We start from the raw sequence: 57,671 nt of genomic DNA, 5'->3' as shown, positions 1-57,671 counted from the left end.
TTGGAGGCACAACCACAGGAGCTAAAATTGTTCGATCCGCCACACGGTTGGGCAACCGTCCGTCACGATGTGTCAGCCGACGCTTACTTGGCGTGTAAGTTGCCGGCGAGCCCAACGCCTACCAGCCGAAGAAGCTGACGCCCTGAAGCGCGGTCGATAGGGCAGAGTGTGATTTTCGAGGTCAAGGCCGAACATGGCTGATGTGCGGATTGACACGTCGCAGTGGGAGGGCGAGTACGGGAAGAAGCCAAGTGGACGCCGCTATTGGCGCTTCCGGATCGTCTCGCCCCGTACTACGGTCAAAGAATATGAGTTAGGACGGATTTCCCCGCCGCGCGCATGCTGGCGTGGTCGCCACTCGAGGGCGCGATCGCGCCGGCTGAGGTGCTGCGAACGCAGTGTATACCTGACACGCAGATCGGCATGCGTTGGCAAGACCTTGAACTGTCTGCCATCGACCGTGGCGAGAAAAGCATGGCGATCACCCGTCCCGAAGCCCCATCCGGCGCCTGATCGAGCTGGGCCTGAAAGTGCACCCCAAGTGAGGCCAAGTGAACCTCATAGTTGAGGAGCTCGTCGCGAGGGATGAGCCACCGACCGAAGTCGTCGCTTTCCGCCATAGCGGCGTCAAATGGAATGAGACTGAGACGCCGCGCCAAGTCGCGATGGCCTGATACGAACGCTTGCCGCTGGCTTGCCTGCGGCAAGCAGGCGCGGCGCGGCAATCCGCTGCTTCCTTGAACTCACGACCACGGAAGATACAGCGCGGCGAACAGCACCAGGACGATTAGAATGCACGCCCACGCAATTGCTAGCGCCTTATCCATCGGCCGACTCCCCCGATCTCCTCGGCCGCCCGCCTGTCTGAGCGGTCCTCGGCAAGCCGACGCGCGCTTCAGGTCCACCATCGTGGCGATGAGCCTGCTACACAAATGTGTCCTGCAAGAGGCCAGCTCGGCCCCCATCCAATCCGGTAGTTGAGGCGACCGCGTCAGGTTGCAAACTCCCTCCCGGCGTGGACACGCGTTTCCAGAACCTGGGGAGAAAGACCTTATGGTTCGTATTCAACATATCGTCACACTCCACAATGACGAATGGAGGGTTTTCGTAAATGGCAAGCACTCCGCCCCATACGCTACTCAAAAAGAGGCAATCCGCGCCGCGGTCGATGCCGCCCACGTGGACGGAAAGGCAGGGCACGACGCTCAGGTTCTGGTTCAAGCGAAAACCACCAATTTAGAATCGAGTGGACATATGGCCACGACCCATACCCACCAGCCGGCTAATCGCGGACGACATATGGGATCGGCGCCGACCAATCCTGGTAGGTTGCCTTGCAGTTCTTCTCCGCGATACTTGGTAGTACCCTTTGGGAGTTCAGCCTCTCAGCGGGCCGAGGTGGCCAGCCTTGCTACCTACGAGGGCGACGGCTGATGGTAGGGACAGTGCTTTCGGGGGCGTGAGCGCCGAATCACGTCCGCGCTGGCCGTTTTTCTCAGCTTTGATGGCGCGGCCGTCCATACATCGACGATCAGCCGCGCCCGTTGGCGAGCCCCGGGCTAGCCCCCAAAGTAGTCGATTGGCCTTCGCATAGCTTTCGCGCCCGCATAGGTTGAGCATAAACGCCCCCTGAGCACAAAAGGCTGGAGCATTTCCAATGAACATCGATCTCGCGGCGGTGCTTACTAAATTTCAGAACATCTCGCCCGGTGCATTTGTCAAGCTCGATATCTCGATTGAAGGCGGATCATTCGGCATTTTTGTAGAGGAGGCCGCGGCAATCAGGGCATGGTTACCTTTCCCGCCACGCCACCTGCTGGCCGGCGGTGAGCTCGTTATGGGCGCCATTGCCGGTGTAGCTCCAGGCGCCGTTGGCATCGATCGTGAAGTCGCCGTAGGTCCCGGGAACATTGCTCTGCGCTACGACATGGGCCTGACCCGTGTCGGGATCCACAATCGTCAGCTGGCCGCTCGTGTTAAGTGCGGCGCCGGCATTGCCCTCGGTAATGGACTTCGCCTCGGATGAGACCGTGGCCGCATCGTTGGTGCCGGTGATCGTGACCGTCACCGTCTGGGTAGCTGTCGAGCCGTGACCGTCCTCGATCGTCACCACGAAGCTCTCGGTGACGGTCTGGCCCGCGGCGAGGTATTGCGCAGCCGCGTTGTTCAAATTGTAGTGCCACTGCACCGCGCCGTTGGCGGCATTGGCCGCCTCGTTGACGGGATCGAGCGAGAAAGTGCCGAGCGAAGTCGTGTTGGAAGAGGCTGCCGCGAACGAGGCCGAATGCGTGTCGCTGAGATCGGCGTCGTTGAAGCTGATAGTGCCGGCCGCGCTCTGCGAATCCGAGAGATCCGGTGTGGCATTCGCGTCTTCTACCACCGAGCCGCTCTGTGGACTTGATGTGGCGAAGACCGAATCGTTTGCGCCGTTGAACTGGAGTGTCACCGTCGCCCAGCTGAGCGTGCCATTGCCCAGTTGGATTGCGTAGGTGAATGTGTCAGTCAACATTTGCCCGACCGCCAGCGCCTGAAGCTGAGCGTTGATGTCGCCCTTGTCGTAATGAACGGTGCCGTCCGACTCGATCCAGATGCGGGCACCGAGCGCGCTGCGGTCACGGGTTCCAGCCATGCCGGCGGCGTCACTGCTGTACGCCACGTCCTTGACCAGCAGGTCAGCAGGTGCGTAGCTCTTGGTGGACGCGGAGGCGCTCGTGCCGTCGTCCAGCGAAAACAGCGTCTTGGCCGCGCCCCCGAGGTCATTTGCCAGCACGTTCAAGATGAGAATGTCGCTGGCCTCTTCCGTAAACGAGAAAATGTCCGAGTTAGCTTGCGGAGTATTGCCGAACGAAACCGTGCTGCCGCCGCCCGTTGTCTGCGTCGCCATAGCTCAAATCCTCTGGGTGATGCGCCGCCCGCATTCACGGACCGGCAGAAATTGCACAATTGCGCGGGGATGATCGCCCGTTGGCTTGCCTATGCTGTTGAAGAAAAATGCCCAGCTGCTTAGGATGCCTACCGTCCTGCTCAGCGCTTCGAAAATGTGCCAAGAGAACACGTGCCGCTCAACTCCGCTCGAGGCTAGAGTCGCTCCGAGCCCGCGAGCGGATGTCGTGCGCACGGTCGCGCACCTGACAGCCGCCATGTTTGCAAACCGCAAACTTGGCTGGATCGAAGGATTGCAAATTGACGAAGAAGAATTCGAAACTGCCCGAGCCCCGCCGGACATTGCTACAAAATGCGTGCACGTCATTCGCAACCCTCGTCTGCCAATGCCGAGCAGAGAGCGTCGCCGCAAAATCAATTCACGCAAAACCGATAGCGCTCGCTCGGAGGGTGTTACGTCCACCAGCGACCATCGATCAATTGCTGCCAAGCTGCGTGAAAAGATCTGGAGCGGTATCCCCCTTGCCCATCGTGATCGGTGCTTGGCCGGCCACGTCTTGGCAATTTACTGATTCTGCAATATTCGCGGCTTCAGAAGCGACGACCGTGACTAGGAAGCGCCACGATCATTCAATCTCGATTAAATCGAACCTATTTTGAATTAAAGCCACTGTCCATTTATTTATCTCTTGATTTTTTTGATTAATGCATCAAATTAATGACAATAAGGCTTTTGCGCTCCTCCTTGCGAGGCCGACACCGGAGTTCTACGGCTTGTCTCCCAGATGCTTTCGGTTCGCGATCTTTGCTTCGCTGCGACGCGTCGCCAACCAGCCAGACCGGGGTGATCACAACGCTTGAACTAACGCGGCGGCGAGACCGGCCGCCTATTCAGGATCGCGCGTTAGCTCCGACTTTCATTCGACGTTGCACTTCGGAACACCGCAACGAGTCGATCGCCTTCCCAAAGCTCAACGTCGTGCTCGTCATGCATTTGCTCGGCTCGGCGCCTCGCCGTCTGCTCGTCAATGCAGTCGAGCTTGGCAGCGCAGATCACTTGCCGGCTGCCGTCCACCACGAACACCTTGTACCGCATGATGCAGTCCGATCCAAAAGGGTGATCATCATCGTACCCGAATGTCCGGTTAAGGCAGTGCCAAACTAAGTGCGACGCAACGGAATCATTGTACGTGTGGCGGTTCGGCTATACCCATGCCTGGAGGCACGGCCATAGCGCAGTGAAGACATCGACGAGAATCTCAAGCGCGCGATGGCCCGTCTAGTCGCGATACCCTCTGAAGTGCCGCCTGACCGCATCCCACGCCCGAAGAGCTGGAAGGACGACGACGACGAAAAGAACTCTGATTGCAACCGGCGTCATCTCGCGCTTCAGAAGTGGTGGGTCGTGATCGTCCGAGCGACCGGCCGTCCTGTTGATCATCACCGGAGATGGAATTCCTGCGCGCCGAGTAGGTGCCGGTCTGCGCGAGGGCAGGACAGCTACAACGAACAGAACGTTCACCAGCAGCCAAATTCCTACCATGAGAAGGAAAGTACGCACGAGAACGACCATCGTTGATCTAATCTGCAGAGCTTACTCTGCCTCGTACCCGGCACGCAGCCGGCAACACAGCGTTCGCGGACGGAGCCGCTTCACCGCAGCCGGCACGTTTAGCATCCGCCGATGCCGTTGGGCCCTGAGCGCTTCGCGAGCGTCCACGATCGTTCGCAGCCTAGTCCGGCGCAACACTCGCGTCTGTGCGCTTTCGGACATTCAGCGCCCTTCAGGTATGCTAGTTCTATGCATCATCGGGCGAGCGCCGGACTGAGATGGCTCATCAGCCACGACTGCCGTCCTCAGGCCGCAATCCCTGAACAGGGGCCGGATCATGGAGCATGGCTAAATATCGCAGCACGAGGGGCGGCGAATTTGGCGGTCCGCATAGAACCAGTCTCGAGTTCGGCAGTTGCCTCCCGGTGGATCCGAGCAAGCAATCTGATTGCTCGGGCCCAGAATAATTTTAAAAGCTAAGCCGGCACACATGAAGGACCTCCGACGACGTTTGGAAAAGGTTCGCGCTGACGCCAGAGAGTTTACGCTGATGAGTCAGCGGGCGACGGACATAGAAAAGCGCGAGCTGTTTAGGCGCTTGGCGGATGAGCTCGCCTTCGAGGCTCTCGAGCTTGAGCTAATCGTGAAGAAGAATGAGCCACCTGATCCGTGTGACAAGCACGACGTCGTGGAGTTTAAGTCACCCTCTCAGCGAAAGCGCGGCTGACGCGGAAGAGGTTAAGCCGGCTAGATCGTGCGTACACAATGAATCTTTGCGCCTGGCTCCGCCAGCGATTGCTGCCGCCTTCGCCGCATGGAATGCGCATTGCGGTTCGGAGGGCGATCCGGAAGCGGTGATGGCATTGTGCGCCGCCGGCTTACGCGATCTCAGTCGCGAAGATGTGCTCGCGGTTGGTCAGTACCACGCGCCGTCCGATGGCGACTTGTCCATCTCGCGGATGATCTCACGGGTCACGGCGAAGCCGTCGTGGCCGACCTCCCTCTGAGGCCGCTCATTTGCTGCAGCGCAAATATGATTGCGGTCGACCCATCGCGCTCCGACAAGATCAAGACAGCGCCTGAATTCGCCCGGCTGACGGAACGGCTCGTCCAAGAGGAGCCGCACTGAGATCTTGACGGTTGTCGAACGCGCCTGACTAGCGGTGCTTGGCTTGCCAGGGCAAGTTGACGGACTTGAGCCTAGTGATACTTTTTGGCTGCGGTAGGCGGTAGCCAGTCGGGCCCCGGAATCAAGGCGTGACAGATAGGCCCGTAGTTTCACGAATTGCGCGCTCTTCGGGATCTCCTCGCCAGCACGCGCAAATAGAAATCTGCTGACGACGCCCCACTCTATGAGGCGACTTCAAGGGGAACGCAACGGCTCCTTCGGCTCGGGGGTGCGCGCATGGTTTACGGAGATGATCCTTCCTTCACTTTTGGGCGCAGGTTGGGCCCATGGACTACAGGTCCTCTGTGAAGAGGATGGAATTCTGTTGTGTCGTGCAGTTCGTGAATGCACTGAGGGCGAGCGCAAGACCGTGCTGGCCGTTCTCCCGGCAGCTGAACATCCGAATCCGCAGAGCATTGATCGCCTCACGCATGAATTCGGATTGATGAACGAGCTGGACGGCGCGTGGGCAGCGAAGCCGCTAGAACTCCTGCGGGATCATGCCAAGCCCATTCTTCTGCTTGAAGATTTCGGCGGCGACCCACTCACCAGGCTGATGGAGGCGCCCATGGAGATGGGTGACTTCCTTTGTATAGCCGTTCAAATCGCAGCGGCCTTGGGCAGAGTCCACCAGCGCGGCCTCGTGCACAAGGACATCAAGCCGGCCAACATTCTGGTGAATCACACCAGGACAAACGTGCGGCTCACCGGATTCGGTTTTGCGTCGCGCCGACCGCGCGAACGACAATCTCCGGCGGCTCCCGAATCCATCGCCGGTACACTCGCCTATATGGCACCCGAGCAGACCGGGCGCATGAACCGATCGATCGACTCCCGCAGCGACATGTATTCGCTCGGCGTCACGCTCTATCAGATGCTGACCGGCTCCCTCCCCTTCACCGCGGCCGACCCCATGGAGTTGGTGCACTGCCACATCGCGAGAAAGCCAACACTGCAAAGCGACAGATCGGAAAATGTCCCACCTGCAGTGTTGCGCATCGTCATGAAGCTGCTCGCCAAGATGGCGGAGGAGCGTTATCAAACTGCGGCCGGCGCCGAATGGGACCTGCAGCGCTGTCTTACGGAGTGGGAGCGCCAGGGCCGCGTCGACGATTTCCCGCTCGGGCAGCACGACGCACCCGACCGGCTGCTGATCCCCGAAAAGCTGTACGGAAGGTCGCACCAGGTTGAGACATTGCTCGCCTCCTTTGGCCGCGTCGTCGAGAGCGGCGTACCTGAATTGGTGCTGGTCTCGGGATATCCCGGCGTCGGCAAATCCTCGGTGGTCAATGAACTGCACAAGGTGCAGATCCCCTCACGCGGGCTGTTCGCGTCGGGCAAATTCGACCAGCACAAACGCGACGTGCCCTATGCGACACTCGTGCAGGCGTTCCAGAGCCTCGTTCGCCCCCTGCTTGGTAAGAACGACGCGGAGCTGAGCGGCTGGCACCGCGCGTTTCTGGAGGCGCTCGGTCCCAATGGACAGCTGATGGTCGAGCTGATCCCGGAGCTCGAGCTCATCATCGGCAAACAGCTTCCGCCTCCGGAGCTTCCGCCGCAGCGGGCGCAAGGCCGCTTCCAAGAGATATTGAAGCGGTTCATCGGCGTGTTCGCCCGCGCCGAACATCCGCTGGTGCTCTTTCTCGACGATCTCCAATGGCTCGATGCTGCGACGCTCGAGCTGCTTGAGGATCTTTTGACGCGGTCAGATTTGAAGCACCTGATGTTGATCGCCGCCTATCGGGACAACGAGGTTGATGCCGATCATCCCCTGACGCGCATGCTCCACGGGGTCAAGCTCGCGGGCGGGCCGGTCACCCAGATCACGCTTGCGCCGCTTGGCCGCGAGCACGTCGGGCATTTGCTCGCGGACACGCTTCGCTGCGAGCCGGAGCAGGCGGCACCGCTCACCAAGTTGGTGCTCGAGAAGACCGGAGGCAATCCGTTCTTTGCTATTCAATTCATCTTCTCGCTAGTCGAAGAAGCATTGCTCACCTTCGACCACGCCGCTGCACGCTGGTCTTGGGATCTCGATCGCATTCACGCCAAGCGATATACCGATAATGTCGTGGACCTCATGCTCGGAAAGCTTACTCGCCTTCCGGCTGCGACACAGGCCGCCCTGCAGCAGATGGCCTGCCTCGGCAACACCGCCGAGACCGCAATGCTGTCGATCGTGCTTGGAATTCCGGAGGAGCAGGTCCATGCCGCGCTATGGCCGTCGGTTCGTCAGGAATTGGTCGAGCCGCAGCCAGGCGCCTATCGGTTCCTCCACGACCGATTTCAGGAGGCGGCCTACGCACTGATCCCCGAGCACGACCGGCCGGCAGTCCATCTGCGGATCGGCCGACTGCTGGCGGCACGGACCGCACCGGAAGCGATCGAGGAAAACGTCTTCGAAATTGTCAGCCAGCTCAATCGCGGAGCTGACTTGATCACCGATCCGGAGGAACGGAAAAAATCGGCCGAGTTGAACCTGTTGGCCGGCCGGCGCGCGAAGGCTGCAACCGCGTTCGGCATGGCGCTCGCGCACTTCAGCACCGGTGAGGCGATGTTGTCGGAAGACCGTTGGGAGCGGGCTTACACGCTCAGTTTTGCGCTCGCCTTGCAGCGCGCCGAGTGCGAATTCTTGACCGGCGACCACGCCGCCTCGAAAGCGCGCCTTGCTGAACTGGCGGGCCGTGCCACCACCCTACCCGATTTGGCTGCCGTTACCCGGCTGCGGATGGAACCGAACGACCGGGATGTCGAAATCGGCCTCGCCTATCTGCGCCGCGTCGGCATCGCATGGCCCCCGCAGCCCACATTACCGGAGGTCGCGCAGGAATATGAGCGGATGTGGCGGCAAATCGGCCCGCGCAAGATCGAGGCGCTGCTGGACTTGCCCCGGATGACCGATCCGATTGCGCGCGGCACCATGGACGTCCTCACCGTCCTGGTGTCGCCCGCCTGGTTCATCGACGAGAACCTGCGTCGCCTCATCATCGCGCGCATGGCGAATCTGAGCCTGGAATTCGGCAACTCGGATGCGTCGTGCCTCGCCTATATCCTGCTCGGCACCGTGCTTGGGCCTGACTTTCACGATTACGAGGCGGGTTACCAGTTCACGCAGCTCGGCCTTGACCTGGTCGAAAGATACGGATTGGACCGCTTCAAATCACGCGTCTATCTCGGCTTCGGCAGCTGGACACGGCATGTCCGGACGGGGCGGCCGCTGCTGCGGCGGGCCTTCGACGCGGCACAGCAGGATGGCGACTTCAACTATGCGAGCTTTAGCCGCCACCACCTCATCACGCACCTTCTCGCCTGTGGCGATTCGCTCTCCGAGGTGCAACGGGAAGCGGAGGCCGGAATCGCGTTCGCGCGGAAGATGCGGGTTGACCTCGCGGTAGACAGAATCATTGGGCAGCTGCAGCTGGTGCGGGCGCTCCGCGGCTTAACGACAAAATTCGGTAGCTTCGATGATGCCGATTTCAGCGAAGAGCAGTTCGAACGACGTCTGAAGGCTGACCCGCAGCTGGTGCATGCCGGCTATTGGTACTGGGTCCGCAAGCTGCAGGTGCGCGTCCTTGCCGACGATTCGACCGCGGTCACGGCGGCGGAGAACGCGGAAGAACTGTTGTGGACCTCCAAGGCCCTGTTCGATCGGGCGGAGCTGCACTTTTATGCGGCGCTGGCGCAGGCAGCTCACGCCGAGTCTGCATCCGCTGAGAAGCGAGCCCGGCGTCTTAGTGCGCTGGCACCTCACCGCAATCAGCTTCAGCAATGGGCGAGCATTTGCCCGGAGGATTTCGCGGACCGCGCCGCACTCGTTGAGGCGGAGATCGCGCGTATCGAGTCGCGCGAGTTCGATGCAATGCGCACTTACGATCGCGCTATCGGCGCGGCGCGCGCAAGCGGCTTTGTCCATAACGAGGCTATCGCCAACGAGCTCGCCGGACGGTTCTATTTGGCGAGGGGGTTCGAGAAGATCGCTTATGTCTATCTGCGCGACGCACATTATGGATATCTCCGTTGGGGCGCCGACGCCAAGGTGAAGCAGCTCGAACGGCTTTACCCGCAACTGCACGTGATAGAAGACGATCGCACCGCCGCGAAGAGGAGCGGCTTGGTCCAGCAACTGGACGTCACCGCCGTCGTGAAGGCGTCGCAGGCTGTATCAAGTGAGATCGAACTGCCGAGGCTCATCGAGTCGTTGATGAAGATCGCGCTGCAAAACGCCGGAGCAGATCGCGGCCTGCTGATTTTGCCGCGCCACGACGACTTCCGGATCGAGGCCGAGGCCCAGTCGAGCGCTGATCAGTTCACCGTCTCGATGCGCGAGGCCCTCGTCTCCGGTCGCGATTGTGCGGAGGCGCTGCTGCGATATGTCATTCGCACGCAAAAGCCTGCCATCATCGATGACGCATCGCGGCCTGATCCACTGTGCGACGCCGAATATGTGAATAGCCGGCACCCCAGATCGATCCTCTGCCTGCCGCTGATCAAGCAGGCCAAGCTGACCGGTTTGCTCTATTTCGAGAATAGCCTGACCACACACGCATTCACGCCAGAACGTGTCGCGGTGCTGGAAATGCTGGCAGCTCAGGCCGCGATTTCGCTTGAGAACACCCTTCTGTACCGAGACCTGCAGGAACGCGAGGCCCGCATCCGACGACTCGTCGATTCCAGCATCATCGGAATTCTATTCTGGGATGCTACCGGAAAAATCAGCTACGCCAACAAGGCCTTCCTGAGCATGACCGGCTATTCCAAGGAAGAACTGATGTCGGGAGCGGTGAGCTGGAAGGATATGACGCCGCCGGAATACGAAAATGACGATGCCGAGCGAATTGAGCAACTTCGCCGGTCGGGAGAGGTCGCCCCCCGGGAGAAGGAGTACCTTAGAAAGGACGGCAGCCGGGTTCCGGTGCTGGTCGGCTCGGCCGCAGTGGCCGGATCCCCCGATCAGAGCATCTCTTTCGTACTCGATCTGACAGAACGAAGGCGGGCCGAAGCCGAAGCGCGCGAGAGCGAGAGGCGCTATCAAGAAATGCAGCTTGAGCTGGCGCACGCGAACCGGATCGCAACCATGGGACAGCTCACCTCATCGATCGCCCATGAGGTTAGCCAACCCCTCAGCGCTGTTGCCATCAGCGCCGGCGCAGCCATGAACTGGCTGCGCAGGAGCCCCCCGGCTCTCGAACAAGTGCAAGCTTCATTGGAGGCCATCGCCAATGACGCACATCGCGGCGGCGAAGTGATTAGCCAACTTCGTGCCCTCTACAGGAAGGCGCCGCCACGGAAGGAGCTCCTGAATTTTAATGAAGCGGTCGAAGAGGTGATTGTCCTGACCGGTAGCGAGGCGTTCAAAGATGGGATTTCGGTGAAGGCGCAACTCGCGGACCGTTTGCCTCTCATCAAGGGCGATCGAGTGCAGTTGCAGCAGGTTCTGCTCAACCTCTTCGTCAACGCGATTCAGGCCATGGCCACAACGGCCGATGGAGCGCGAGATCTGCTCATTACCACCTGCTTGGCCGAACCGGACTCCGTGCTTGTGCAGGTTGCCGATACTGGGCCCGGACTCGATCCACAAATGCTCGAAGCTGTCTTCGATGCATATTTCACCACCAAGCCTCACGGAATGGGAATGGGTCTGGCAATCTGTCGTTCAATCATCAATGCGCACAATGGACGCTTATGGGCGAGCGCCAACCAGCCGCGCGGCGTCGTTTTTCAATTCACGTTGCCGGCGGGTCCGCAGGACGGAGTCTGACGGGGTCCGGGAAGCCAAAGCAGGCCTTCCGGAGGGGAACGGCGACTTTGCGTACCGCCATTCGAGACTTGTCTATCGACCCGGGGACAAGTGAACGACATTCCAAGATGCCGGCTTCAGCGTTGCACGCATTCGCGCGCCGTCGATGGTCACGCCCTGCAGCGGCTCCGGCTTCACGCGCTCGGTTGCGTCCCTGGTGTTGCTTGCCTGGAGATCATCGTGGCGCAACTCGAGCGCCTCGCTCACTGCGAGCGGGCCAAAGCTCCGCGCCTCGAGGCTCACCTCCATCTCCTGCATCAGGTCACGGTTCAGCATGAACAGGGTAAGAGTGCCGGCTTCTCCTGCAACAGCCGCGATCTTGAGATACGGCACGTTCGGCACCGGAAAACTCAAGTCGTGGGGCCCGCGAGGATCGTAATAGAAAGAATCGTAGGCATCCGACGCGACATGAGTACGCAGCACCTTGCCACGTCCAAGACGGCTCATCTGGGCGAACGGAAAGAAAATGGTCTGGCGCCACGCGGCGCCGCCGGTTTCGGTCATGATCGGCGCAATCGCGTTGACGAGCTGCGCGAGGCAGGCCGCCCTCACCCGATCGGCGTGATTGAGCAGCGAGATGCAGGCGCCGCCGAAAGCGAGCGCGTCCTGCATGGTGTAGATTTCCTCCAGGATCGGTGGCGCCACCGGCCACCCTTCCTTGACACGATCGGCCCGATTGCGGCGGGTTCGATACCAGACATTCCATTCGTCGAAGCTCAACATCATGCGCTTGTGGGAGCGGCGTTTCGCCGCCACGGCGTCCGCGAGCGCGACAACCTCGTCGATGAAGCGATCCATCAAGTCGGGGCTGGCGAGAAACGATGCCGTATCCTGCCTGTAATTGTTCAGATAGGTGTGGAGCGAAATGTACTCGGCGTGATCGAACGTGTGCTCGATCACCGTGTCTTCCCACTGGCCGAATGTCGGCATGTTTCGTCCGGACGAACCGCATGCCGCGAGCTCGATCGTCGGATCCACCCACCGCATCATCTTGGCGGCTTCGCGCGCGATCGCGCCATAGGCCTCGGCGCTCTTGTGCTCCATCTGCCAGGGACCGTCCATTTCGTTGCCCAGGCACCAGAACCTGACGTTGTGCGGCTTCTCCCAGCCATGGGCGCGGCGCAGGTCCGACCACGCCGATCCACCCGGATGATTGCAGTATTCAACCAGGTTGCGCGCGGCGTCGCCGCCCCTGGTGCCGAGATTGACCGCCAACATCGGCTCGACCGCAGCAGCCTTGCACCAATCCATGAACTCATTGGTTCCGAAGCTGTTCGGTTCGGTGCTGAACCAGGCGAGGTCGAGGCGTGCCGGGCGCTTCTCCACCGGGCCGACGCCGTCCTCCCAATTATACCCGGAAACGAAATTGCCACCGGGGTAGCGGATGATGGTCGGACCGAGCTCCTTGACCAGCGCCAGCACATCGCCACGAAAGCCGTTCTTATCCGCGGTGGGATGGCCGGGTTCATAGATGCCGCCGTAGACACAGCGTCCCAGGTGCTCGACGAAGGCGCCGAACAGACGCGGGTCCGTGTGACCGATGGCGAAATCGCGGTCCATCAGAACGTTTGCTTTTCTCATGTTCGCCTCTCAGGTGCCCTGGAGCTTGTGAGGTAGATCATGCCGACTTAAACGCCCGCTGCGAAGTCAGGCAATAGCGCGGCCTCGCGCAACTGACGGGAATAGGGATGCTGCGGCGCATTCAACACCGCTCTTGCGTCGCCGCTTTCGACGACGCTGCCTTGCTGCATGATGATGATGCGGTCGCTGACGTAATAGGCGGTCGCCAGATCATGAGTGACGTAGATGATGGAGATACCGAGATCATCGCGCAACGTCTTGAACATGTTGACGATGGATATGCGCAAGGAAGCATCGATCATGGAGACGGGCTCGTCGGCCACGATCAGCTTCGGATTGGCGAGCAGCGCGCGGGCGATCGCGACCCGCTGAAGCTGGCCGCCGGAGAGCTCGTGCGGGTACCTTCGGCTTACCTCTTTCAGGGACAATCCGACCTTGTGCAGCGCCTCGTCAACGGCCATCTCGGGCGCGACCCTACCATCGGCCGCGGTGAAGCGGCGGTGCGTCATGAACAAATAGCGATCGAGCCGCTTCAGCGGGTTGAAGGATTCGAACGGGTTCTGAAAGATCGGCTGCACCTTGTGCATGAAGGCCAGGCGGTCGGCGGCGGTGCGGATCGTTGCAAGATCGACCCCGTCGAACCGCAATTTGCCGCTGGTGGGCGTGTCAATGTTGAGGATCATCCGAGCAAGCGTGGTCTTGCCGCTGCCGGATTCGCCGATGATCGCAAAGATCTCGGGCCGCCCTGCGGCGAGCCGGAAACTGACGTCCTTGACAGCAGCAACGCGCCGCCCCGTCAGCACCCCTCCCCGGATGAAGGTCTTGCTGACCTGGCAAACCTCGAGCAACAGGTGGCTCATGCCTCATCGCTCCGATTGACGGCAAAGCAGGCGACGCGATGCGCAGGCGCACCCTCCCGCATGGCGGGGACCTCGTGCCTGCAAATCTCCATCGCCAGCGAGCATCGCGGATGGAAGCGGCACCCAGTCGGCGGATCGGCTAGATTTGGCGGAGTGCCTTCCAATGGCTCCCGCGGGACGTTATCGCCGATGCGCGGCAGGCTGGAAATGAGATGCCTGGCGTAAGGGTGCAGCGGATTGCGGAAGATCTCCACCGTTGCGGCCTCTTCGATCAAGCGGCCGGCATACATGATGCCGAGACGATCGGTCACATGCGCATGAACGCCGAGATCATGGCTAACCAGCAAGACCGACGAGCCGATCTCGCGGCGGATAGCGCTGATCAAGGCGAGCACCTCCTTCTGCACCACGACGTCGAGCGCGGTTGTGGGTTCGTCGGCAAGAATGACATCGGGTCGGCAGATGGTGGCGAGTGCAATGGTGGCGCGTTGCCGCATGCCGCCGGACAGCTCATGTGGATAGGCCTCCAGCACGGAGGGGTCGAGCTTGAGCCGCGCCAGATGGGCGACCACCTCCTGCTCGAATTGCCTGCGGCTCTCACCAATATGCGGATACGCGAAGTCGACGAAGGCCGACCAGAGCCGACGCACCGGGTTCAACACGTTCATCGAACCCTGCATGATGTAGGACAAATGCCGCCAGCGGATCCGCGCCACCTCAGCCTCTGGCGCGCGGTGCAGTCCGCCATAGCCTGGCAGGAACGCGAAATCCACGCGGCCGCCGACCACCTCCAGTGGCGGCCTGACCGCGCCCGCGATCGTCTTGACCAGCGTGGTCTTGCCGGAGGAGGATTCGCCTGCGACCCCGTAGATCTCGCCGCGGCCAACCGCGAAGCTGATGCCGTCGACCGCCTTGACGACACGCTCAACCCCGTGGCGCTCGGTCCGGAAGTGGGCCTGCAGGTCGTGCACCGACAGGATCGGCTCCGTCTCCATGGACAGGTCGCCCTGCATCGTTGCGGCCGGACTCACGGCGCGCCCCCCAAGCTGCCGAGACGGCTGCGCGGATCGATGTAGTCGTTCATCGACACCGCCAGCAGGAACAGCCCGATGAAGGTCATAATGACCGCGATCGTCGGAAAGGCAATCCACCACCAGACTCCCGCAACCATCGCGGTATGCTGGTTGGCCCAATAGATCATGCCGCCGATCGTCGGCGTGTTGATGTCGGTGAAGCCAAGCACCGCCAGCGTCACCTCCAGCCCGATCGACCATACCATGTTGTTCATGGTCGTCGAGAACACGATCGGCAAGACATAGGGCAAGTGCTCTTGGACCAGGATCTCGCGCGTGCTCATGCCGGAGAACAGGCTGCTCTGGGTGAATTCACGGGCCCGCAGGCTCATCGCCGCCGAGCGGATCAGGCGCGCGTCGTAGGCCCAGCCGAGGCAGGCCATGATCAGCGCCAGCAGCAGCCAGGACATGCGGTCGCGCATCACGAAATAGAACAGCACTAGGATCGGCAGCAGCGGGATGACGATGAAGGTGTCGTTCACCGACATCAGCGCCCGATCGATCCAACCGCCCTTGTAGCCGCTGAGCAGCCCGACCGTGAGCGCCAACAGACGGCTGATCAATGCCACGGTGCATCCGAACAGCAGGGTATTGCGAAGGGCAAAGGTCAGCTGCCAGAACACGTCCTGGCCGCGCGATGTGGTCCCGAACCAATGGGTCAGCGCCGGCGGCACATCCGGTGGCACCACATAGACGTCCTGCGGCGAATAGGGCGAGAAGCTCGCCAGCAATGACAACAGCAGCACGATGGCGATGAGCGCGGCCCCGATCCGGAATTCGGCGTGGTAACGCAGGAGGTCACGCAGGATTGCAGTCATCAGCTGACCCTCACCCGGGGATCGAGCAGTGGATACAGCAGATCGATCACGAGCACGCCGGTCGAGACGCCGAGGATGGAGACAGTGGTCACGCCGAGCACGAGCCCGTAATCCCCCGCATAGACGGCATCGACCAGCAGCGAGCCGACCCCTGGATAGCCGAATACCTTTTCGGTGATGACAGCACCGTTGAAGATTCCGCCAAGCGAGATGGCGAGCCCTGTGAGCTGGGGCGGCAGCGCGTTGCGCATCACGTAGGACAACAGGATGCGCCCAGATCTGACACCCGCCAGCTCGGCATAGAGCACATAATCCTCGGTCACGACGTTGGACACCAGCGCGCGCATCCCGAGGAACCAGCTGCCCACGCCGATCAGGATCAGCGAGAGCGCGGGCAGGATGGCGTGCTGCAGCACGCTGACGACGAAATCGAATGTCAATGTCTGCGGCAGGTTCATCGCCGAACCGCCGGTGATCGGCAGCACCGGCCAGAGGAAGCCGAACCCGATCAGCAGCACGAGCGCCACGATATAATAAGGGATCGGATGCAGCCCCATCGCGATCAGCCCGATCAGCTTCAGCCCGCGGTTTTGCTGGTAGTAGCCGGCAAGTCCGCCGAGCAGGCTTCCGAGTCCCCAGGCGATGATGGTGGAGAGCGCGAGCAGTCCGGCGGTCCAGGGTAGCGCACGGCCAATCAGCGTTGAGACCGGCGTTGGAAACGCCGAGAGCGAAGGACCGAAATCGGCGCGCAGGATCCGCTTCCAGAACGCCAGATATTGCTGGGCAGGCGAGCCGCCAAGTCCGTAGAGCTCGCGCAGCGAAGTGCGCATTTGCTCGATTGCATCCGGAGCCGTGTTGCCAAAGGAGGTCACCGCCGAGATCGACTGCTCGATGGGATCGATCGGCGTGGCATGGGTAATCACATAAGCGAGGTTGACACCGATGAAGACCACGAGCACGAACTGCGCCAGCCGTCGGCCAACATACGCAACATATCCGCTCATCGACGCTCCCAGAGGGCCGGACCGCGGCGTTCGGACAGACGCGACCCGCTCTCCGAGAGATGGCATCGCCGCCTCCTCATGACTCCTAGCCGGCCGGCTTGAGCTTGACGAGCATATAGCGCGAATTACCCCAATTCGGCACCGGATTGGTGTAGGGATTTTCCGACGTGGGATATCCCGTCCAATAGGTCTGGTCCATCGCCGTGAAGACGTTGTACGCCATCAGCGGGATGGTCGGCATCTCCTTCACCGCGAGCTTGATGTAGTCCTTGCCGAGCTCGATCGATTTCGGATCGTCAAAGCCCACCATCCGGATGCTCTCGATGATCTTGTCCAGCACGGGGCTGGACCAGCGCTGCCAGTTGCGCAGCGGTTGCGATTTGCCCGGCTCCGCGACGAACTGCGAATGCCAGCTGTCGAGGAAGTAGGACAGGTCGGGGTGGCCGCCCCAGGTCTCGACACTCCAGCCGATGAATGTGTCGAAATCGCCGGCCGCGCGCCGGGTCGGCAGCGTCCCCTGCGCCACATCGATCCGGGCGTCGATGCCCGCCTGCTTCCATAGCTGCACGATCATGCTGCCGGTCCGCGTCATCACCGGGCGTAGGTCGCCTTCGACCATGACGCGAACGGTGAAGGGCTTGCCATCCGGCGTGAGCCAGGCGCCGCCGCGCTTGGTGAAACCAGCCCTCTCGAGCAGTTCCTGCGCGGCCTGCGGATCGACCTTCCACCAACCCATGCCAAAGGCACGGGCGATCTCCGCGGGATCGGATGGTATCTGCTCCCCCATCGAAGGCCGCAGCATTTCGGCGATCTGCTTGCCGATCGTGGGATCGTACGGCTTGATCTTGCGCTTGCCGGTGTCGATCTCGAAACCCTTGAGCCATTCCTCTATCGGCTGATGGTACGTTGCCGGATGGGCGCCGGTCGGCGGCACGCCGATGGCGGATATGGTGGCGGCGCCACGGTAGGCCGCCATCGACACCGCCTTGATGTCGATCAACAGCGCGAGCGCCCATCGCACGTCGGCATTCTTGAACAGCTCGTTCTGGGTGTTGAAGATCACCGCCGGGAGCGTCGGATCGGGATGGGCATAGGGGAATCCCTTGAACCATGCCCGTGTCACCTTGCTTTGCTTGGCGAGGGCAAACATGCCCTCGGGCGCGACATCATGGATCACATCGAGCTCGTGGTTGAGCTGGGCAATGACCCGCTTGTCCGGCGGGCCGGGATCGATATAGGCCAGATATTTCGGCCCGGGCTTGCCGTAGCGGGCGAGCGTGGTGCGCTGCCAGTCGTCGCGCAATTGCCAGATGTACCATTTGCCGTCGGGATCGTAGCTGTACAGCACATAGGCGCCGAGCGAAGTCGGCTTGTTGAAATCGAACTTGGCCGGATCATCCGCCTTCTCGAAAACATGCTTGGGCAATATCCATACCGCGCCCCAGCGCACAGTGAAATTAGCATGGAAGCGCGAGTTGGGTTTCTTGAGCTTGAACACCACCGTATACGGGTCTGGCGCCTCAACGGATGCCACGTTACTCGCGAGCACCGCGCTGAAGCGCATTCCCGGATGCTTGATCTGGATCGTCACCGTCGCGACGACATCATCCGCGGTGAACTCAACACCGTCGCTCCAGAAGATGCCCTTGCGGAGCTTCGCCGTCATTTCGGTAAAATCGGCATTGTATTGCGGCTTGTCGGCGGCCAGCGAATTGTCCCAAACGCCGTCCACACCGCTTTCGGGATCGATGTACCAGAGGGTATCGAGGGCGACCTGTTGCAGCCCGTTCGACTGCGATCCGGCGTTGATGGCCCAGATGTTGAACCATCCGGCGTTCTTGACCGTCCCTTCCGGGTTTTCAAGGATCAGCAGTTGCTTCCTAGGGATGTTCTGTAAGGTGCCCTGAGCGTGGCCGGGCGCCGCCAGCAGCAATGCCACCATCACGAGAGCGCACGCAAGCAGCAGAATTGCACGAAGGCAGCGCATCATCTTCCTCCCGGTGCAGCTTGGTTCGATACTTTTGCGACGAATGCTAAAGGTGGCAAAAACCAGTAACAACAAAAATCTTGCCCGGGCTGAAGGATCGGTTCCCTATGTTACGCGCACACGTCTGGTCAGCACGGCACGGTCACCGCTTTGCACCAGCTGCCTACGGCCGTAGAGTGCGCAGCGGCCTCGCATCGCGGTTTCCCAAGCGCCACGAGGTGCTCTCTGCCTCCCGTTGAACGCCGGAGGACGCGCGACCGCTGCCAGCGGCGTCGTCCTGCGCGCCCGGGTCAAAGGCTGCCTTGGCCCGCTTGAGGCGGTCTTACTCTTCCTTGTGTTATTTCTGGCCGACGCAGGGGCCTAAAGTCGGGCAGGCATGCTATCGCTCGTTCCAGCTCTCTTGCGATTGCCTTGTAACGAGTGAGCGCCCGCGCATAGACCTCGCGCTTGAGCTGGCTCCTTGCTGCCTGCTGAAGGCGCTCGCACTCGGCCATTTGCACGCGGAGCAGTTCCAGATGGGCCAGCATCTCTTTCATCGGCAGGTAATCTATCTCACATCAGCTTCGGTTCAATAGCGAACGAGGTTCAATTCATCTGAACGGAGAATATTGCAGATGCGAAACATTCGGGGAGCTCAACTCCTCCTCATCCATTCGTTTGATCCTCTGGCGCATCACGCCGTAACACTCGCAAGCGACGTTCTCGAGTTGCGCTCGATGGACCTCCAACGCGCCGCGCCGCTCCGATATGATGCAGCCGATTGCCCGAAGCTTACGCATGGTTAGAGACACGGTGGTTCGCCGAACCCCAAGAAGTTGGGCCAGCGCCTCCTGGGTCAATCTGATCTCGCCGTTGGCAACGCGGTCGTGTATCTCGAGCAACCATCGAGCCATACGGCATTCTACCGGGTGCACGGCGTTGCAGGCGGCCACATTCTGAAGCTGCAGCAATTGAGTGCGGAAATGGAGGCGCAGAACACGTTTGATGGCGCCGCTTTGCTCATAAGCTTGTTGTAATCGTGGGACAGGAATCTGAAGCGCAGCTCCGGCCACATAGGCGGTTGCTGTGACTGGCGAGTGCGAGGGACTTAGAATAGCGAGAGCGCCGACCGCTCCTTCCGAGCCCATGAGAGTGGAAGCGACAATGTGTCCATCCGACATCTCAACCAGGAACGCCAAGACCCCGCTAAGCGGAAAATAAACTTGTTTGAGCTCATCTCCGGTTCGCACGAGTACAGCGTCAGATTCGAACGCTATCTTCTGAACGTGAGGCTCAAGCAGCTTGAGATCCGCTGGGGGCAAAGCCGCCAAAAGCCGATTCCCGGGGCCGGTCTGGAGCGCCATTGCGGATCTCCCTTCGAGCACGCCGAAGCACCCGAAGCGTCAACCCAGCGTTCGGAGGGGCTGTTCCAAATTTTCCCGATATGCCCATGCGATAGGATCGGTCACGGCTTCACATCCCTTGAGCCCCGGACTGGGCGCCTTCTAGATTTCGTACTCTCCGAACAGGCGAGCGGGAGAGGCGGACTAGCGCACCTTTAGGTCTGTCTAGAGCCAAACGGCGCCGGCTTCAGGTCATCGCTTCTGGTTCACCTCGAACTTCCCGACCAGCAGTGAGCCTGGCGGGTCCAACTTCGCACGGCCAAGGATGTCGCGCGCCCGCGCGCCACAGGCGCCGCGCCAGGTCCGCGGCGACAGCGCGGCGATATGGCGTTTCGCTCCCATTGCTGCTCCAATGCGACGATCGTTTCGGCCGGGCCTGCGAAGCGATCACCCCGCCGCCAGCTCCCTCGCACCCGATTGCGCGCGGGCGTGGAGGGCCCAAGCTGCTGGCCCACGCGGTCCAGTCCGCTCCGGGCCAGCACTCGGTCAAAGTCCTCTAGCCTGTGGTCCTCGCCGGATCCTTACGATTCAGCTCGCGGAAGCCGCGGTGCTAAAGCTCCAAGCGAGAACAAAACGGTAAATGGTGGTGTAAACGGCGCTAATTTTGCCGCTTGATCAAACCGCCAAGTGCTTGATTTAAATGGTGGGCGCACCAGGGCTCGAACCTGGGACCCGCTGATTAAGAGTCTGATCTTCATCGAAGAAAAACAGCGACTTACATGTAAAAATCAGCCTGAATAGCCCTATTCGGATCAATAGCTTACAGGCAAATTGCGGGAAGGGCCCAAAACATAGCGCGCTCTATGGCCGGAGCCGTGCCCGCGACCTCGCCAAACGTAACCGAGTTCTTCACACATCCAGATAGGAGCTTTCGGCGCTGTAGATGTGCGGAAGGTCTCGTGGCCAACAGCCCGCGAGGCTCGCCATCCGGAATGCAATGAAGCCAGATCTGACGAGCAGGCCAGCTTGGCTCGGCACGAGGTTCCACGGCTGCATGACACACTGGATGACATAGGCTGGATTGAAACGCGTCGTAGCCGCCGTGATCAGCGTGAAAAGCACACCGAGAAATCCGGTGCGCCCGTCGGACAACGCACCGAACAGTTTCTTCATGAACGTAGAGTTCTGACGCTCTCGTGGGCCCCTCCGAATTGATCCCTTGTTCTCCTATTTGGCAGATTGGGGGGAGGCGCCTGAAAGCTTGAAGAGTGAACGCGCGTTCTCGCGCCCGATCTTGACGCGATCGTTCTCCGAAATCGCCGCTTGATCAAACCAGAGAGCAGCGTGATCGATGTTCTCGAAAGGCCAGTCCGCAGAGAACAGGATGCGGTCGGCGCCGATCTCGAGCATGGCATCGATCAAGGTCTGGGTCCGGAAGTTGCCCGATGTCGTGAGATAGAAATTTTCGCGGAAATAGTCGGCGATGGCTCGCTTTGCGGGATAGACGTTTTGCGTGCGCATCCATTTGTTGTGATTGTCGATCCGCCACATCGAATAAGGCAAGCCCTCACCCATGTGTCCGAGAATGATATTGAGGCGCGGATAGGCATCGAACAGGCCCGAGCCCATCAGCCGGAGCGCGTGCACGGCGGTCTCCTGCCCGAACGCCCAAGTCGGTCCCATCAGCCAGCGATGGCCTTCATAGATCGCGGCGTCTTTGGCAAGCGGGTTGCGTGGGTGTAGATATAAGGGAACATCGAGGCGCTGAACCTCTGACCAAAACGGCCAAAACTCCTTCAGATCGTAGTAGATCGCTTTGTCCGTGCTGGCGAGCTGACTGAACCCATTGACGAGAGCGCCGCGAAAACCAAGCGTCGTGACGCAGCGGTCCAGTTCGAGCGCGGCGGCATCCGGGTCTTGCATCGGAAGAGCAGCGAGCCCTTGAAAGCGATCCGGACGCTGCGCGGCCTGTTCAGCGAGAAAATCGTTGGCGCGCCGCGACAGCTCCAGCGCCCGGTCGAGATCGGGAACTGCCTGAACCGCCGGCGAGTTCAGCGACAGCAGCATTAATTCGATGCCGTGCGCATCCATCTCCCTTAAGCGCCGGTCCTGTATGTCGAGCAGTCTTCCCTTCAGCTCAGTCCAGTCCTCAACTGGTGAAAATCCAGCGCTGTCCTGGACCGTTTCTTCAAGAGCAAAGTGCTCCTCAAGCGCGATCTTTCCTTGCATTCTGACTCTCCGTCGTGTTTGCCGCTCGAAAAGGGAAGCGGCCAGTGTTGGATAAATTAAGCCGAATAAGATCCCGGCAGCTCCCGAGACACGGGAGCTTCGTAGAGCCAGGACAGTTTCTCGCAAAAGCTTTCAACGCTCATCTGCCGCATGAGGTGATTGCGCAGCATCGCTTCAGCACCATCGGCATGATACACGTGATCGCCGAGCAGGCGTGAACCCAACTGCACTCGCGTCGTTCGCAACAGACGAGTGGTTCGGTACAGCTCAAATGCGCCTTCGATATCGCCAGCGTGCGAGCCAAGCGCATCGGCGAGAAAGACGCCATCCTCGAGAGCCATGCAGGCGCCTTGCGCGAAATATTGCAGCGTCGGGTGCGCGGCGTCGCCCAGGAGGCACACTCGACCATCCACCCATTGCTCGACCGGGTCTCGGTCACAGGTGACCCAGGCCTTCCAGTGCTTGCCGTGATGAATAATGGCCTGAGCTCGCGGATGGATATCGCGGAAGCTTGCCAGAACCTCTTCATGCGAAACGGGCTTTGCCGCGAACACCTCGGCCGGATTGTTGTGACAGGTGATGGCGAGGTTGAACACTTTCCAACCCGAGAGCGGATAATGAACAAGATGGCATTTCGCTCCCGCCCACAACGTTGCCGCGTTCCAGCGAAGATCTTCCGGCATTTGCTCGGTCGGAATGACAGACCGATAAGTGGTGTGGCCGGCCACGCGCGGCTCACCGTCGCCAAGCATCTGCTGCCGGATCTTGGACCGTAGTCCGTCGGCCCCGACCAAGGCAGAGCCCATGATGCGCTCGCCGGAATTTATCAGAGCAGTGACCGAGCCCTCAGCCTGCTCGTATCCGATCACGTCGCAATCGGCACGCAGCGTGATCGCCTCGTGACGCTGACAGGCGCGAAGAAGGATCGTATGCAGCTCGGCACGGTGGACGACCGCGTAGGGATTACCAAATCGGGTCCTGAAATACGTGGTCAGATCGATATGCGTGATCTCTTCAGCAGTGACCGCATCCATTAGCCGCAATTGATCGATGAAGACAGAGATGGAGCGGATCGCATCGCCCAGCTTCAGGCAATCGAACGCGTGGAATGCATTTGGGCCGAGTTGGATGCCGGCCCCGATCTCCTGATAGGCCGGCGCGCGCTCAAGAACCGTGACCCTGGCGCCCTTATGCGCCAGGGCGAGCGCCGCAGCCAGACCGCCAATGCCTCCACCGGCAATAAGAATGCTCGTGTCTGCCACGTTTCCTCCCTTGCGGCTCTCCGCATCACCTTGGCAACAGGCCTCTGATTGGGACTGGCCGCCAGGACTCAATGTTCAGCCTCGTAGCTCACGAACATTGTCAACAGGCCGGCCAGTAGCGGTCCCACAGCGAGTGTGAGGAACGCCACCTTGAAGGATTCCGTCGCGGAGAATACGACTCCGATGGCCACGGGAACGATGACGCTGCCAAGTTGCCAAACGGCATTCGATATCCCAACAGCAGCTCCGGTGCGCTGAGCGCCGGCGATTTCGCTGACGAGAGCGACCAGCACCGGAGTGTAAACGAAAGCAAATAGCCCGAGCACGGGCGTGGCGATCCGAAGCTGCCCGGTGTCATTCAACAAGCTGTAGCCGGCGAGCGTCGCTGCAAATCCCAGGAAAAGTACGATTAGAACCGTCTTCTTGCGGGACGCGCCAACGGCATCGAGAACAAATCCCATCACGGGTTTCGAGACCAGTCCGGCGGCTCCGAACAACGCCATCAAACTTCCCGTGTCGACGGGATTCAGGCCGAACCCTTTGGTCATCAGCGCGTTCGCCCAGAATGCCACTCCCCAGGTTCCCCACATCACACAAAAACCCGCCATTGCCAGAAGGGTCAAATTGCGATCGCGAAAAACGACGAACGGGTCGAACCGAGGGCTCGGCGGCGGAGCGCCTGGGGCCCGACGATTACGCAGCGTCAAGAACGCCAACAAGCCGAACAGAGACGTTGCAAGACCAAGCACATGGTAAGCTCCTGTCCAATCGAGTGCTGCGCTTAGGCTGGGCACGACCGCGTTGGCAACAAGAACACCGAAAGAGTTGGCGCTCGTTAACAGCCCCATCGCGCGCCCGCGTTCGGAGAGGCCAAACCAAGAGACTATCAGCTTGACGGTGGCCGAGTAGTTTGCACCAGCGGACAGTCCCATGAGCATCTGCAGGGCGACGCCGTAAGCAAGACTCGACGTAAACCCGAAGCAGAACGTGGCCAGCCCAAGCGGCATGAGTGACATCAGCATCACTCGTTCCGGGCCGAACCGATCCGTGGAGAGCCCCCCGACAATATTCGAAATGACGTATCCAACATAGAAGGCGGTGATGAACACGCCGAGCGCGGCAATGGGAATTTGAAGGGACTGTCCCGCAACTACAGCTACGGTTGCCCACGCAAGCCGATCCGTAAAGGTTAACGTCACCGCTGCCCAGGAGACAAACAGAACGATCCAGCGGAACAAGGGAGCAACATGCGCGTCCGCATTGGCCACTGATGTAGTGGATACCGGTGAGGAGGCGCTCATAGTAAGGCTCCTTGCCTAACCAGAGATTCCTGTAGCTTCTTGGGATCGACTTCTCGGGGCCTTACATTCCCCCTGAGCGCAATATCGGCAGCGGTGCCGGCTGCCTCTCCCATGACGAAGCAAGGACCGGTCACGCGCGCTGCCGATTGACCGAGATGCGTCATCGAGGCGCAACGCCCGACGATAAACAGATTGTCTACTGAGCGCGGAACGATCATCCGGTAAGGCAACTCGTTGTAGCCGCGGGATTGCGGGATCTGAGGCCAGTGCCAGGCGACGTCCCCTGCCGTATGCTCTTCGATCGGCCAACCATTGCGGCCTATGCTGTCCTCGAAACTGGCGCAGCCGAGCACGTCGTCTTCCGTCAGAACGTATTCACCGAGAATCCGCCGGGTCTCGCGGATACCGAGCTGGGGCGCTATGTCGACGATGTACGAGTTTTCAAAGCCCGGCACCGTTTGAAGGAACCGAAAGGTCTCGCGGACTTGCGCTCGGCCTTGAAGCTCGCCGCGGCTGAGGCTAGTCGCGTCCGTGCCATCAATCGCAGAGCCATCCTCCTCACGCAGCTGCGTGACGTTGGCTCGCCATTCGATTGGATTCTTCTGCGGCCTTACGATCGCCCCTTTACGGGGAAACGCAAATCGTCCCTCCGCTTCGGCTTGGTCCATCAGTTTGGGAATCTTGGACCATGCTTCACCCGCTCGTTCCGGATCCACGCCATTGATGCGAAACATCGTCGAGGGGTAAAGCATGTTGCCGGATCCATCGCCTTTTTCAAAGGCAGCGCCCGCCCAGACGGCAAGATCGCCATCACCCGACCCGTCGACGAATAGCCGACCTCGCACGGCTAGGCGTCCGGATTTCGTTTCCAGAATAACCGCACCCACGAGTGTTTCTGACGCCATTGCAACGCTCACTGCAACTGCGTGGAAGAGAACACTGACCTTGGACTCAATCAGCAGGTCATCAGCCGCCAGCTTGAAGGCGGGTATATCGTAGGATTGCGCCAGAATTCTTCCAAAGATCAGGTGAGGCGTGTTCAACCCGCCAAGCCGGCGCATTCTATCGAGAAGTTCGTCGGCAAGCCCGCCAACGACCTGAACATGCTCACCGTGGATGTTGGCGTATAGACCGCAGAAGTTAGTGACGCCTGCAGCGGTCCCCATCCCGCCCAGAAAACCATGGCGTTCGACGAGCAATACCTTTCGTCCAGCGCGGCCGCAAGCAGCAGCGGCCATCAAGCCGGCAGGGCCTCCACCCAGCACGACAAGGTCGTATTCGCCATATACAGGCGTGCATCGTTGGGGCTCGACAATGGACCCGAGCATCTCTTCCCTCGTATTGCTGCTTGAATTGCGCGGAGCCTAGTCGCTCGGGAAGAGGGTGAAAAAGTAGCTTGTCAGGCGAACACTTTTCGTGAATCGTAAATAATGGATATGCTCGAAAACATGCGGGCGTTCGTCGCCGTCGCCAAGACCGGTAGCTTCACTGGGGCTGCCGGAGTACTCAATCTCGCCACCTCGGTTCTCACCAAGCGCGTATCGCAGCTCGAACGCGCAGTTGGAGCCACTCTGCTCCATCGCACGACGAGGAAAGTGCGTCTAACGGCTGACGGCGAATATCATCTTCCGAGGATCGCCGAGGCCGTATCGCGGTATGACGAAACGCTTGCGGCAATCCGAAAAGGGAGGCAGCACCTTGAAGGTTCGATTCGTATCAAAGTGCCGACCACTCTTGGGTTCGTACGTCTTGACCGTCTGATCCATCGTTTCGTTCGAGAAAATCCCGGGATCGACCTCGAGGTTCTGCTGCTGGATGGTCCACTCAATCCCGCTGCGGAGGGGATCGATATTGCAATCACGGCGTTCCCAGCGAGTTTCGAGGGAGTAGCCGACGAATTTCTTTGGCCGTTAAGTCGTAGCTTGGTTGCAGGTCCTAAGTATCTCAAGGCACTGAAGGCACTTGAGCATCCGAGACAGTTGGCCGCACATCCCTGTCTGGTTTATCAGCCGACCGGACCGAGTTGGTCATTCCTGGCAAAGACGGGCGTGACCAGCGTAGCCGTCCGGCCTCGGCTGTCGAGCAACGACATGTTGATGCTCCTCGAAGCGGCAAAGGATGGGATGGGTATCGCACTGCTGAGCAAGTACATCACCGAGCGGGATCTCAAGACCGGAGCGCTGCTTGATGTTCTGCCCGACTTTCCTGTCCCCGACCTTTGGATGAAGGCGATGATTCCTCTCGAAAGGCTGCACCTGCCACGAGTTGCCGCGCTGCTTAACTTCTTGCGATCTAAGGGCGGATCCTCATCCAAGCAGTGATCGTTCGTGGCTATAGGACCTGAACGCGCAGAGGATGGGCTGGAGCTCTCTCCCATTTATGATGCACTTCTCCGCGTTAGGGCCCCCCTTCTTAAACTTTGTCCACCCCGCCATTGCGGGAGCGTCACCGCGAGCGCTGCGGAAGCCGCAACGCCTGTGGCCTCACAATTACCGTACCGAGGCGCCATTTCAGGGCGCGCTTTGGCTCAGCGATCGGACACGCACACGGCTCTTTACTGAGGCCGGATCATGACCCCGAATACGTTCCAGCGGCCGTTCTTGAATTCGGCCATATAGCCATCGCGCAAAGGCCGATAGTCCGTCGGGCTGGTGTTGAGCGAAATGCCTGGAAGCAAGAGCGGAAGTCTTACGTCATGCATAGTCGCGGCAGTATGCATGATGTTCTCGCGGGTAAGATCGTCCCCGGCCCGTTGAAGAAGATCGATCGTAGCCTGGCCAAGGGAGTAAGCGTAGACATTGAAGGTATCGTACGGATTGGCGCCCGGGACATATTTGCTCATGAATGCCTTGTACTCGCTGACGGCAGCGTCGTCCGGTTCGCCGGCAACAGGGAACTTGAACGCCATAATGGTCATGATGCCATCAGCGGCATCGAACCCAGCGGGCTTGAGAACTGCGTCCGGGTTGGCACAACTCGACGCGATGAAGCGGATCGGCCGCCAATTGATTTCGTGCAACTTCCGCAATGCCTGCGAACACGCTTTGGGAGTTACCCCGTAAATCATAAGTGCATCTGCACCGGTTGCGCGCAATGTAAGGATTTGGGAGTCAACCGTAGGATCTAGCACCTCGAATGACGCAGCGCCCGCAATGACTTTGTCTGCGGCAGTGCCGAGCGATTCTCTTGTTGCTTTCAGGTATTCCTTTCCAGCGTCATCGTTCTGGTAAAGGATGGCGATGCGCGCGTCGGGCTTTCTCGACCTCAGATAATCGAGGTAGATCTTGGCTTCATCTCCGTATGGGGGTTGCCAAGGCAAGGCCATCGTCCACGGAAAATGCTCCGGGTCGTTCCATTTCGACGCAGAGCTGACGACGAAGAGGGTCGGCACTTTCTTGATCGTCAAGTACTTCTGCGTTGCGGAAATATTTGCTGTGGCAGTGTTGGCGAGCATGAAGGACACGTCATCGCTTTCGACCAGCCTGCGGGTCTGCTCGACCGCCTTCGCCGGCGAATAGGCATCATCGAGGCTGATGAACTTGATCTTTCGACCGTTCACGCCGCCGCTTTCATTGACCATCGCGAAGTAGCCCTCGAGGGCCTTGCCAATTGCGCCGACGGCTGACGCGGGACCGCTATAGGGCACAGTGTTGCCGATCCGGATTTCAGTAGCCGATGTCCCGGGCCCGTATTTGGCTTGGCCCCAGGCGGTTAAAGACAGCGCGGTGCTGGCCAAGACGCCAACGATCAAGCCGATCTTCTTCATAGTGCACCCTCCCCCGCGGCCTTGTGGCTTGCGACCAATCGAAAAGGCCGGATCCAGTAGCCACTCGATACAGGTCGCTCGATTGTTATCCCGGAGATGGTCAAAGCAGGCTGGAACTGGCAAACGAGTTTTTTGGAGGGCACCTTGAGTGAGACTCAAGTCACATGAATTTTGGGAGAACTGCTTCGTGTGCGCGTTGATCTCCAACACGTTGACTGCACAAATCCCTGAGACCAATATGAACGTTCTCACCCAATCCGATGGCGTTGCCTGAAGGGATCCTTTGAAATGACCATCGTCGTGTCGGTCAAATATGTTCTCAAGCCCGGAAAACGGGATGAGCTTTTGTCCTTCGTGATGGACAATGTCGAGAACACACGAAGGGAGAGAGGAAATCTGGCGTATTCACACTATCCCTCGTTGGAAAACACAGACGAGATGTTCGTCTTCGAGATGTGGGAAACCCTGAAGGACCTGGAAAACCACATCAACATGCCGCACTACGTGGCATTCGATGACAGACGCAAACCTCTTCTGGATTCCTATGAAGCCCAGGTCTACGAGGCGACTTTGTGCCGCTCAACGAAGAAAGCTCCAAGAGCCAATTGAGCTGGGCGAGTGTGAGGTCCTCAGAGACTGACCACTCTGTTCTTGGATCTAAGCCGAAGTGGGCCGTGAGAGCTCGAGAAACAAGGTGCGAATGCCCGCGGTACGGCTACGGACCGTAAAGACGCGAGTGTGCGGCCGGCGCCCCGGCCGGATATCGGAGACATCGAAGCCTTCCCGGGAAAGACGTGCATGAGTCGTTTCCGCGTCCCGCGTCCGCCAACTGAACCCGTGCAGCCGATCCTCGTCGTTCCGTATGCCCTCGCGAAGGTTCTGCACGATTTCCAGCACGAGATCTCCGCAGCGGAAGAACATCAGCCTGAGCCCCCAGTCGGGTCGCGTGGAGTCAAACCTCATGTCGAGGCCAAGTCGCGCGCCATAGAGAGCGGCTGCACGATCGGCTTGCTGCGTGGCGATCACAACATGGTCCAGCCCGCGTATGTCCCCGCCGTCGTCGACGATCTCACCGCCGCGTCGCCCTCCGAAGGAATACCCGAGCGGCACTGAGTAGGTTGCCACTTTGTCGATCTGCACGGTGGGAGCTTCCGCCCCGGGCCCGACGCTCTCGACCGTCGACAACCCGAGGCGCTCGAGCCGGCGCGCCATGCGGGCGGGCTCATCAACTTCGAAACGGAGAAGCCCAAGCCCGACCGATCCGCGACCCTGCCGCAAAAGAAGCGTAACATTACTGAGCCGGAGTGACGCCCCATCCTCGATTCTGCTTGCCTTGCGGCCGAGCAATATCTCGTAGTCTCGGGTTGCCTGGGCCACGTCTTCGACGAGCAGCTCGATGCAGTCCAATCCCGCAATTGGCGTCGTCATCTCATCCCCCAAGTCGTTGACGGGAAGATTCCAGATCCCGCCCCTTGACAGTGAGCAGCCACTGGAGCGATGCTCCAGAGTGTTACTCTAGTTCGTGACATTATGCAAACACGAGAACGGATTCTCACTGCAGGGCTCGCCCTGATCGACGAGCACGGCTATGAAGCCGCGACCGTCGCCTCCATCAGGAGCAAAGCCGGCGTATCGAATGGAAGCTTCTTCCATTTCTTCGATTCCAAGGAGAGCCTAGCGGCCGAACTCTTCCTCGACGCCATCCGCGCCTACCACCAGGCGATGCTTCGCGCGGTGCATGACGGTATTGGTGCCGCGGAGGGAATCGCTGCGCTCGTCCGCGCCCACATTTCCTGGGTCACCACCAACAAGCCCCAGGCCCGCTTCCTGTTCGAGCAGGCGCGGGCCGAATGGTTCGAGGGGATCGCGGACGCCTTGCAGGCACAGAACGCGATCTATCGACAGGGGCTCGACCGCTGGCGGCTTCCCCTGGTCGAAGCCGGTCATCTCCGCTCCATAAGTGGGCTGGTTTTCTCAAGTCAGGTGATCGGTCCCGCGCAGATCTTCTGCCGCGCCTGGCTTTCCGGCCGCGACCGCACCGATCCAGGAAAATACGCCCAGGAATTGGTCGACTGCGCGGTTCGCGCCGTCGTGACTGAGACCACAAGAGCAGGAAGGAGGCACCGATGATCATTGATGCATGGATGCAGCACCCGACCGAACGACATTCGAACCATGAGATGTTCGCATCGCTGCGGCGCTGGACCAGCAAGAGCGATCGCCCGGCAGTCATCAGTCCCGAGATGACGATCTCGGCGATGGACCAGGGCGGCGTGAGGATCGGCCTCACCGCAGCATGGTGCGGTCCTGACGGCTTTATGATCTCCAACGACGAGGTGGCGGCGCTCGTACGCCAATTTCCTGAGCGAATCGTGGGCGTCGCGAGTGTCAACCTGTACAAGCCCATGGAGGCCGTCCGGGAGTTGCGCCGCGCTGTCAAAGAACTCGGCTTCCGAGCGCTTCGTGTCGTTCCCTGGCTGTGGGGTCTGCCGCCGAACGACAGGCGCTACTATCCGCTGTATGCGGAATGCATCGAACTTGGCATTCCGTTCTGCACGCAGGTCGGTCACACCGGCCCGCTGCGGACGTCGGAAACAGGCCGCCCAATCCCATACCTCGACGATGTTGCCCTGGAGTTTCCGGAGTTGAAGATCGTGGCCGGGCATATCGGCTACCCCTGGACGCAGGAGATGATCGCCGTTGCGACCAAATACGAGAACGTATTCATCGACACGTCTGCTTACACGATCCGACGATACCCTCCGGAGATCGTGCAATACCTGAAGACGAACGGGCGGAAGAAGGTGTTGTTCGGCAGCAATTATCCAATGATCAGCCCGGCGAAGGCACTGGAAGGATTGAACGACCTTGGACTTGATGACGAGACCAGGGCGCTCTTTCTGGGTGGGAATGCAGCGCGCGTCTTTGGGCTGAATTAGGCCTATCCGATCGCATCACGGCGCCCTGGTCAGCGTCAATTAGAGCCCGGACGACGGCTGCCGAGCGGCCGTCTGCAGGCCGGGGAGGCTCTTGATCCAGGGATAGCCGCGCCTGCCCATGTCAAAACCGCGGTCAAACAGTGCCCTCATGTATGTGAGGTTAAACGGCTCGTTCGATTGGGCTTGGAAATCGCTTGGGATGCTCGCGAGATTGAACTCGATGCCGTTCATCCTTGTAATCGTGTAGATTCGATAAAGATCGCCGATGCTCTGATTTTTGATCAACGTCGAAAGCGACCTCTGGCTAATCGCCAGTACGTTGTCCTTGACCGGCTCCCATTGCGGTTGGATGCGACCGTTCCTAATGACGTACAGCCGAGCTCCTACGGCGAGTTTTTGCAGCTGGCTACCGGAAACGAGGCGCAGGATCGACTGAGGAATGAAGACCTGCCTTGTTACTCCTCCGTCGACATGAAGCTCGTCATACTCCTTGCCTCCGATAAGCACCTTCATCCGGACCGGAGCGAACACACCCGGCAGCGTTGCGGAAGCAAGTAGCACCTTACGAAACAGATCAAGCGCCTCCGGGCTGTCGCTTGCCGCTATGCGGCCCATGTCCCATAGGACCGGCCGTTGTGCGTCGAGGTTGGTCGTTCCGATCAACAGCACCCTTCCCTTGCTCCGTTCTCGCGCCACCTCGCGAAGGAATTCGGCGTCGACGTATTTCTCGATCAAGTGAGCCAGCGGCGAACTGTCGACCAATCCGGAGCCGCCAAGCAAACTCGGCACGTTGACGGCAAAGATGTCCCTTCGTCCGTAGTTCGTGAAAATGTCTCGCAACTGGCCGTCGCGCTCGCGGCCAAGAAAGACGAACGGAGCGATCAGTGCTCCGGAGCTCACGCCGGTGACCAAATGAAACGTCGGCCGACGTCCTGCGTCGCCCCACCCGGCCAACAAGCCGGCGCCAAATGCTCCATCTTCGGCTCCGCCCGAAATCGCTAGAAAGTTGAGCGGCCGCCCGGCTTGATAACCCTTCAGGGCTTCAGAAGCCTTGTCCGGCCCTGGCTCAAGTGGAGCCGCTTCCAGCGTCGCCTCATCGCCCCAATACCGGATGTTATGAAACCCATCCGGATCAATGTGGGCGGCCGCAGCTTCCGGCAGGGCATTTCGAGGCGCAAGGGCCGCGCAGCCCGCCACCAGGAGCGTCGTCAACAGCGTCGCGAGCAGAGGTGCCAGGTTGGCTGAGCGGCGCATCCAAATAAACACGGGAGAAACCGCCAATTTACAAGAGCACGCCCGCCGATGGCCGAGCCTGCCATTTACTCGACTAATCGATCTATTTTATGGAACTCCGACGAGTAAGTCAACATAATTCGATTGCTTGCTCTGTCTTAACAAGCTTTCCGACTCGCGCGAGCGTTCTGATCCGATCACGAATACAATTATAGACCGTTTGATCTATTATTGTTGACCAACACCATCGCTTTGCTTTAACAATCCGCTCGGAGCGTCGCTCGTCCGGCTTTTTGAGGAGAAACCAGCCCCTCTTCCTCTCCGGGCGGGCGGCGCGCCACCGGTCGACTTCGAAGAATTGACTCCAGTCGTTCAGCTCTCTCTAGGGCCCTCGACCGCCCTGCAGTGCCCGGCCACCATCCTTGGCGTAGCTCTGTCGCCGTACCGAGCAATTGGTCCATGGCTCCCTGTCTCCTTTATTGCGTCTTCAGGTCCGCACCGATCGCGGCGCATTACCTGCGCTCATTGCGACTTCGCGTCCCGGGCCATCGAGGCTCCGTCCTGTCCTCCGTGGAGCGGGCTCCCGGTCATAATTTAGATTGATCACTCTACCAACCATTGACGAAGAAAGCCGCGCTCGATATATTAGATCAAATGATCTAGTATTACTTGCGGACATTCAGGTGGATCAAAGGAAGGAAAATCAAACATGAAGGCGCATCTAAAGCTCGCAGCGGCGGTGGCCGTCCGCATTCTTATCGCGACGCCCGCTCTCGCTCAGGGGCAGCCGTACCTGCCGGCACAGAAGGCGGCCGGCATTCTCGCCGATGGCACTCCTTGGTCGGCCGACGCACCGAATGGCAGGAGCTTCAAACTCACCCTGAACAAGGACGGCACCGGGAGCGTACGTGCAACCCTGTTTACACAGTCTGTCAGCTGGACGATCAAAGGCGATGCCATGTGCCTCTCCGGCACCATGATGTCAAAGTGCCTTCGGTTCCGCGAAATTCCCGGAGGATTTCAGGCCTGGGAGGGTGACAAGCCTGACCTGAAGATCAGCCGCTAGAGGCTCGGACGGATCCCACTCGGCCTCGCGGTCACGACGCCCGAGTCCTTCTCCTCCTGCTGCACGCCGCGACGGGCGACGAGAAGATCGACACCAACCCTGCTTCACCATCTTCATCTGGAGTACCCACCTTGTCATCGACCAAGGACACCGATTTTCTCATCGGCGGCAACATGGCCGTCAATCGCATGGGCTTCGGCGCAATGCGGCTTTCGGCCAACGGATTTCGTGGACCAGCTCGCGATCCGGAAGCCGGCCGTGCCGTTTTGCGGCGTGCAGTCGAACTCGGCGTCAACCTTATCGATACGGCAGCCTTTTATAGGAGCGGTGACGGAACGGTCCGCGCCAATGCTTTGATCCGAGAGGCGCTCTACCCCTATCCCTCCAACCTGGTGATCGCGACTAAGGTGGGGCATGTCTTTAACCCGGATGGGAGCCATCGCGTTGCCTCTGGCGCTGACATGCGAAAGCTTGTCGAGGAGAATCTTCAGGATCTCAGCCTCGAGCGGCTCGATTTGGTCTACTTGCGCATCGGCGAGATGGCGCCCCCTCACGGCGAGTCGCTTGCGGAACGCTTCCAGGCGCTCGCGAACTTGCGCGAGGAAGGCCTGATCCGTCACCTCGGACTCAGCAACATCGATGCAGATCATCTCGCCGAAGCCCGCGCGATCGCGCCCGTGGCCGCCGTTCAAAACAATTTCCACGTCAGCCAGCGACATGACATGGCATTGCTAAGGACATGCGACAGCGCGAATATCGCCTTCAGCCCATTCTTCCCTCTCGGTGGAGGAAGGATGGTGATCAACGACGGCCGGCTCGCGTCGATCGATGACGGCCGGCTTGCGCCGGTTGCGAGGCGGCACGCGGCAACCACGCATCAGATCGCCCTGGCTTGGTTGCTGGCCCTGTCGCCGGTCGCGATCGCAATTCCTGGCACCGGCTCCATCGCTCATCTCGAGGAAAACATGGCGGCTGGTGAGATCGTCCTCACAGAGGAAGATCTCTCCGAACTCGGCTGAACCCATGCACCCTTGGCAACACGACCATCGCGGTGGAGACCCATCATGCGTTTGAGCAGAGCCGCCTACTTCGCCGACTTCGTGATCTATCCACCCGTGATCGCAATGTTGCTGACGGCCGCGTTGCGGCCGGGCTCCCCGATGTGCTGGAAGAAGGCGGCCATCTGCGTGGTGGGCGGCCTCGTGCTGTGGACCCTGATCGAGTACGTCGCGCATCGGTTTGTTCTACATGAGCTTCCGTATCTGGCCGACATGCATGAGGCGCACCATGACGAACCCAGGGGGTTCGTCGGCACACCGACGTGGTTTAGCCTCGCGTTGATCGGCGGGGGCGCACTGCTGCCGCTATGGTGGAAGGCGGGGCTCGGACCGGCCAGCGCCTTCACTGCCGGGATCGCAACCGGCTACCTGTGGTACGTGGGCGTCCATCACATCGTGCATCACTGGCGGATCGCGCCCGACACTTACCTTCATCGGCTCCATCGTCGGCACGCCCTTCACCATCACGCCCCGCTCCCCTGCAATTTCGGCGTCACCACCGGTGTCTGGGACTGGATATTCGGAACGGGATTCGCCGCTCGGGACCGCGCCGGCCAGCGGATTATTTCTGACGCCTGAGCCTTTCGCCCGCAGACGGCCTCTGCCGCGACGCTCTCGCCTGAAAAAGGGAATTGAACATGGAAAAAGCAACAAAGGAGACCTGCCGCCTGTCACCAGGGGTGGTGCGTCCAGTGGTCGACCCGGCGCATTGCGAGGGCAAGGCTGCCTGTGTCGAGGTGTGCCCGGTTAACGTCTTCGAGATCGTACGCATTCCGGCTGAGACATACGAAAGCCTGCCCCTCTTCGCCAAATTTAAGGTCTGGGCGCACGGCATGAAGACAGCTGCGACGCCCAACGTCGACGCCTGTGAGGCCTGTGGACTGTGCGTATCGGCCTGTCCCGAGCAGGCAATTCGGCTCCAGCGCGACGGCAGTTAAAACCTTCGGGCGGTCCCGCCATCTGTCGCTCCCCTCCGCGAGACAGCCCTTGATTAGGGTCCAGGCTCTCGTGCGGCTTGTTATTAGATCAATCAATCTAATATTGATTGACACCGCCAGTTCCAATCGCTAAATATTCGATCATACGCTCTAATATTATCGAGACACCGGTCACGCCTACTATGTTTGGGATTGAAAGGGCCAAAGAGCATGAGATGGCGCGTCGTTTGGCAGATGATCGTGCTGCTTGTTGTATGGGCGCCGTATCTCATCCTTTCCTGGCAGGTTTGGCGGATGGGACCGCAGTAGTGGCTATCGCGAGCCAGGCCCCTACTTCTCGATCGGCCTTGGGTATTTGCAAGGATCGTCCAATCCGCGCAGCTGTGGTCGGCGTGCCCGCCTCGGCCTGAGCCCCAAAGCGACAACAAGCAGGTTTGAACATTTGACCCGGCAAGCACTCATCGTTCTCGGCGTCTTGATCGCGACTGCCGTCGCAGGTTTCGCGTGGTGGTATCACCGCACGCCGCCGACGACGTCCTGGCAAGGTTACGCAGAGGCGGACTACGTGAAGGTTGCACCAACCCAGCAAGGACTGCTCACGGCGGTGAACGTCGCCCGCGGCGCTTGGGTCGAGATCGGGGCTCCACTATTCTCACAGGATGGGACTGCAGACCGGGCTGCCCGTGACCAGGCGGCGCGCCAGCTCCAGCAGGCGAGGGACCAACTCGCCAATCTCCAAGCAGCCGGCAAACCTACGGAAATCCAGCAGGCCGAAGCCAATCTCGCCGATGCCCGGGCTACCGTCGAGCGTACCAAGATCGATCTCGATCGAGGCGAGGCTCTGATCAAAGATAGCGCGGTCACCGTCCAGACTCTGGACCAACGGCGCGCCGATTACAGGTCGGCCACAGCGCGAGTCGCCGCGACTGAAGCCGCTCTTGCTCAAGCGCGCGCCCCGATGGGACGTAATGGCGAAATCAGAGCGCAACGTTCCGCGGTCGAAGCGGCGGAGGCTGCGGTGGAGATGGCGGATTGGCGGCTGTCGCAGCGGTGCGTGACTTCGCCGGTCGCAGCCCGCGTCGCCGACGTCCTGGCTCGTCCAGGCGAGACGATGGCGGCCGGAGCGCCAGTCGTGTCCCTCCTCCCACCGGGCAATATATTCGTGCGCTTCTTCGTACCTGAACCGGAGCTCTCTCGCATCCATCGCGGCGACGTCGTCACGGTGAGATGCGACCGATGCGGCGCGGACATCGCGGCGACCATCTCGTTCGTTGCCCCTCAACCCGAATATACCCCTCCCGTGATCTTCAGCGAGGAAAGCCGGGCAAAGCTCGTCTACCTGATCGAAGCTCGACCACCGCCGGCACAGGCGGCCCTGTTCAATCCTGGCCAGCCAGTCACCGTGCGACCGCGGCCGGAGGGCGCGCCATGACAGAGCTCGTCATCGACGTTCGCGATCTGCACAAGACATTCGGCGAACGGCACGTGGTCAAAAGTCTGAACCTGCAGGTGTCACGAGGAGAGATTTGCGGTTTCCTCGGCGCCAATGGCAGCGGCAAGACGACCACCATACGCATGCTCTGCGGCCTGCTGGTGCCAGACAGCGGCGAAGGCACTTGTCTTGAATACGACATCCGCCAGGAGGCGGCGCAGATCCGCCGGCAGACCGGCTATATGACCCAGAAGTTCAGCTATTACGAGGACCTGACCGCAAGAGAGAACCTCGAACTGGTCGCTGGCGTCTACGAAATGGACAATCAGCAGGCGGCCGTTCGCGACATCATGGAGCGGATGAACCTCGGCCGATATGAAAATCAGCTTGCCGGGCATCTGTCGGGCGGCTGGAAACAACGCCTTGCACTCGCGGCATGCGTGCTGCATCGGCCAAGGCTGCTGCTGCTGGACGAGCCGACCGCCGGTGTCGATGCGAAGGCCCGTCGCGAGTTCTGGGATCTGATCCACGACATGGCCAGCGAAGGCCTCACCGTGCTGGTCTCGACCCACTACATGGATGAAGCAGAGCGGTGCAATCGGATCGTCTATCTCGCGGACGGCCACATCGTGGTCCAGGGCACCGCGGACGAAGTCGTCAGCAGCGCGGGCCTCGTCGTGTACGAAGCCGTAGGCGATCGTGTCGACGAAGTCTCGCGTCACATACGTCGCGCGCCCGGTGTCGAGGCCGCGGCCGTGTTCGGGCATGCGCTGCGAATTGCCGGTGTGGATCGCGCGGCCCTGCAGCGCGCCATCAGCTCCTTCCCGGAATTTTCGTGGCACGAGACCGAACCGCGCCTGGAAGACGTCTTCATTCATCAGCTCGCCGCAAAAGAGACGCCGCAATGAACGGTCTCTCGCTCAAACGTCTCTATGCGCTTTTGCGCAAGGAATGGATCCAAGTTCGGCGGGATCCAATGACGCTGCGGCTCATCATCGCCCTGCCGATCATGCAGCTGTTCCTGTTCGGATATGCAATCAACACCAACCCGCACAATCTGCCGACCGGCCTGCTGGTGAGCGAGCCGACGAAATATGAGCGGACGATCGTTACGGCGCTGCAGAATACCGGCTACTACGACATCAAGCTGTACTCGTCCGAAGCCGACGCAGAACGGGCGCTTGTCACCGGAGAGGCGCTGTTCGTCATCAACATCCCTCCAAATTTCGACCGATCCGTGGATCGGGGCGAGCAGCCGTCGATCCTGATCGATGCCGACGCGACCGATCCTTCCGCTATCGGGAATGCTACGGCCGCCTTGGGCGCGGTCTCAAGCGTCCTTACCCGTGATCTGCCGCCCAATCAGCAACCGCAGCCAACTGCCGCGCCGTTCCAATTTGTGGTCCATGCTCGCTACAATCCGGAACAGCTCACCGTTCTCAACGTCGTCCCGGGATTGATCTGCGTCGTCCTCACGATGTCGACGATGCTGATGACCACGCTATCGATCACGCGCGAGCGTGAACGCGGTACGATGGAGAATCTGATGGCTATGCCGGTGCGGCCGATAGAGATCATGCTCGCCAAGGTCGTGCCTTTCATCGGCATCGGCTATCTCCAGGCAGTCACCATCCTCGCCGTCTCGGCAGTCGTGTTTCACCTGCCGATTCGTGGATCTGTGCCCTTGCTCCTGTTGTCGCTAGGCCTGTTCATTGCCGGCAACCTTGCGATCGGCCTGACCTTTTCAACTATCTCGTCGAATCAGATGCAAGCCCAACAGCTCGCGCAATTCAGCTTGCTGCCCTCGCTCATCCTTTCTGGCTTCATTTTCCCGTTCCGAGGGATGCCGGTTTGGGCGCAATGGCTCGGCGAGTTGCTCCCGACGACACATGCGATCCGTATCGTGCGTTCAGTTCTGCTGAAGGGCAACGGTGTGGCAGCAATCGCGCCCGAGCTCTGGCCCATCGCAGCATTCACCCTCGTCGTGATGGGGGTGGCCACCTGGTTCTACCGCGAGACGCTCGACTGATGAGGAAATTGACGATTGGACGTGCTGAAAGAGCACCGTGGCAATGGGGAGCCTGATGGGCGAGGCCGTCTTAAGCCCGACGAAGAATAAGAGGAAGACGATTGCCGTCTTCGGCGCCGGTAGCGGGCTAGGCGCCTCGCTCGCAACACGGTTCGGACGCGAAGGTTATCGCGTCGCACTGGTCGCGCGCCGACCAGATCCTCTCGAACAGAGGGTCGCCGAACTCGCTCGCGCCGGCATTGAGGCGGTGGCGTTCCCGGGCGATCTCACCGATCTTGATGGCATACCCGTGCTCGTCCGGACCATCGAGCAGCGGTTCGGGTCGATCGACGTCGCCGTCTATCAACCGGCCGGCGAGCTCGGCTTCGTGCCGGCCGTGGATCTCAATGCAGCGAAGCTGAAGGCTTTGACCACCATTTTCGCCTTCTCGCCGATCGAGGTGTCGCACGCCGTTCTGCCTGGCATGCTGGCGCGAGGCGATGGCGCCATCATCATCGTCGGCGGCCTTTCGGCCGTGATCCGGATGCAGGGAGGGCTGAGCGGCGTTGGCCCGATGATGACCACCGCCAGTAACTACATATTCTCGCTCAATACCGAAGTCGCGTCGAAGGGCGTCTTTGCCGGCATACTGAATGTCGGCGCGGTTATCGAGCATTCCGCCGGCTTTCGCGCGATGAGGGCTGGCGGCGTTCTTGTCAATGAAGGGTATCAACTTATCGATCCCGACGACATCGCCCAGAGGCTTTGGACGCTGGTCACCAAGCGCAACCAAGTCGAAGCGATCATCGCACCGCGACCTCGGAAGTGAAAAACGGATCTGAAAACAGATTCCTTCACCCAGGAGTCGCGGCGTTTGGCACTACATCTGTCACAGCAATGAGAGTTAAGATGAAAAGAGTACAGTACGACCGCTATGGCGGCCCGGAAGAGATGTATATGGGCGACTTCAAGTTGCCGGAGCTTGGCCCCAACGACGTGCGCGTGGTCGTTCGCGCCGCGGCAATCAATCCGTTTGATTGGAAGCTCCGCCGCGGCGCAATGAAGCTGTTCATGAACAGGTCGTTTCCAAAAGGGATGGGCACCGATTTCGCCGGGGTCATTGAGGCCGTCGGACGCGACGTCACCAATGTCTCTGTCGGAGATGAAGTCCTCGGCACGGTGGACTTCAAGAAATCGGGCGCCTTTGCGGAAAAGGTCGTCCTGGAGTCCAGCCTCGTCGCAATGAAGTCACCACAACTGACTTTCAGTGAAGCAGCCTGCCTCCCCATCCCGGCCATGACGGCTTGGGCAGCGATCATCGACCGAGCTCGGGTACGAGCTGGTTCCAGTATATTCGTGAACGGTTGCTTGGGCGCGGTCGGCTCATCTGCAGTGCAACTGGCGATCGCCTATGGCGCGCGCGTTGCCGGCACCAGCAGTCCAGCCTCTATGAGGAAAGCGGATGCGGCTGGCGTTCACCCGATATACGCTTATTCCGACAAGAATGCTTATGTGAGAGGTGAAAATTTTGACGCCGTGTTCGATACACTTGGGACACTCAGCGTCAGCGACGGGCTTTCCATGCTCAAACCCGATGGCGTATTCGTCGACATCAATCCGACACCTCGCAGGCTGGCGCGCGGACTGTTGTCACGTCGCTACAAGCTCGCATTCGCCACTATGGGGATCAAGCACCTTTCGGCTATCGCTGAGCTCGCGAATAAGGGTGCGCTAAAGCTGGCGGTCGGCATCGAAGCCCCCTTCGACGACGCAGTGAGGACGCTCGCACAAACTGAAGCCGGGCCAAGGATATCGGGCAAAGTCGTGCTCACCATGAATGCATAAGACCGCCAAGATTGCTCCCGCGCCAACCTTGCTCGGCCCTTGAACACAAGGCAGAGCAAAGAAGTGGATGGCCAAGCTGACGCAAGGAACCGGAGACAATTTTTAATTCTCCGGCTTCCGTGAAGTGTCAGCTAGGTCCTGATGAGGTTTGATGACAGCCGGGGTAATCCCCTCTTCACGCGAGCGGCTGAACGGGCTTTTGGCTTACCGCGAGCAGGCCACGGACGTTGAAGCGGAAGGCCAGCTTGCGGATCTCCGTCTGCTGCGCATCGAATCCAGCGACCCGTAGTGCTGCTGTCAGGCTGTTCTCGTCGACGAGGTTATGGGTGCGTGGTCCGACGAACTTCCACCGGCTCATGGTCACTCGATCTGTCGCGTATATGGCCAGTCGGCCACCCGGTCGAAGGACGCGGTGAACCTCACGAAGTTCTGCGCCCGCGCTGAAAAAATAGGCCACATTCACCGCGAGCACCGCATCGATCGAGCCGGAATCGAATGGCAAGCCTTCAAAGTTCCCGAGCGCAAGCTTGACCCTTCCGGACTTTATCGCGGATCGGTTTCGCCGCGCGGCTTGGCTAAGCATTTCGGACGATGCATCGAGACCGATCACAAGGCCATTGGTCGCGGCCGCCGCCATTTGTGCCACAGCCATGCCTGGACCGCATCCAATCTCAAGCACGGTCGCGTCGGACGCAATTTCAAGAGCGGCAACCGATACATCGTTGGGTTCGCGATTGACGATCTCCATCACCTTGCCAGCCAAATGGCCTCGCCAGCCACTGGGCGATCTGAGTTGTTGGCCGATAGCCTCCCACATGCCGGATCCGATCAGCAAAAGTCGATCAAGTTAAGGCTTGAGCTTCTTCTCTATACGATCGAGCAACGTCTCCATCACCATCGGGAAATACTGATCCCAGACCGGACGTTCCGGATGCTTTGGCAGAGCCATGCCTATCCTGATCATCTCTTCGGCGCGCTTGTAGTCACGTTGTTCGTAGAGGAAGTCCGCATAAAAATAATGAGCATCGCGGCCGTTTGGAGCATTCTTGACCGCCTCTTCCAGGTAGCGTCGCGCCTTTTCCTTGTCTCCCCAGGCAAGCGGAAAGCCTGGTACGCGGTAGTAGAGAACGCCAAGACTCGTCGACGCGCCTGCATCAAGCGCTTTAGGGTCAATCTTGTAGGCCTCCAAGAGGAGATCTCTGGCCCGTCCCGCGAAATTGAGTGCGGTGAAACCAGAGCTAAGGGAAGCCTGTTCGCTGACAACGATCCCGTCCCAAATGAGCGGCTCAGGCCTTCCTGGATAGCGTTTGACGAGCGCGTCAGCCTTGGGGGCGAGCACCGCCATTTTGGCACTGCGATCGCTGTCATCGTCGCTGAGATATTTTATTTTCGCCCATTCTTCAGCAACGCTGATAATGTCGGCGTCCAGCGCCCGGTTGTCTGAGGCTCGAACATACTTGGACACTGTCGCGACTGCGATAACGCCCGCCACCATTGCGAATGCTCGCAGTGCCTGTAGCATAGACATTCCTTCCATCGATTTTAGCAAAGTCGAAAACAGCTAAGCGCGCGTCAATTGTCTGACAATCGACCTGTCGACAAGGCGCGGGGCCATTCGCTGCACGAGTTCGAAGAACCGCTCCGGACCGGCCGGATACACACAGTCGGCATCGCGCTCAACCGCATCCCACACTCTGGTTGCAACAGCGCCGGGACTATCGAAACTCATCTTGAACCGAGCACGGAGCGGTCCAAGAGCATCTGCGGCCGGCGTTTGGGTCGCCCGCAACACAGCGTGCGTGACACCGATCCCGATGGGCGTCAGTTCGCGGCGCAAGGATTGCGAGAATGCTCGAAGGCCGCCTTTGGTCGCGGAATAGGCAGCAAAAAGCGGATAGGGAATTTCTCCCAGGACAGAGCCTATGTTGACGATGCGTCCCGGGCGGTATCTCTCGAGCAGCGGCAACGCATCCCTCACCATTGCCATTGGCGCGAACAGGTTGGTATTGATCGCTGTCTTCAAATCCTCATCCGTCACAGCAGCAAGAGGGCCAGCCGGCACGAGGCCCGCATTGTTGACGAGGACCATGAGAGTGCCCCAATGGCTCGAAATTGAATCAAGAGCGGACATACGATCGTGCGCCACCGTGACGTCACCTGGAAGGGCGAGATGAGGACCGCCTATCAGCTTTGCAAGCGTTGCCCCGATAGCTTCGGCTCGGCGCCCCATTAACGCGACGCGCATGCGACGGCGCGAGGCTTCTATGGCAAGCGCCTCGCCAATGCCCGACCCGGCGCCTGTGATCAGGACGCTCCCGCCTTCAAGCTGCATCGGCTTTTCCGGTCACCGAGAGGGCCAGTTCCTCGAAGATCGCGCCGTAGAGGCCGTACATTACGCGCGCAGCGTCAATGACGATGTCCTGAGTCGCCCCGTCTTCGATGCCGTTGACCAGGCTCTTGAAGAACTCGACATGTCCAACGTCCAGCCCGCCGTGAGATCTCAGGTAGGAGAACCCTCCGCCCCCCTCCAAACCCAGCGACCGCTGGACGGCATTCGCAAGCCGCTCGGCAAGCTTCACGGACAGTCCCTCCAGCACGTGCACCATTCCAAGCAGCGAATAGGGGCTGATCCACTGGATGGCATAGTAGGCATAACCGACCATGACCTGGCACGCTCTTCCCGGCTTGCCGTTCGCCACCACTTCGGGATCGCCTCCCAATGCACGTATATCTTCGAGGATCCACTTCTCGTGACCGCGCTCCTCGTTGAGGTACTCAATAAGAGCGTCCTGGAGTTCCTCATCATCTGTCTGGGCGGCAGCAAATCCCATCAGGCGGGCCGTGTGTTTGACGTGGTGATATGCCTGAGTGAGGAATGAGAGATAGAGTTCACGTGATCCGCCGCTCTCAAGCGCATTCCTGACGAGAGGGATGGAAAGGAAACGCCCTAGTTCCTCTGCCGTTTCCGAATTGAGCCGCTCGTAAGTCGCCATGCGATGGTCTCCTCCGGTTTGGAACGCTTCGTGCAGGATTTTCTGCGCTTCGGATCGTCGAACTCTGCCGTTGGATGTGAACAGGCCGCGCTCCCTAGCTTGCTCGCGCGAGATGACGACGGCTTCAGCAGGGAGGGCATATTCAGGGGCCGCGTCGCAGAGTTCGACAAGGAGGTCGTCGACTTCCGCAGGAGTAGCGGACTTGAACCACTCTTCACCGCGTCGCGAAGGGACGAGAAGCGCAACCAAGCGGGTGGATTGTTCGGTTGCACCATCAAGCTGACAGAGCGCCCCCGCCCCAATGCGCGGATCATCCATCAACATCGTTTCGATCCACTCGGGATTCACATTGCGGCCGGCAGGAGTTACAATCAAATTGTCCTTTCGTCCGTAAACCTTCAGGAATCCATCGGCGTCAATACGACCCATGTCACCGGTGCGCCAATGAATTGGCTGGTCGCTTCCTCCTAAATAACCATCCATCACAGATGGTCCGGCCACGACGATCTCGCCCTCGTCTATGACAACGTCGAGACCTGGCAAGGGCCGCCCCACCGTTCCTTCGCGCACGGCACCAGGCCGATTCATCGCGACGACTGAAGAGCACTCGGAAAGTCCGTAGCCTTCGCAGATCGGAATGCTTAGGCGGGATGCTGCAGAAGCCAGTGCCGATGGGAGCGGTGCGCCTCCGACCGCCACGAAACGCAGGCTATCCGGGGCCTTCTTCTGCAGCGCGGCCAGCTGCGAGACGTACAGCGCCAGTAGCTGAGGGACGAAGACACTCGCGGTGGGCTGCACTCGCTCGATTGCCTCCGCAATGTTTGCCATCGCACCAGTGGCAACGCTCCTCGCTATTTCATCGTCATAGAAAGCCGTTCCGCCGACCAGGACCGGAATCATGACCCCGCAGATCAGTTCGAGCAGCATGGGCAAAGGAAGCACAGATAGATAGCGGTCGGCTGGATTGGCCGAGACTAGGTTTGCCAGGTTCCAAGCCGACCAGAGCGCTTGATTGCTCTCGAGGCGAACGCCCTTGGGAGCTCCCGTGCTGCCAGAGGTGTAGATAATCAGGCCCGCACTTCGCGGCGGAGCTTTTCCCAAAGAGCTTGTCCCCCGCGCGGGCATCCTGAATGCCGATTGGAGCTCCGCCTCACCATCATCCGATGTAACTATAGTGCGGGCAATCGACGCGTCCTTGACGACGTGCTCGACTTGCCCCCTGCTAAAGAAGGTCGGGATCGGGACGATCGTCTTTCCAGATATGCTCGCCGCGAGGAAAGCAACTACCCAGTCCACACTGTTGCCGCCGAATATTCCAATCGTCTCTGGACCGGTCCCGAGGTAGTCCGACGCTGCACTGACCCGAGCTGCCAGACCGGACCAGGTCAAAGACTGTTTCCCGTCGGCTATGGCCGCGACGTCGCCTTTCATTTCGGCGTTGAGCCGCAGCGCATGGTAGAGATCGTCCATTAGCATGCACCCGTCATCTGGGACGCCCCGGTTTGCATCAGGAAGGCCGACATCTGACTGCGGTCGATCGCAAACACTTTTGGAGAGGTCTGGTAGTACGTCCCCCACTCCTGCGGCATCGGAACGCGGCTCGGGTCCGCATTGGCCAACTCGATCAGAGGAAGTCGCATTCTCCGAAGGAACTTCTGTAACTGCCCGGTCGCCGTGAAGAACGCCCAGTTAAATCCAAGTTCTCCGCCGTATGCGATCAGACTTCGCAGGAATCGAGGAGAATCGGCCGGGCTGCTGCTGACGAGAGATGAAACCTCCACCACCTCTTCCCGCAGCACCAAACGGCCAGCGACCGCACCGAGAGCTCGTTCGACCGGCTCATCGAGATAAAATTCGGAGAAGAAGCGTTCCGATTGGTCTCGCATTCCAGCAGCACATCGGATCGCGTGGTCGTCGACGAGCAACACCAGCGTCTTCGGGAGCGCGCCCAAGCGAGCGCCGTACACGTCGTGGTATTTCGCTCGAACGAAGTGCGCAGCCGCAGGCCACAAAGGATCTCCAGGCGACACGAGTATGATTTCTTGCCCACCGGGCCCGCCAGCAGCATGCGTCAACTTCATAGTCGAACCCTCCATAGAAGAATTCTAAACTAGATCGATCATTCAGTCTATTTCATGACAATTAGATTATTTGATCTATTTTTCGGGCTAAAAAATCGGGGGTTGCTGGAGCAATTAGTCCAGTTTATAGAAGCCCTTATGCGGAAAATCGACCCGATCAAGCACGAAAAGAAGCGTCAGGAAATCCTGGGAGCCGCTATGCGGTGTTTCCTCCGGAGCGGCCTGAATGGGGCCTCCACGGCCCAGATCTGCGCCGAAGCGGAAATCAGCCCTGGCCACCTCTACCATTACTTCGACAGCAAGGACGCCATCATCGCGGCGATGGCCGACGCCCGGCTCGAGGGGGCTTCCGAGCGGTTCAAGCAGATCGCCTCTGACGGCGGTTCGGTCATATCGGCGCTGCTATCCGAAATCCAAGAGCAGCCCGGGGGGGCCGCGCAAGCCGCGCTCTTCTTCGAAATGCTCGCGGAAAGCAGGCGCAATCCCGAGATGGCCAAGATATTGCATGGGCGCAGTCGAAGCATGCGCGGCCTTCTCGCCGACGTGATACGCCACGGACAGAGCCAGGGGGAGATCCGGCCGGAGCTCGATCCCGAGCTCGCGGCTGTCGCAATCGTCGGTCTCGTGGATGCGACCAAGGCGGTTTCGCTGCACGACCCGAAACAGGACACCAAAAAGGTCGTGGCCCAATTCAAGCTGATGGTTGAGCATCTCCTGTCTTCCCCCGCGGAGGACAAGAGACCAAATCCTTCTCGCGCGAAGAAGACCACGCAACGATCGCGCTCCGCCTGACCATTATCGTTTCAACCAGGGACGTGGCTCATCAGCGCGGAACCGTAGCCGAATCGAAGCAATTTGGGCAAAGCTTGGCGCCAAGTTTGCGGGCGCAATACAGATAAAGCGCATAGTGAATGGCGGGGTAGCTTAGCCGAATACCCCGACGGGCAATTTGAAGACAGTTACTACCCGATAAGCGCCCTTACGAGAATTCCGAGCGATCTTTGCTGGGTGCGTTGCGCCAGTGCTTTTCTGTGCTGCAAAACATCTCAGCGCCTTCGAGTATCGATTCTGCGGCTACACCCAGGTGCGCCTCGCTTGATAAAGCGGGAAAGAGCTTGCCGTCGACGAGCTTCACCAAGTCGCCTCGTCTAATGTTGGCACCGGCAACTCCAGTAGGAATCGGCATGATGAAATCTCCGCGGGACTCTCAGGAGAGCTAGTCTACTCAATGGTCTGGGTACTCTCTGTCTGGCTCAGTGCTCCGAAGAGAAGGCAGCCAGCGTGACGTCGCATGAGATCAACACTACCGACGTCGGAGACGGCCGGTCATAACTCAAGATCTTACCGGCCTCGGCGAGATCGGGCGCGCCCTCATGCCGTTCGCGGCTGCGCCGGGGCCATCGGTGGCTGACGCGTCCGAATTCGCGACATCCGGAGCACGCAGGAAGCGAGATATAGCGATCTTCAGCATCTCAATGCTCTTTGCCTGGTCCAGATCAGGATCGCGGATCATCATCGCTTTCGCGCCGTCGACAAAACTGAAAAGGATCGACGTGGCTACATCTGGATCAAGCTTGAGATCAATCTGGCCGCGCTCCTGGCCTTTACGCAAGAGGCTTGCCAGCAACATCCGCATCTCGCGGTGATTTTCGCGCAATATCCCGCCAACTACCGGGTTGCGCGCAGATTCAGCAAGCAAATCCAGCATCAAGGCATTCGCTGAGGGATCGCGGACGCCGATTCCAGACTCAATCGCTCCCAAGAACGCTGTGACTACGTCCGGCCCGGGGGTCGTCGCGCCAAGGTGCGCGGCAGCTTGCGCCAAGCGGGACTCGGCCATCGCACTGACAATGGCCTCTTTGCTCGAAAAGTAGTGATAGAGATGGCCGGGACTGATTTTGGCCTCGGCGCATATGCTGGACGTACTCGCGCCCCGGAAGCCATCACGCATAAAGCACCGGGATGCGGCTTGCAGGATCTGCTGCCGCTTTTCTTCGTGTTTGACCGGATCGAGCTTTCTCATTGCCACGCCACTTAGTTAGAGCATTTCATCTATCATATACATTTCGCCACGATGTGACCATAATTTTAATAGACTAAATATTCTATAATTGCAATTCTGAATGAGGGACGATGGTCATTTCGGATCCTGAGGCGACCCGGCGACACGCCCGAAGATGCCGCCTGTCTCGGAGCAAGATCGTCGCAGCAATCCGGGCTTCCGCAACGGCGTACGGGGCGTTCCTGCTCCTGCTTCCCTCCAGCCTGCCCTCACGTGCGGCAGATAGCGATATCCGCGCCAAGTATGAGGTCACCCTCGCCGGCCTCACGATCGTGCACGCCGACGTTATCTTCGCTGTACGCGGCAGCGCCTACACCGTGCGGACAAATTACCGGACCTCCGGCGCTGCAAGACTGATGAGTTCCGCGACCGGAGAGGCCGTAACGAGCGGCACCTACAAGAATGGCATTCTTACACCTACGAAATTCGATCTCGACCATCGGGGCAGCCAGCGGGTTCAAAAGGTTGCGTTGGTTATGTCTGGAGGCGCGGTCGATAAGCTGACGGTCGACCCACCCCTGGATCAGGCGTCGCGGCGGGCTCCGATCGAGCCGGAGCATCTGAAGAACATTATCGATCCGCTCAGTGGATTGTTGGCATCGGCGGTCAAGGCCGATGGAAAGAGTGAGATCGGAGCCTGCGATCGTACTGTGCCAGTCTTTGATGGCGTACGGCGTTTCGATATTGCTCTGAAGAGAAAAGAGACGCAGATCGCAACTCGCGGTCCGTTCACGGGCCCACTGACCGCATGCGAGCTGCGAATAACACCCATTGCGGGCGAAATACGGAATGGGAACGGTCCACACGCGGGAACGCCCAACAGATCGCTCGGCGAGACCGAAATGACCTTTGGGTTCGTCGATGCACAAAAGATCTACATCCCGGTGTCTCTCTCGGCAAGGCTGGGGTTCACGACGCTTCAGGCACGTCTCACACAATACTCACACACCGCTCAAAGATAGAAACACATGAGATCGAACAGGAGGAGCCATTGAGCTCCATCGCAAACGGCCCGCGTTACGGACAATCGGCAGCTGCGCTGGGTGGCAACGAGACGGCGCACACATTACCGGACGAGGTATTGCAGGATCCGAGCCGCACGGCTCGGACGCCGACAACCTGGCCAATCTCGGATCACTTCGACGGGCAACGCTTCCATAATCCCACCCTTCCGAGAGGGTTCGCTCCCACGGTATCGAGCGCGCTGGGCATGATCTTCGAGAAGAGGAGCCGCTGGCCAGCCGTCGTAAAGAATGCGGCAGTGCCCAGACTACGCGCCATGTGCGGAATCAACGACGTTGCCATCACCTTCGTGAACCATGCCACGTTTTTGATTCAGCATAGAGGCTTGAACATTCTGACCGATCCAATTTGGTCATTGCGTGCAAGCCCGATCCGATGGCTCGGTCCAAAACGAGTCAGAGAGCCCGGCGTCCCTATCGATGAATTGCCGCGCATCGACGTCATTCTGATCAGCCACAATCACTACGATCACCTGGACTTGGACACGCTGCGTTGCCTCCAGCAGAAGTTCTCGCCGATCGTGCTGGTGGCTGCGGGCGACCGAGAACTGGTCCGCTCGATTGGGTTTACCCGCGTGCACGAATTCGACTGGTGGGAGAACTTTGAGGTCAAGCCTGGCTGCAAAGTGACTTTTGCGCCGACACAACATTTCTCGGCGCGCGGGCTCCGCGACCGCCAAAAAAGCCTCTGGGGCAGCTACCTGATTCAGGAGGGTGATCGGCGGGTCTATTTCGGCGGGGATAGCGGCTATTCCACCCACTTCTCCGAGATCAGGCGGCGACTTGGATCGCCCGACATCGCATTGCTCGGGATCGGCGCGTATGAACCGCGCTGGTTCATGCGTCCGATGCACATGAATCCTGCGGAAGCTGTCCAGGCACATCAAGATCTCGGCGCCAAGCAGAGTATCGGGATGCACCATGGTACTTTCCAAATGTCTCACGAAGCGATTGAACGGCCGCTACAGGACCTGGCGGCCGCAGTTGAAGCAGCCGGCGTAGACCCGACTTCTTTCATCACACTCCGGGAAGGAGAAACACGGATTTATCGCGCGAGATGAGGTGAGTGCACCTTCCCGCCGGCCCCCTCGTGAGCGACCGGTCGCGGACGCAAAGCTAATGCGTCTTGTGGTCGCATTCGGCACGGACTTTAGAGCTGCTCGTCCGAGCGATCCCGGGTCTGTCGCCCTCGACGCGACATCGACCCGGCTTCAGAAGCAAGCCCCCTGGGAGCGGTATTTCGCGGTGCTTGGCTGATGTCGAGCGCGCTCACCTTTGGTGCCGACGAGAAGCCCTGCTCAGGGGAGAGCTTACATTGACATGGGCAAGCTGCACGATATATTAGATCAAACAATCTAGTATTGGAGAACCTCCCCTTGTCTCAGCCGAACCGGAGGACAGCTGCGTCCGATTCCGTGACCATGCCCGCGGTCGCACCTTCTGCCGAAGGCGCCGGCACTCCGCGTCAACGCCAGGTCGCATTCTATGCGAAAGTTACCGTGGGAATGATTGCGGCACTTTCCGTCACGGTCGTCACGATTGCGATCATAAACCGCCGCGCATCGATGGCTGCCGTTCCGGTTCAAAATGCGCCGGCATTGACTGCCACGAGCATCGCTGCCCGTGAGTTGATGTGGCAGACGGCAATAGACGCTTCCGGAACGATCGCAGCCTGGCAGGAAGCGAGCGTGGGAGCGCAGATCGGCGGCTATCAGTTGTCCGACGTCCTGGTCAACGTCGGCGACCAGGTCAAGAAGGGCCAAGTGCTCGCGCGGTTCGATCCGGATCTCCTGCGCGCAGATGAAGCCCAGTTGAAGGCTCGATACGACGTGGCTGAAGCCAACCGGCAGCGCGCGTTGAGCTTGAAGAGCCGCGGTTTCGTCAGTGACAAAGACGCCTTGCAGCAGGAAACCGACGCGAGAGCCGCGGAGGCGCTTCTCGCCTCCAAGCAACTGCAGCTGAAATATGCCGAGGTCGTTGCTCCCGACGACGGCGTCATCAGCTCACGCACGGCGACGCTCGGCGCCGTCGTCCCCGTCGGGCAGGAATTGTTTCGCTTGATCAGGCAGAACCGTCTTGAATGGCGGGGTGAACTCACCGCTGCTCAGCTTACGAAGATCCTGCCCGGTCAACGCATTGTCTTGGCACTGGCGGATGGCAGCACCGCTGTTGCGCAGGTCCGTCAGACCGCGCCCTCTCTGGATCCGCAATCACGTCTCGGCATCATCTACGCCGATATCGAGCCCGGGAGCCGGGCGCGAGCCGGCATGTATGTCAACGGTAAGATTATTCTCGGCGAAAGCCCGGCTCACGTCATTCCGGCCGAAAGTGTCGTCATCCGCGATGGTCGAAGCTATGTGCTGAAGATCGCAGGAGATGAACCCAGGCCACGAGTGGCGCTCAAGGCCGTCACCATCGGCCGCCGGCAAGACAGCAGCGTCGAGATTATTGCCGGTATTGATCTCGGTGATCACGTCATCGTTCAAGGTGCTGGCTTCCTGAATGACGGAGACATTGTGCGGTTGGCAACGGCAACCGAAGCCGACGCAGCCTTCACTGCCGAGGGTGCCGGTCGATGAATCTCGCGACATGGTCGATCCGCAACCCCATACCGTCCATCATGCTGTTTGCGGTTCTCGCAATCGCCGGGCTCTGGGGTTTTAGGGCGCTGTCGATCCAGAGTTTTCCCGATCTGGACCTGCCGGTCGTCAATGTCACCTTGACTCAACCGGGAGCGGCGCCGTCCCAGCTCGAGACGGAGGTTGCGCGCAAGGTCGAAGATTCGCTCGCGACGCTCAGCGGCCTCAGGCATCTGCGAACTTCGGTGACGGACGGCCGCGTATCGATCGGGGTCGAATTCGTGCTCGAGAAGGGTCTTTCGGAGGCTCTGATCGAGACCAAGGATGCGGTTGACCGCGTGCGTTCAGAGTTGCCGGTAGACGTTCAGCCGCCGACTGTCAGCGCACAACGGGCCGGCGGAAATGCTCTGCTCATCTATGCGATATCGTCAACCCGATTGGACGAAGAGGCGCTGTCGTGGTTTGTTGACGACACCATCGCCAAGGCTGTTCTGGGAGTCCCCGGCGTCGGCCGCTTCGAACGCGTCGGCGGCGTACAGCGCGAAGTGCGCGTGGAGGTCGATCCGGTGCGCCTCGCCGCTCTCGGCATCACCGCAGCGGATGTTTCGCGCACGTTGCGCCAGGTTCAGCAGCAATCATCCGGCGGCCGAGCCCAATTGGAGCAAAACGAACAGGCCGTCCGCACCACCGCAATCGTGCGCCAAGCGTCGGATCTGGCTGCCCTCCCGATTGCGCTCTCGGGCTTACCCAAGGCACGCCTGGACCAGGTGGCAACCGTCCAGGACACCATCGCCGATCGCACGCAGCTCGCTTTGCTCGACGGAAAATCCGTCGTCGGATTCAGGATATACCGCGCCAAAGGCTTCGATGAAACGAAGATCGCCGCCACTGTTCGACGAGAAATGGAGCGGCTCGAGAAGGCGGACCCGACGCTGAAGATCAAGCAAGTCTCGGGATCCATCGACTATACCCTTGAGCAATACGCCGGCTCGATGCACATGCTCTACGAGGGCGCACTGCTGGCGGTTCTCGTGGTCTGGTGGTTCTTGCGCGACTGGCGAGCAACCCTGATTGCCGCCGCTGCCCTTCCGCTGTCGGTTCTTCCCGCCTTCGCTGCGATGGCCTGGCTCGAATACTCCCTCAATACGGTGACGCTTCTCGCGCTGGCGGTGATCGTCGGCATCCTGGTAGACGATGCGATCGTCGAGATCGAGAATATCGAGCGGCATCGCGCGATGGGCAAGCCGATCCTTCAGGCGGCGAGCGAGGCCGTGACGGAGATCGGGCTTGCGGTTGTCGCAACCACGATGACGTTGGTCGTCGTCTTTCTGCCCACCGCACTCATGAGCGGTATTTCGGGCATGCTGTTCAAGCAGTTCGGGTGGACAGCGGTCATCGCTGTACTGGCTTCATTGGTCGTGGCCCGCCTGCTCACGCCAATGATGGCCGCCTATTTGCTCAAATCGAAACCGTCAGCGGAGCATGAGGACGGCGTCCTGACCACAACGTATCTCTCGGCGGTCCGCTGGTGCCTGAGACACCGGAAGACAACGGCGCTCGGAGCGCTACTATTCTTCTTCGCTTCGGTCGCCCTCATACCGCTCATCCCCACGGGACTGATTCCCGCCTCCGATCGCGGCTACACGACGGTGAGTATCGAGCTTCCGCCTGGTAGCTCGCTGCAGAGCACGCTGAGAGTTGCCGAAGATACGCGCGCCGCTCTGAAGGACGTGCCTGGAATCGAGAACGTGTTCACCACCGTGGGCGATTCGCAGACAATCGGACCTGGAGCACAGCAAGCCGGCGAAGTCCGCAGAGGAGCCCTGGTGCTCATGTTGGCTCCCCGTGGTCAACGTGAACGCCAAGTCACGATCGAAAACCGGGTCCGTACAAGGCTTCCCACGATCCCCGGTGCACGATTTGCAATCGGCAGTGGCGGCCTCGGCGAGAAAATCCAGTTCATTCTCTCGAGTGACAACGTGCAGGCACTCAGAGCGAGTGCTCAGACCCTCGAGCAAGAGCTGCGGGGTGCCGGACGCTTCACCAATATCAAGTCGACGGCAAGCCTAGAGCGTCCCGAGATCGTCGTTCGCCCAGATCCGCAACAGGCGGCGGAGCGAGGGGTCACCACTGCCTCGATCGGCGATGTCGTTCGAATAGCTACCAGTGGAGACTTCGACGCGCAGGTCGCACGCCTCAACCTCGATAGCCGGCAAGTGTATATCCGGGTACGCGTCTCGGACGCGGCTCGACAAAACATGGACACGCTGGCCAACATGCGCGTGAGCGGACGGAATGGTCCGGTTCCATTGTCGAGCGTTGCGGCGATTGCGGTGGAAAGCGGCCCGTCCCAAATCGACCGCTATGATCGCCGCCGCTACGTAACGGTCGATGCCGACCTCGGCGGAATGGCGCTCGGAACAGCCCAGGCGACAGCCATGGCCCTCCCCGCGATTCAGAACATGCCGTCGGCCGTGAAACTCATCCGCACCGGAGATTCCGAGCTTGCAGGAGAGCTCGCGGCCGGCTTCGGCATGGCGCTCGTCGCCGGCGTGCTGTCCATGTTCTGCGTGCTCGTGCTGCTGTTCAAGGATTTTCTACAGCCGGTCACCATCCTGTCCGCGCTCCCGCTCTCTGTCGGCGGTGCTTTCGTCGCCCTGCTCGTCGCTCGCAGCGAACTCGATCTACCGGTCATGATCGGGTTCGTCATGCTGATGGGGATCGTGGCCAAGAATTCCATCCTGCTCGTGGAATATGCGGTCGTCGGAATGCGAGAACGCGGCCTTTCCATGCATGACGCCCTGGTCGATGCTTGCAGCAAGCGTGCTCGTCCCGTTGTCATGACGACGATCGCGATGATCGCAGGCATGCTGCCGATCGCAATGGGATTCGGGGCAGATGCCACTTTCCGTCAGCCGATGGCGATAAGCGTGATCGGCGGCCTGCTGACGTCAACGGCGCTCTCTCTGCTGATCGTTCCCGTCGCATTTACCTACGTCGACGGATTCGAGCGGTCGATCATGCGTCTGCGCGAACGCTTCATGTCTCGGCAGCAACTCAAGGTGCGGACAGAAAATCTCCGATGAACGATCCTCTCATCATGGACACAACCGCCGCTGAGGCGAGCGTCGCCGCCGATATTGCGGAGGTCGGCGCTCTAACCAGGAGCCTGGCGAAGCGCTATGAGGGGATTTTCAGCCGTTTTGGGGCAGTTCTGCTCGAAAACTTGCAGGGGGCGGAGACCATGGCGCGTGCGGCGCGTTCTGCGATGGCCATGGCCGACGCGGCGTCGGCAAGCTTCCGGGACAATTTTCCCAATCAACCTGTCTACGCTTGCAAGAGCGCCTGCGCCGCCTGTTGTTACCTCTTCGTCGCCGTGCCCCCGGGTATTGCCGAGGCGATCGCCGCCCATATAGAGGTGACTTTTTCGCCGGTCGAGCGAACCGCGCTGGTGACGCGTCTCGATGAAGCCGCCGCCGCTGCTGCGGTGGTGGAGGATCCAAAACGGCTTCGACGACGATGTCCGTTGCTGGGCGAGGACGACCGATGTTCGGTCTACGAGGTCAGGCCGCTGACGTGCCGAGCCTTCACCTCCACGTCAGTTTCACAGTGCGAGCAGATCGCATTCGATCCGGCCTTCGCGACTGCCGGTGTCAAACAAAACCCGGCGCTCTATCGCATCCACATGGAGGCAACTTCAGTGCTGCAGGAAACGGCACGTCGTCGCGGCCTGCCTGCCGACCAGAAAGGCCTGGCGCGTGCGTTGCCGGACGCGTTCAAGACGCAACAGGATCGCCCTGCGTCCGCTTCTGGGGTGAAGTGATGCGTTACGTTTTCTTGTTGTGCGTGCTGCTGTCCGGTTGTTCGGTTTTCGCCGGCAATTCCGTTCCCATTCCCGTCCTCCAACCCGCGCATCCGCCTAGCCAGGAAGCCGTACGGAAGGGGATCGATAGCTTGGTCAAGGAGGCGAAACTGACGCTTCCTGTCGAAATTTCAGCGATACGAAAGGCCGATCACGGGCCGGGCGCGTATTTCCTTTGTCTGAGAGAGGCACAAACCGTCCCCGAGAAGAAGCAACTCTTCTATTCAGTCTTCTTCGACGACGATGCGTACAAGGACTCCAGGCTATCGGTCATTCTCGAAGCGTGCGAGCTCCAGCAATACGCGCAATTGAACTAGGCAAGGTCGGCGTCCGCTGAATGCCGAAGCGGTGCCGATGCAAAGATCGAGGACGTACATCATGAAGGCTCAAGGCAAGAACATCGACAGCGCCCAGGAGAACAACGAAAGCTCCGGCGCAGGTGCCTCGGCACTTTCGAGAAAGCATTGGGCTCAGCCGAATTTTTTCAATGACAATGTGCTGATCGATGCCTTGATCAAGCACACGCTAAGCCTGATGCCTTACGGCATGACCGACCTCGGAGAGGTCATGGACGTGGTCTATCAGCTCAGAGGTAGTGACGAAGAGGCCTGGATCACTGCCTGGAGTGCGCTGGCGGGGCGGCTCCAGAATCGAGCCGAAGAGGCCGACAGGAAGGGCAAACGCATTACTGGGTCCACCGCCTACCTTCGCGCCTCGACTTATTGGCGCTGCGCGCTGCTGTACTTCAGCCAGTTCGAAGATGCGCGCATGAAGGAGTATGCGGTCGCCAGTTCAACATGCTACCAACGCCACCTTGAGCTGTCCGGCTCCCCCGGGGAGCGCCTCGAAATCCCTTATGAAGGCAGCTTTCTTCCAGGCTACTTCTACAAGTCCCCCTGTGCAGGGGATAAAGCTCCGCTGCTTATCATCACGCCCGGCCGGGACACCTGGGCCGAAGATACACGGTGGGTTTGCGAAGGCGCGCTGCATCGAGGTATTCACTGTCTTACATACGATGGCCCAGGCCAGGGATTTGCACTGAGATTGAATAATCTCACATTCCGCCACGACTGGGAGAAAGTCGTAAGTCCCCTGATTGACTACGCACTGGAAAAACTCCCGGAGATCGATGCTTCCCGCATCGCGCTCATGGGCTTGAGCTTCGGCGGATATCTGGCACCGCGCGCCGCGGCCTTCGATAAGCGGATCAAGATCTGCATAACCGACCCTGGCAATATCAGCTGGGGACGTCCGATCATCGAGCAGTTGGGACACTTCGGCAATCGCTCGCTTGATGAACTTCCGGAACAGCTAAGGAATCTGGTGCGCGACTACGCCTGGAAGCATGGGGTACCGAACACGATCAAGGATGTTGTGGAGGCCCTCAAGCCCTACGACAATGCGGCCATCCTCGAAAAAGTGACGTGCGAAACTCTCGTCTTGGATGGAACAGGTGAGGTGTTCCATGGAGCGAAGCCATTCTATGACGCCCTGCAATGCCCCAAGGACTACATGTTGTTCGATGAAACCTCGACGGCGCAGTCACATTGCCAGATAGGCGGCTATGCCACCGCCACCGAGTATCTCTTCGACTGGCTCGTCGAACGGTTGGAACGTGCTTGATTGCCAAAGGTCAGGCGAATGCGCTCGCGCTTTCCGCACCACCCTAGAGTATCTGGTCTCGCGCCACCGGACGATGTGGGCCCCGACGCTGATCTGTCGATCACCGCACTACCACTTGTCTGGGCGACCAGCGAACGCGGAATTCGGCCCGTCAACCATCCGACAATTTGGCGCGCAGGCCGGCCAATTGGCTACGGCCCCTCTCAGCAAGGAGACATTCCATGAATATTGCCATCATCGGCGCCACCCGTGGCATTGGCCTGGCCATGGCGCAGGCTGCGCTGGCCGACGGCCATGTGGTCACGGCGCTCGCCCGTACACCCGGCCGCA

General features: G+C 60.0%; 50 protein-coding genes (1 of these 50 running past the window's edge). 26 read left to right on the top strand and 24 right to left on the bottom strand.

Annotated elements, in window-relative coordinates; translation table 11 throughout:
- Positions 1 to 1,053: 1,053 nt before the first annotated feature.
- Positions 1,054 to 1,434 (top strand): DUF2188 domain-containing protein, encoded by a 381-nt coding sequence (locus DCG74_RS39120; protein ID WP_210268479.1) that lies wholly within the window; start codon positions 1,054 to 1,056, stop codon positions 1,432 to 1,434.
- A gap of 358 nt (positions 1,435 to 1,792) precedes the next feature.
- Here DCG74_RS39120 and DCG74_RS37150 read toward each other — a convergent pair whose 3' ends face one another.
- Positions 1,793 to 2,884: a VCBS domain-containing protein gene (locus DCG74_RS37150; RefSeq protein ID WP_257187503.1), complete on the bottom strand. Its 1,092-nt coding sequence runs from the start codon at positions 2,882 to 2,884 to the stop codon at positions 1,793 to 1,795.
- Between the two features lie 226 nt (positions 2,885 to 3,110).
- Between DCG74_RS37150 and DCG74_RS37145 the strand changes: the two genes are divergently transcribed.
- From DCG74_RS37145 to DCG74_RS37135, 3 genes are all read left to right on the top strand, one after another.
- Entirely contained in the window at positions 3,111 to 3,455 is a 345-nt protein-coding gene (locus DCG74_RS37145; RefSeq protein ID WP_172787665.1) for a hypothetical protein, read from the top strand.
- A gap of 1,633 nt (positions 3,456 to 5,088) precedes the next feature.
- Positions 5,089 to 5,442 carry a hypothetical protein gene (locus tag DCG74_RS37140; protein ID WP_172787664.1) on the top strand — a complete coding sequence of 118 codons (354 nt, stop codon included), beginning with the start codon at positions 5,089 to 5,091 and terminating at the stop codon, positions 5,440 to 5,442.
- Positions 5,443 to 5,853: 411 nt separating this feature from the next.
- Positions 5,854 to 11,358, top strand: a complete 5,505-nt coding sequence (locus DCG74_RS37135; RefSeq protein WP_172787663.1) for an ATP-binding sensor histidine kinase — start codon at positions 5,854 to 5,856, stop codon at positions 11,356 to 11,358.
- Between the two features lie 72 nt (positions 11,359 to 11,430).
- Here DCG74_RS37135 and DCG74_RS37130 read toward each other — a convergent pair whose 3' ends face one another.
- From DCG74_RS37130 to DCG74_RS37070, 13 genes are all read right to left on the bottom strand, one after another.
- Positions 11,431 to 12,978, bottom strand: a complete 1,548-nt coding sequence (locus DCG74_RS37130; RefSeq protein ID WP_172787662.1) for an alpha-N-arabinofuranosidase — start codon at positions 12,976 to 12,978, stop codon at positions 11,431 to 11,433.
- Between the two features lie 47 nt (positions 12,979 to 13,025).
- Entirely contained in the window at positions 13,026 to 13,838 is an 813-nt protein-coding gene (locus DCG74_RS37125; RefSeq protein ID WP_172787661.1) for an ABC transporter ATP-binding protein, read from the bottom strand.
- Positions 13,835 to 14,833 (bottom strand): ABC transporter ATP-binding protein, encoded by a 999-nt coding sequence (locus tag DCG74_RS37120; RefSeq protein WP_172787685.1) that lies wholly within the window; start codon positions 14,831 to 14,833, stop codon positions 13,835 to 13,837. The genes DCG74_RS37125 and DCG74_RS37120 overlap by 4 nt, the downstream gene beginning before the upstream one ends.
- A gap of 32 nt (positions 14,834 to 14,865) precedes the next feature.
- A complete protein-coding gene (locus DCG74_RS37115) occupies positions 14,866 to 15,729 on the bottom strand; it encodes an ABC transporter permease (RefSeq protein ID WP_172787660.1) in 864 nt (287 codons plus the stop codon).
- Positions 15,729 to 16,733 carry an ABC transporter permease gene (locus DCG74_RS37110; RefSeq protein WP_172787659.1) on the bottom strand — a complete coding sequence of 335 codons (1,005 nt, stop codon included), beginning with the start codon at positions 16,731 to 16,733 and terminating at the stop codon, positions 15,729 to 15,731. Before DCG74_RS37110 ends, DCG74_RS37115 begins: the two co-directional genes overlap by 1 nt.
- A gap of 85 nt (positions 16,734 to 16,818) precedes the next feature.
- Positions 16,819 to 18,720 (bottom strand): ABC transporter substrate-binding protein, encoded by a 1,902-nt coding sequence (locus tag DCG74_RS37105; protein WP_172787658.1) that lies wholly within the window; start codon positions 18,718 to 18,720, stop codon positions 16,819 to 16,821.
- 590 nt (positions 18,721 to 19,310) lie between these two features.
- Positions 19,311 to 20,063: a Crp/Fnr family transcriptional regulator gene (locus DCG74_RS37100; RefSeq protein WP_172787657.1), complete on the bottom strand. Its 753-nt coding sequence runs from the start codon at positions 20,061 to 20,063 to the stop codon at positions 19,311 to 19,313.
- A gap of 231 nt (positions 20,064 to 20,294) precedes the next feature.
- Entirely contained in the window at positions 20,295 to 20,444 is a 150-nt protein-coding gene (locus DCG74_RS37095) for a hypothetical protein (protein WP_175421781.1), read from the bottom strand.
- A 507-nt stretch (positions 20,445 to 20,951) separates the two neighbouring features.
- A complete protein-coding gene (locus DCG74_RS37090) occupies positions 20,952 to 21,215 on the bottom strand; it encodes a hypothetical protein (protein ID WP_172787656.1) in 264 nt (87 codons plus the stop codon).
- 54 nt (positions 21,216 to 21,269) lie between these two features.
- Positions 21,270 to 22,271 (bottom strand): amidohydrolase family protein, encoded by a 1,002-nt coding sequence (locus DCG74_RS37085; RefSeq protein ID WP_172787655.1) that lies wholly within the window; start codon positions 22,269 to 22,271, stop codon positions 21,270 to 21,272.
- A 56-nt stretch (positions 22,272 to 22,327) separates the two neighbouring features.
- Entirely contained in the window at positions 22,328 to 23,533 is a 1,206-nt protein-coding gene (locus DCG74_RS37080) for a 3-hydroxybenzoate 6-monooxygenase (protein ID WP_172787654.1), read from the bottom strand.
- 68 nt (positions 23,534 to 23,601) lie between these two features.
- On the bottom strand, positions 23,602 to 24,834 hold the full coding sequence (locus DCG74_RS37075; RefSeq protein WP_172787653.1) for a nitrate/nitrite transporter: 1,233 nt from the start codon (positions 24,832 to 24,834) through the stop codon (positions 23,602 to 23,604).
- Positions 24,831 to 26,162, bottom strand: coding sequence for an FAD-dependent oxidoreductase (locus DCG74_RS37070; RefSeq protein ID WP_172787652.1), 1,332 nt, complete (start codon positions 26,160 to 26,162; stop codon positions 24,831 to 24,833). Before DCG74_RS37070 ends, DCG74_RS37075 begins: the two co-directional genes overlap by 4 nt.
- 102 nt (positions 26,163 to 26,264) lie before the next feature.
- Here DCG74_RS37070 and DCG74_RS37065 point away from each other — a divergent pair, with 102 nt between their 5' ends.
- On the top strand, positions 26,265 to 27,155 hold the full coding sequence (locus DCG74_RS37065) for a LysR family transcriptional regulator (protein ID WP_172787651.1): 891 nt from the start codon (positions 26,265 to 26,267) through the stop codon (positions 27,153 to 27,155).
- Positions 27,156 to 27,388: 233 nt separating this feature from the next.
- Here the strand turns inward: DCG74_RS37065 and DCG74_RS37060 are convergent, their stop codons facing one another.
- The gene (locus tag DCG74_RS37060; RefSeq protein ID WP_172787650.1) at positions 27,389 to 28,600 is read right to left on the bottom strand and encodes an ABC transporter substrate-binding protein; all 1,212 of its coding nucleotides are present in this window, start codon (positions 28,598 to 28,600) and stop codon (positions 27,389 to 27,391) included.
- 288 nt (positions 28,601 to 28,888) lie between these two features.
- On the opposite strand from DCG74_RS37060, the gene DCG74_RS37055 reads away from it, so the two are divergent.
- Positions 28,889 to 29,209 (top strand): putative quinol monooxygenase, encoded by a 321-nt coding sequence (locus DCG74_RS37055; RefSeq protein WP_172787649.1) that lies wholly within the window; start codon positions 28,889 to 28,891, stop codon positions 29,207 to 29,209.
- Positions 29,210 to 29,257: 48 nt separating this feature from the next.
- On the opposite strand, the gene DCG74_RS37050 is transcribed toward DCG74_RS37055, so the two are convergent.
- Positions 29,258 to 30,028: a VOC family protein gene (locus tag DCG74_RS37050; protein ID WP_172787648.1), complete on the bottom strand. Its 771-nt coding sequence runs from the start codon at positions 30,026 to 30,028 to the stop codon at positions 29,258 to 29,260.
- Positions 30,029 to 30,097: 69 nt separating this feature from the next.
- Here DCG74_RS37050 and DCG74_RS37045 point away from each other — a divergent pair, with 69 nt between their 5' ends.
- Together DCG74_RS37045 and DCG74_RS37040 are read left to right on the top strand one after the other, a co-directional pair.
- Entirely contained in the window at positions 30,098 to 30,730 is a 633-nt protein-coding gene (locus DCG74_RS37045; protein ID WP_246708915.1) for a TetR/AcrR family transcriptional regulator, read from the top strand.
- Entirely contained in the window at positions 30,727 to 31,539 is an 813-nt protein-coding gene (locus tag DCG74_RS37040) for an amidohydrolase family protein (protein WP_172787647.1), read from the top strand. Before DCG74_RS37045 ends, DCG74_RS37040 begins: the two co-directional genes overlap by 4 nt.
- A 39-nt stretch (positions 31,540 to 31,578) precedes the next feature.
- Here the strand turns inward: DCG74_RS37040 and DCG74_RS37035 are convergent, their stop codons facing one another.
- A complete protein-coding gene (locus DCG74_RS37035) occupies positions 31,579 to 32,793 on the bottom strand; it encodes a patatin-like phospholipase family protein (RefSeq protein ID WP_172787646.1) in 1,215 nt (404 codons plus the stop codon).
- A 688-nt stretch (positions 32,794 to 33,481) separates the two neighbouring features.
- Here DCG74_RS37035 and DCG74_RS37030 point away from each other — a divergent pair.
- The 9 genes from DCG74_RS37030 to DCG74_RS36990 all read left to right on the top strand — a co-directional run bounded on the left by DCG74_RS37030 (position 33,482) and on the right by DCG74_RS36990 (position 41,119).
- Positions 33,482 to 33,838 (top strand): hypothetical protein, encoded by a 357-nt coding sequence (locus DCG74_RS37030; RefSeq protein WP_172787645.1) that lies wholly within the window; start codon positions 33,482 to 33,484, stop codon positions 33,836 to 33,838.
- A gap of 131 nt (positions 33,839 to 33,969) precedes the next feature.
- A complete protein-coding gene (locus DCG74_RS37025) occupies positions 33,970 to 34,857 on the top strand; it encodes an aldo/keto reductase (RefSeq protein ID WP_210268418.1) in 888 nt (295 codons plus the stop codon).
- A gap of 45 nt (positions 34,858 to 34,902) precedes the next feature.
- On the top strand, positions 34,903 to 35,475 hold the full coding sequence (locus tag DCG74_RS37020; RefSeq protein ID WP_172787644.1) for a sterol desaturase family protein: 573 nt from the start codon (positions 34,903 to 34,905) through the stop codon (positions 35,473 to 35,475).
- Between the two features lie 59 nt (positions 35,476 to 35,534).
- Positions 35,535 to 35,834, top strand: a complete 300-nt coding sequence (locus DCG74_RS37015) for a 4Fe-4S binding protein (RefSeq protein WP_172787643.1) — start codon at positions 35,535 to 35,537, stop codon at positions 35,832 to 35,834.
- Positions 35,835 to 36,276: 442 nt separating this feature from the next.
- A complete protein-coding gene (locus DCG74_RS37010; RefSeq protein ID WP_172787642.1) occupies positions 36,277 to 37,266 on the top strand; it encodes an HlyD family secretion protein in 990 nt (329 codons plus the stop codon).
- Entirely contained in the window at positions 37,263 to 38,174 is a 912-nt protein-coding gene (locus tag DCG74_RS37005; protein WP_172787641.1) for an ABC transporter ATP-binding protein, read from the top strand. The genes DCG74_RS37010 and DCG74_RS37005 overlap by 4 nt, the downstream gene beginning before the upstream one ends.
- Complete coding sequence (locus DCG74_RS37000; RefSeq protein ID WP_172787640.1) at positions 38,171 to 39,295, top strand: ABC transporter permease; 1,125 nt, start codon at positions 38,171 to 38,173, stop codon at positions 39,293 to 39,295. The genes DCG74_RS37005 and DCG74_RS37000 overlap by 4 nt, the downstream gene beginning before the upstream one ends.
- Before the next feature lie 55 nt (positions 39,296 to 39,350).
- Positions 39,351 to 40,103, top strand: a complete 753-nt coding sequence (locus DCG74_RS36995; protein WP_172787639.1) for an SDR family oxidoreductase — start codon at positions 39,351 to 39,353, stop codon at positions 40,101 to 40,103.
- 80 nt (positions 40,104 to 40,183) lie between these two features.
- Positions 40,184 to 41,119: an NADP-dependent oxidoreductase gene (locus tag DCG74_RS36990; RefSeq protein ID WP_172787638.1), complete on the top strand. Its 936-nt coding sequence runs from the start codon at positions 40,184 to 40,186 to the stop codon at positions 41,117 to 41,119.
- Between the two features lie 175 nt (positions 41,120 to 41,294).
- Here the strand turns inward: DCG74_RS36990 and DCG74_RS36985 are convergent, their stop codons facing one another.
- The 5 genes from DCG74_RS36985 to DCG74_RS36965 are packed head-to-tail and all read right to left on the bottom strand — an operon-like array spanning position 41,295 to position 46,193.
- A complete protein-coding gene (locus DCG74_RS36985) occupies positions 41,295 to 41,954 on the bottom strand; it encodes a class I SAM-dependent methyltransferase (RefSeq protein ID WP_172787637.1) in 660 nt (219 codons plus the stop codon).
- A 12-nt stretch (positions 41,955 to 41,966) separates the two neighbouring features.
- Positions 41,967 to 42,641, bottom strand: coding sequence for a tetratricopeptide repeat protein (locus DCG74_RS36980; RefSeq protein WP_172787636.1), 675 nt, complete (start codon positions 42,639 to 42,641; stop codon positions 41,967 to 41,969).
- A gap of 39 nt (positions 42,642 to 42,680) precedes the next feature.
- Positions 42,681 to 43,451, bottom strand: coding sequence for an SDR family oxidoreductase (locus DCG74_RS36975; protein WP_172787635.1), 771 nt, complete (start codon positions 43,449 to 43,451; stop codon positions 42,681 to 42,683).
- On the bottom strand, positions 43,441 to 45,582 hold the full coding sequence (locus DCG74_RS36970; protein ID WP_172787634.1) for an AMP-binding protein: 2,142 nt from the start codon (positions 45,580 to 45,582) through the stop codon (positions 43,441 to 43,443). Before DCG74_RS36970 ends, DCG74_RS36975 begins: the two co-directional genes overlap by 11 nt.
- Positions 45,582 to 46,193 (bottom strand): thermostable hemolysin, encoded by a 612-nt coding sequence (locus tag DCG74_RS36965; protein ID WP_172787633.1) that lies wholly within the window; start codon positions 46,191 to 46,193, stop codon positions 45,582 to 45,584. The genes DCG74_RS36970 and DCG74_RS36965 overlap by 1 nt, the downstream gene beginning before the upstream one ends.
- Positions 46,194 to 46,331: 138 nt before the next feature.
- Between DCG74_RS36965 and DCG74_RS36960 the strand changes: the two genes are divergently transcribed.
- Positions 46,332 to 46,985: a TetR/AcrR family transcriptional regulator gene (locus tag DCG74_RS36960; protein WP_172787632.1), complete on the top strand. Its 654-nt coding sequence runs from the start codon at positions 46,332 to 46,334 to the stop codon at positions 46,983 to 46,985.
- A gap of 187 nt (positions 46,986 to 47,172) precedes the next feature.
- Here DCG74_RS36960 and DCG74_RS36955 read toward each other — a convergent pair whose 3' ends face one another.
- Positions 47,173 to 47,328 carry a hypothetical protein gene (locus DCG74_RS36955; RefSeq protein WP_172787631.1) on the bottom strand — a complete coding sequence of 52 codons (156 nt, stop codon included), beginning with the start codon at positions 47,326 to 47,328 and terminating at the stop codon, positions 47,173 to 47,175.
- 198 nt (positions 47,329 to 47,526) lie between these two features.
- Positions 47,527 to 48,216 (bottom strand): TetR/AcrR family transcriptional regulator, encoded by a 690-nt coding sequence (locus tag DCG74_RS36950; RefSeq protein ID WP_172787630.1) that lies wholly within the window; start codon positions 48,214 to 48,216, stop codon positions 47,527 to 47,529.
- 110 nt (positions 48,217 to 48,326) lie between these two features.
- Between DCG74_RS36950 and DCG74_RS36945 the strand changes: the two genes are divergently transcribed.
- The 8 genes from DCG74_RS36945 to DCG74_RS36910 all read left to right on the top strand — a co-directional run.
- Entirely contained in the window at positions 48,327 to 49,217 is an 891-nt protein-coding gene (locus DCG74_RS36945; RefSeq protein WP_172787629.1) for a DUF3108 domain-containing protein, read from the top strand.
- 29 nt (positions 49,218 to 49,246) lie between these two features.
- Positions 49,247 to 50,338, top strand: a complete 1,092-nt coding sequence (locus DCG74_RS36940; RefSeq protein WP_210268417.1) for an MBL fold metallo-hydrolase — start codon at positions 49,247 to 49,249, stop codon at positions 50,336 to 50,338.
- Positions 50,339 to 50,698: 360 nt separating this feature from the next.
- Positions 50,699 to 51,856, top strand: coding sequence for an efflux RND transporter periplasmic adaptor subunit (locus DCG74_RS36935; protein WP_210268416.1), 1,158 nt, complete (start codon positions 50,699 to 50,701; stop codon positions 51,854 to 51,856).
- A complete protein-coding gene (locus DCG74_RS36930) occupies positions 51,853 to 54,942 on the top strand; it encodes an efflux RND transporter permease subunit (protein WP_172787628.1) in 3,090 nt (1,029 codons plus the stop codon). Before DCG74_RS36935 ends, DCG74_RS36930 begins: the two co-directional genes overlap by 4 nt.
- Positions 54,939 to 55,679 (top strand): YkgJ family cysteine cluster protein, encoded by a 741-nt coding sequence (locus tag DCG74_RS36925; RefSeq protein WP_210268415.1) that lies wholly within the window; start codon positions 54,939 to 54,941, stop codon positions 55,677 to 55,679. Before DCG74_RS36930 ends, DCG74_RS36925 begins: the two co-directional genes overlap by 4 nt.
- On the top strand, positions 55,679 to 56,035 hold the full coding sequence (locus tag DCG74_RS36920) for a hypothetical protein (protein WP_172787627.1): 357 nt from the start codon (positions 55,679 to 55,681) through the stop codon (positions 56,033 to 56,035). Before DCG74_RS36925 ends, DCG74_RS36920 begins: the two co-directional genes overlap by 1 nt.
- Positions 56,036 to 56,096: 61 nt before the next feature.
- Positions 56,097 to 57,341: a S9 family peptidase gene (locus DCG74_RS36915; protein WP_172787626.1), complete on the top strand. Its 1,245-nt coding sequence runs from the start codon at positions 56,097 to 56,099 to the stop codon at positions 57,339 to 57,341.
- 221 nt (positions 57,342 to 57,562) lie between these two features.
- Positions 57,563 to 57,671, top strand: partial view of an NAD(P)-dependent oxidoreductase gene (locus tag DCG74_RS36910; protein ID WP_172787625.1) — the 5' end (the start) only. The gene runs 515 nt beyond the window's last position; the window shows 109 of its 624 coding nt (coding positions 1-109); the start codon lies at positions 57,563 to 57,565; its stop codon lies beyond the right edge, outside the window.

Origin of the sequence: Bradyrhizobium sp. WBAH42, assembly GCF_024585265.1 — a bacterium.
Classification (GTDB): Bacteria; Pseudomonadota; Alphaproteobacteria; order Rhizobiales; family Xanthobacteraceae; genus Bradyrhizobium.
This window is presented reverse-complemented; position numbering and strand designations above follow the sequence as displayed.

Coding starts and splice junctions, on each gene's coding strand:
- DCG74_RS39120 (WP_210268479.1), top strand. CDS start 1,054: ATGGTTCGTATTCAACATATCGTCACACTCCACAATGACGAATGGAGG.
- DCG74_RS37150 (WP_257187503.1), bottom strand. CDS start 2,884: ATGGCGACGCAGACAACGGGCGGCGGCAGCACGGTTTCGTTCGGCAAT.
- DCG74_RS37140 (WP_172787664.1), top strand. CDS start 5,089: ATGAGCCACCTGATCCGTGTGACAAGCACGACGTCGTGGAGTTTAAGT.
- DCG74_RS37135 (WP_172787663.1), top strand. CDS start 5,854: ATGATCCTTCCTTCACTTTTGGGCGCAGGTTGGGCCCATGGACTACAG.
- DCG74_RS37130 (WP_172787662.1), bottom strand. CDS start 12,978: ATGAGAAAAGCAAACGTTCTGATGGACCGCGATTTCGCCATCGGTCAC.
- DCG74_RS37125 (WP_172787661.1), bottom strand. CDS start 13,838: ATGAGCCACCTGTTGCTCGAGGTTTGCCAGGTCAGCAAGACCTTCATC.
- DCG74_RS37120 (WP_172787685.1), bottom strand. CDS start 14,833: ATGGAGACGGAGCCGATCCTGTCGGTGCACGACCTGCAGGCCCACTTC.
- DCG74_RS37115 (WP_172787660.1), bottom strand. CDS start 15,729: ATGACTGCAATCCTGCGTGACCTCCTGCGTTACCACGCCGAATTCCGG.
- DCG74_RS37110 (WP_172787659.1), bottom strand. CDS start 16,733: ATGAGCGGATATGTTGCGTATGTTGGCCGACGGCTGGCGCAGTTCGTG.
- DCG74_RS37105 (WP_172787658.1), bottom strand. CDS start 18,720: ATGCGCTGCCTTCGTGCAATTCTGCTGCTTGCGTGCGCTCTCGTGATG.
- DCG74_RS37100 (WP_172787657.1), bottom strand. CDS start 20,063: ATGGCGCTCCAGACCGGCCCCGGGAATCGGCTTTTGGCGGCTTTGCCC.
- DCG74_RS37095 (WP_175421781.1), bottom strand. CDS start 20,444: ATGGGAGCGAAACGCCATATCGCCGCGCTGTCGCCGCGGACCTGGCGC.
- DCG74_RS37090 (WP_172787656.1), bottom strand. CDS start 21,215: ATGAAGAAACTGTTCGGTGCGTTGTCCGACGGGCGCACCGGATTTCTC.
- DCG74_RS37085 (WP_172787655.1), bottom strand. CDS start 22,271: ATGCAAGGAAAGATCGCGCTTGAGGAGCACTTTGCTCTTGAAGAAACG.
- DCG74_RS37075 (WP_172787653.1), bottom strand. CDS start 24,834: ATGAGCGCCTCCTCACCGGTATCCACTACATCAGTGGCCAATGCGGAC.
- DCG74_RS37070 (WP_172787652.1), bottom strand. CDS start 26,162: ATGCTCGGGTCCATTGTCGAGCCCCAACGATGCACGCCTGTATATGGC.
- DCG74_RS37065 (WP_172787651.1), top strand. CDS start 26,265: ATGGATATGCTCGAAAACATGCGGGCGTTCGTCGCCGTCGCCAAGACC.
- DCG74_RS37060 (WP_172787650.1), bottom strand. CDS start 28,600: ATGAAGAAGATCGGCTTGATCGTTGGCGTCTTGGCCAGCACCGCGCTG.
- DCG74_RS37055 (WP_172787649.1), top strand. CDS start 28,889: ATGACCATCGTCGTGTCGGTCAAATATGTTCTCAAGCCCGGAAAACGG.
- DCG74_RS37050 (WP_172787648.1), bottom strand. CDS start 30,028: ATGACGACGCCAATTGCGGGATTGGACTGCATCGAGCTGCTCGTCGAA.
- DCG74_RS37045 (WP_246708915.1), top strand. CDS start 30,098: ATGCTCCAGAGTGTTACTCTAGTTCGTGACATTATGCAAACACGAGAA.
- DCG74_RS37040 (WP_172787647.1), top strand. CDS start 30,727: ATGATCATTGATGCATGGATGCAGCACCCGACCGAACGACATTCGAAC.
- DCG74_RS37035 (WP_172787646.1), bottom strand. CDS start 32,793: ATGCGCCGCTCAGCCAACCTGGCACCTCTGCTCGCGACGCTGTTGACG.
- DCG74_RS37030 (WP_172787645.1), top strand. CDS start 33,482: ATGAAGGCGCATCTAAAGCTCGCAGCGGCGGTGGCCGTCCGCATTCTT.
- DCG74_RS37020 (WP_172787644.1), top strand. CDS start 34,903: ATGCGTTTGAGCAGAGCCGCCTACTTCGCCGACTTCGTGATCTATCCA.
- DCG74_RS37015 (WP_172787643.1), top strand. CDS start 35,535: ATGGAAAAAGCAACAAAGGAGACCTGCCGCCTGTCACCAGGGGTGGTG.
- DCG74_RS37005 (WP_172787641.1), top strand. CDS start 37,263: ATGACAGAGCTCGTCATCGACGTTCGCGATCTGCACAAGACATTCGGC.
- DCG74_RS37000 (WP_172787640.1), top strand. CDS start 38,171: ATGAACGGTCTCTCGCTCAAACGTCTCTATGCGCTTTTGCGCAAGGAA.
- DCG74_RS36995 (WP_172787639.1), top strand. CDS start 39,351: ATGGGCGAGGCCGTCTTAAGCCCGACGAAGAATAAGAGGAAGACGATT.
- DCG74_RS36990 (WP_172787638.1), top strand. CDS start 40,184: ATGAAAAGAGTACAGTACGACCGCTATGGCGGCCCGGAAGAGATGTAT.
- DCG74_RS36980 (WP_172787636.1), bottom strand. CDS start 42,641: ATGCTACAGGCACTGCGAGCATTCGCAATGGTGGCGGGCGTTATCGCA.
- DCG74_RS36975 (WP_172787635.1), bottom strand. CDS start 43,451: ATGCAGCTTGAAGGCGGGAGCGTCCTGATCACAGGCGCCGGGTCGGGC.
- DCG74_RS36970 (WP_172787634.1), bottom strand. CDS start 45,582: ATGGACGATCTCTACCATGCGCTGCGGCTCAACGCCGAAATGAAAGGC.
- DCG74_RS36965 (WP_172787633.1), bottom strand. CDS start 46,193: ATGAAGTTGACGCATGCTGCTGGCGGGCCCGGTGGGCAAGAAATCATA.
- DCG74_RS36960 (WP_172787632.1), top strand. CDS start 46,332: ATGCGGAAAATCGACCCGATCAAGCACGAAAAGAAGCGTCAGGAAATC.
- DCG74_RS36950 (WP_172787630.1), bottom strand. CDS start 48,216: ATGAGAAAGCTCGATCCGGTCAAACACGAAGAAAAGCGGCAGCAGATC.
- DCG74_RS36945 (WP_172787629.1), top strand. CDS start 48,327: ATGGTCATTTCGGATCCTGAGGCGACCCGGCGACACGCCCGAAGATGC.
- DCG74_RS36935 (WP_210268416.1), top strand. CDS start 50,699: ATGCCCGCGGTCGCACCTTCTGCCGAAGGCGCCGGCACTCCGCGTCAA.
- DCG74_RS36930 (WP_172787628.1), top strand. CDS start 51,853: ATGAATCTCGCGACATGGTCGATCCGCAACCCCATACCGTCCATCATG.
- DCG74_RS36925 (WP_210268415.1), top strand. CDS start 54,939: ATGAACGATCCTCTCATCATGGACACAACCGCCGCTGAGGCGAGCGTC.
- DCG74_RS36920 (WP_172787627.1), top strand. CDS start 55,679: ATGCGTTACGTTTTCTTGTTGTGCGTGCTGCTGTCCGGTTGTTCGGTT.
- DCG74_RS36915 (WP_172787626.1), top strand. CDS start 56,097: ATGAAGGCTCAAGGCAAGAACATCGACAGCGCCCAGGAGAACAACGAA.